This is a genomic window from Candidatus Nanosynbacter sp. HMT-352, from assembly GCF_022819365.1.
GTDB lineage: Bacteria > Patescibacteriota > Saccharimonadia > Saccharimonadales > Saccharimonadaceae > Nanosynbacter.
Window position 1 is genome coordinate 400,021 of sequence record NZ_CP089289.1, and the last position, 56,829, is coordinate 456,849.

Genomic DNA, 56,829 nt, shown 5'->3' on the forward strand with positions numbered 1-56,829 from the left:
CCAATTGTCACCGCGACCAAGACAGTCAAGGCCGACAACTCAACCTTCTTTGATTGGATAGAAGGAGAGACAAAGTTGTTCTCAATCTGCTGGTAAATCACGAAATAAATCGCGTAAATAACGCCAGCTGTCATGTTATTGAAGAATAGTAGTAGTGATATCAACGCACCAGCAATCGTTGCGCCAAACATCGGAATTAGCGTCAACACAAACGTCGCCATAACGGTGAGCATTGCCAAATTGGAATTTATGACAGGGAATGTCAAGCTCAGCACAAACACCACGAAACCTGATAATATCGCATCGATTCCAGAAACCGTCAATTGTCCAGAAACATAACCTGTGACTACGTTATACATTCGACCAACCAGCTTCTTATGACGCTCCATTTTTTCTTCGTCGTTGTACAATCCCCACAAACGCTTCACCCAAGTTGGACCCTCGAGGAGCATCAGGAATGACAGCACTAGCACCAAGAATAGCGAGCCCAAGAACGACGCCAAAGAGCCAACGCTGGACAATAGATTCGTGCCGACGCTCGTCGCCCAAGACGAAGATTGCTGCTTGATGTTTTCCATCATCGAATCGACCTGCGGGCGCAAATTGTTCTTATCAATAAAATCATTGACGCCACGCCACTGTGAGCTGGCTTGGTCAATTATACCCGGAATGCTCTCGACAAATTTGGCAGATTGTTGGACAATTGGCGGAATAACAAACCAGATCACACAACCCAAAAGCAGAACCAGCGTCGTGTACGCCAGCGCCGTGCCGCCTAATCGGCTTTTTCCAGGCAATTTTTTAGCAATTGCTGCAACTGGACGATTCAACGCCAACGCCAAAAACAGGGAAATTCCCAATAAAACCAGCGCATCCTTCGCGGAATAAATTGCCAGACCAGCCAGACCAAATCCCATAACGACCAGCCAAAACCGCACAAATGTTTTCGTGTCTATCTCTATACGTACTTTCATAATTAAACTTTACCAGCTTTTCGGCGTGTCCGCAACGCCGACAGAGATAATTTACTATCATAAGACATCGCGCCGTAACGGAAAACGCGCACTGATAGCCACATAACAAACACCGCTGTAGCGACCAAAATTGCCGTACCGAGCAAAGCTTCCCAAATTGGCAAATTGCCTATTGCGTTTCGTAATAACAATGGAATCGGCGCGGTGAATGGAAATAGTGACAAGAACTTAACGAAGAAATAATCAGGGAAGGAAACGAACGCCGTGATTCCGTAAAATGGACCGATAAATAGCATAATCACAATTCCGAACCACTGACTGGCTTCTTTGGCGGTCGGCATCATCGCGCCCAAAGTTACCAACATTCCCGTAAATAAAGTGAAGCTTGCAGAGAAAATTATGATTGCCAGACCAATTCTCACAGGATCAAATACGAGCGTGCTCAAGTCCAGATTAGGCAATTGCAACTTCGAGCCAAACGCCAAATAGCCCGCCAAAACTGGCAAAACAATCACCAAAATCTGAATCAAAGCCAACACCATCAAAGACAGAATTTTACCCGTAATCAAAGTGTCTGTTTTAACGGTCGTAAGCAACATTTCAACCGTGCGATTTTCTTTTTCCTCGGTGGTGCTAATGAGCATTTGATTGCCAAAAATACTGATGAGGATAAACAAAATAGCCAAAAACATTCCCGGCACAATCATCTCATTAATGCCGCCGTGCTCTTTTCCGTCCAGATATGTAGTTGATGACAATTGGACTTTACCGCGTAAAATTGCGACCTGAGCTGGGCTGACGTCGCTCGCCACTGATTGACTTAACAAATTCTGCGCCACCGCGCTGTATTTTCCGTTTTGAAATAACCCAACATCTTTACCGTAAACTTCAACCTTTTGCTTGCTCAAATCCTTTGGAAAATAAATATATGCGTCAATTTTATTATTTTTTACATTATCAATTCCAGATTCTTTCGATTTGGCGGTTTTAGCTTTAATTGCTACCAGTAATTCTGGCTTCACCAACTTCGAATCGTCCGTGACTTCCAGTGAAAATTCTTGCTTTTCCAGATTTTTTGACGCTTCAATAGTCGTGCTTTGCGACCAAAACATAATGCCATACAGCACGCCAATCAACAAAGGGAATCCCAAGGCCGTCAACCAAAACGTCGGTTTCTTCAGTGTTCTAAGAGTTTCAAATTTGAAAACCGTCCCCAAATTATGCATTTTACTCATCGCTCAACTCCTTCGCTTCGCCGCCGTAAACTTGGACAAAAATGTCGTCCATTGACGCTCCGCCAAATTGACTTTTTACTTCTTCCAATGTTCCATATGCTGCCGCTTGACCGTCCTTCAATAAAATCAAGCGGTCGCACAATCTTTCAACTTCCTCCATCTGGTGTGTAACGTAAATAATTGTCGCGCCAGCTTTTCGCTGCTCCTCAATTATATTCATCAACAAACGGCGATTCACCGGATCAAAACCTTTGGCTGGCTCGTCCATAATCAGCAGTTCTGGATTGCCCATAATTGTTACGCCAAGCTGAATCTTCTGCTGCTGTCCGCCAGATAGTTTATCAAGTTGCGTATTAGCCTTGTCGCTCAAATTGACGCGCTCCAAAAACTTCATAGAAAAATCCTTAGCTTCTTTGCGACTCAAACCTTTCAATTGACCAAAGTAAAGCATCACGTCTAAGACTTTTTCTTTTTTATACAAACCACGCTCCTCCGGAAGATATCCGAGGCGAATCTGGCTTCCCACCGAATATGGCTTGCCGTTCATCAATAAGTCGCCCGCGGTCGGCTGATATAGTCCAAGCAATGCGCGCAACGTCGTAGTTTTTCCCGAACCATTGCTTCCCAAAAAACCAAAAACTTCGCCGCGAAAAACATCAAAACTCAGATCTTTAATAACAGTTTTATCACCGAAACTCATCTTAAAATGACGAATCTCAACCATTTTTTTATTATCTGGCATACACCTCCTTTTCTTTAAATAAAATTATAGCACTTAGCGCAGGAAAAAAGATATAATATAAATATGCGACTGCTAGTCATTGAGGACGAACGAAAAATTGCGAGGGTCATAACCGAATCTTTGAAGCGCGAAAAATACGCGGTTGATACAGCGTATGACGGAGAAGAGGGCTTTAATTTGGCGGACAGTCAGCCGTATGATTTGTTGATTGTTGATCGAATGTTGCCGGGATTAGAGGGTACGGAGATTGTTAAAAAATTGCGTGAAAACGGTAAAAATATGCCAATTTTGTTTCTGACAGCACTGAGTACGACCGAAGATAAAACTCTCGGGCTGGACGTGGGTGCTGATGATTATTTGACTAAGCCTTTTGCAATTGATGAATTGTTGGCGCGCGTGCGAGCTTTGCTTCGTCGTCCACCAATTCAGCAACCAGACATCTTGAAAATTGACGATTTGAAAATTGACAAGCAGCAGCAAACCGTAACGCGAGCTGGAAAGAATATCGACCTCACGAACAAAGAATATGCGCTGCTGGAATATTTGATGCAGCATCCGAATCAGATTCTCAGTAAAGAAACGCTGATTGATCACGTTTGGGATTTTGACGCTGATATTTTGCCGAATAACGTCGAGGCGTACATAAAAAATCTGCGCCAAAAAATCGACAAACCGTTCAAAAAACAATTGATAAAAACCGTGCGCGGTTTCGGTTATAGGATTGAATCATGAAAATTTTTACTTCAGCAACAATTAAGTTGGCGGGCTGGTATTTGATGATTTTGATGATTGTCAGTCTACTGTTTAGTAGCATTATTTTTCAGGTGGCGCGCTCGGAAGTTGATGCGCAAATTCATAAAATTATCGTTCAAAGGAAGGGCGATTTTCCTGCAATCAATTTGTCGGAAAGAATAGATAATTCAACTCGAAATCTTTTGATTAGTCTGGGCTATATAAATCTTATCGTTCTGCTCGCTGGCGGTTGGTGTTCATATTTATTGGCAAAAATCACTTTGCGGCCGATAGAAACCGCCCACAAAGCTCAATCGCGATTTGTTGCCAATGCCAGCCATCAGCTCCGAACACCTTTGGCAATTATGAAAGCAGAAACTGAATTTGCGCTAAAAAATCGGAAGGCGAATAAAGCGGAACTTACAGAAACTCTGGAAAGCAATTTGGAGGAAATAAATAAATTGACCGAACTTACAGCAATGCTTCTGGAGTTATCACGGACGGAAAATAAGTTGGCGCTGGAAGATAAAAGTTTCAATTTGACGGAATTGATATCCGAACTCGTTCGCGAACGAAAAGCCGAAGCGCGAGTTAAAATGAATTGCCCAGAACACATAAATATTCCGCTTCATCACACTGCGACGCGAGAATTGTGCGCGATTTTGCTCGACAATTCATTGAAACATAGCCCGAAAAATTCTGTGGTAAAAATTCGCATTATCCCATCAAAACAAAACATCACCGTCAACTTCATCAACGACGGCACGATTTCACAACAAACTTTGCCACACGTTTTTGAGCGATTTTTCCGCGGCAGCCAAAGCACAAAAGGCTACGGATTAGGATTGCCGTTAGCGGAACAATTGACAAGAGCGCTAGGCGGACAAATCTCTGTTAACACCTCGAAAAACTCAACCATTTTCACAATTTCCTTGCCGATTCTGTAAATTTTCAGCTATTTTTCAGAATTAGATGTTGTAATAGGATTGTTGATTGGCAGAGTTGCCGATCCGAAAGGGGAAGTATGAGTACAACATTTTTAAGTAAAAAAGGATTTAAGGAACTGCAAAAGGAAATTTCCGGACTAGAGATTTCAGAGAAAGCGCTCACGTTGGAATTGAAGGAAATTGGGCGCGCCAAATCGCGTGATGACAAATTGCGCCGAAGCGACGTAATTACGCAATTGGAAAATATTCAATCAAAAATCTTTATGAAGAAGGACATTTTGCGTCACGCTAAGCCACTACCAAGGAAGCGCGATCGATTGAAAATTGCTATTGGCTCAGTCGTGGATTTGGTGGATCAGCAAGGAAAAATTTTCCGCTATACGCTGGTTCATAGCCTGGAAGCAAACCCTCTGGACGGGCGAATTTCCGTGGATAGTCCGCTGGGAAAAAGTCTGCTAAATCACAAAAAATCCGAAACTGTCTCTTGGAAAAATGGCGTGATGACCAGACAACTACAAGTCGTCAAAATTAGCTAATCTCAATTGTCCACCACGACAGTTTAGCTCTCACTGGCAAGTGGGAGCTTTTTTATATAAAGCAATAAGCCGATGCTGCGACATGCTATAATTACACTAAGAATATTCACAAATTTAGCGACAAAAAATAAACGGAGGATATTATGTCAAAGCTAAACGTAGACCAGAAAAGTATCTATGAGCTTTTATCGGATAGAAAAGCGGACTACATCATACCAGATTACCAGCGTCCATATGCATGGGATGAGGATAGCTGCCAAACTCTCTGGGATGATATATTTTCTTTCGCGATACCAGATAATGATGCTACAAAATTCGACACAAGCGATGAATATTTTCTTGGCTCAATTGTGACTTTTGAAAACGACAAGAAACAGCAAGAAGTAATTGATGGTCAACAACGTCTGACAACATTCATGCTTCTTCTCCGAGCTTTCTATGACCGCTTCACGAAAATGCAAGATCAAGATTCAAAAGACTTTTCCGAACGCATTGCCAGCTGTATATGGAAAACAAACGAAATGGGCAAGCCAGATAAGGAGCACCTAAAAATAGACTCTGTTGTCGCCACAGACAAAGATAAAGACGAATTCTTATCAATTCTAAAAACTGGCAATGTAAACAGCAGCCAGACTAGTCGTTACGCGAACAACTTCCGGTTCTTCCTTAAAAAAGTTGACGATTTCATCAATGATTTTCCGAAATTTGCCGAAAAACTTCCTGCTCGCATCTTAAACAACTGCATTCTTATGCCAATCGAAGCCGAGTCCCAAGATACCGCTCTTCGCATATTCTCAACATTAAACGATAGGGGTCTTCCGCTTTCGGACTCCGATATTTTTAAGGCTCAATTCTATCAATATTACAAACAGAAAAGTGAAGACGACAGGGATGAGTTTATTAAAGATTGGAAAAAACTCGAGGAGACATGTGAAAAAATCTTTCACCCAATCACCGGCACACCAATGGACGATTTGTTTACGAGATACATGTATTTCATTCGCGCCAAGCGAGACAATAACAAGTCTTCCACGACCGAGTCACTTAGAAGATTCTATGAGCGTGATAAATATTCCGTACTTAAACAAGATGACACTTTTGAAAATCTTAAAGATCTTGCTCAATTCTGGGAAGACATTACCGATCAAAATCGTGAACGTTTCAGTGAAGAGGTTTTAAAGAAATTATTCATATTAAACTATGCGCCAAATAGCATGTGGAATTATTTCATATCTGTTTACTATTTAGCAAATCGCACCGAAGACGGAAAATTGGATGATGAAGATTTTAAGATGTTTCTCGATCGTACAATTGCATTCATATGGGGATACGCAATAATGCATCCAGGCGTGAACGCATTAAGAACGCCTATTTTTGCCGAGATGCTAAATATAGTTAATCTAAATGAAGTTACATTCTCAGACTTCAAATTTGATAAGGAGCAAACACGCAGTGCAATCCTTATTTATGATTTCAAAAACGGCAGACCAATCACTAAATCCATGCTGGCGCTTCGTATGATGCTCAATAAAGAGCAATCATATCCAAAACTCTCTCAGCAGTTTGATATTGAACATATTTATCCCAGAAAGCGACAGGAAAATGAGAAAGGGTTATCTAACAATCGACAAATCGACCTTCTTGGCAATAAATCTCTTTTAGAAAAACGGATCAATATTCGCGCATCCGACTATAGATTTGAAGATAAAATTAAATATTACCAGGGTTTTGACAACAGTAGAGGACAGCGCATAGGCGGAACAGAAAATCTTGAGCTCAAGAATATAAGCAATGTTTATAAAAAATTCGGAGAAAAAGAAATTGTCGAGAGGACTGATTTGTTTATTGACGATTTTATGAATTTACTAGATAAAAATGGCTTGATTGCTTAAAAACAAAAAATCACCCAAAAGAGCGGAAGGTCGCTACTAAGATTTTAGTGATTTCCATTTAAATATTACACTTAATAAATAGCGTTGCCCTTATAGTAATACTTATATTATTGCAGTATAGTAAAACCATGAGCAAACTTCACCTACACATCGCTAACGCCAACCAAATTTTCACCGATGCCGAAATTGCCATATTCAAAAATACAGCGCAACAAGCCGAGACTTTTATTTCGAGCGAGTTCGCACAGTTTGATTACGAAGTTGATGTAATTATCACTACGCCTTCGTTTATGCTACCAACTATCGCCGAGGACGGAATCGCTGGCAAAACGCTTCATTCGCACTTGATTATGATTTCTGTTGATAAAAGCCAGCACGGGGTTAGCGAGGATTTTATTTTCGAAACGATTTGCCACGAAATGTCACATTCGCTGCGTTGGGAAAAACTGCCTGAATATGCCGAAACTATGTTTGATGGGATGATTTTGGAGGGCTTGGCGGTCGCGCTAGAAGAGGAAGCGATGATTAAACTCGGACGGCGAAATCAACAATTTTTCTTGAGAGAAATGCAGAAAACTTCTCAAGCTGAAATTGACAAGATAATTGCCGCATTACAAGGCAATTTTGAAGACAAGGTTTACGATTATACCAAAATATTTTTCACCGGCGATGATGTTTTACCGCGCTGGGCGGGGTATAAACTTGGGTATTACTTTGTGAAGCAACACCTACATCAAACTAGTCAGACTATTGCACAGGCGACTTTGGCAAGTTACAAGGATTTTATCCTATAAATTGAAGAGTCCCCGTCGCGATATGTGTAACAACGGGGAGGAGACGTAGTTTTAAACTACGATTTTTGTGATCGCTCATTAAATACGTCGAATATGACGATTCGGGCTCAGTCATTAAGAGAGGTATTCTTTTGAGGAGTATAAGGAGAAGCGCCGCCAAGAAATTAGAGAGTACAACATTGCGCGCGGCATTCCAGAAAATGAAGGAACAGCCTTTTAAGAATCAGAATATTCTAGCGTAACCCACAAAAAATCCTGCCCATTCAGCGCCTGCATATACGGCACGTCGTTGATATCATCCCGCATTAGCTCACCCAGATACAATGCGGCATCGTTGAGTAATGTATATTTTTCTCCCTGAGATGCAGCAGTAGGGCTATCAACACCACATATCTCAGCAACTTGTTTCATAATCGCTTCACGATACAGTGCAAACGAATTACAATCGAGTGCTGCCAGCATGTATGCCCAGGTAGACGGAGCAAAGCTTTTGTCTGACATAAACAATTGTGCAAGTCGACTAGCCGTCTGAATGCATTCCGCAGCCGTTTCAGGTTTTGCAATCCATAATTCACTCAGAACCGAATGCGCATTTCTTCGCGATAAGAGGTCCTTTAGGTCATCAATATCACGCCAGTTAGGAAAATTGCTAGTATTTGTATGGTGCGTTACAATATGCGCGATATCTGCAATCGAGTCGCCATTAACCGAGTCGTACGCCGCCAGTTCTTTATTAAGGCGCGGCAATATATCCCATTTGTATGATTCATCCCATAAGGCTTTGTCACCAGAAAATCGTCGCCGCAAGTACTCGTCTCTGTGTGATTCATAAAATGCCTGTAAAGCAAGTTTATTGATTCTCATCTTTTTCCTTTCTTTCGATAAATTCATCAAGCGCAGCAATTACCTTACAAGCCGTCCAACCATTCCGGACTGGACAATAATTCCTATTTAACCAAGCTTTACAACAGAGGTAGTTATTCATGGTAGCTAAAGGTCACGGAACCTTGTCACTCACTCTGTTATACAGCTTGGCTGGGACGGCAGGATTCGAACCTGCGAATGCTGGGACCAAAACCCAGTGCCTTACCACTTGGCGACGTCCCACTATTGCCAGGACAATGACGATTATAGCACGCCAGACAGAAAAAATCCACACATCCTGATATAATATAACCTAATGAGAAAACAAATTTTTGAGACTTTAAGATTGGAAAAAATCGTTGGCGGCGGACAAGCCATCGGGACGCTTGACGACGGCCGCAAAGCGTTCGTCTGGGGAGGACTGCCGAAAGAACTTGTAACGATTCGCGTGACAAAGAAAAAATCGCACTTCATCGAGGGAATAGTGACGGAAATTATCGAGAAAAGTCCAGAGCGAATTACGCCGAAGGATGAAAATATCTATTTAAGCACCAGCCCTTGGCAAATAATGCCGATGTCCAGCGAGCAATCGTACAAAGCGTCGCTAATCGAAGAAGCTTTTTTACTTCACAACATCACATTGCCTGAAAAAATCGAGGTATTTTCTGACGGCGTAGAATTTAATTATCGCAATAAAGTCGAGTTCAGTTGGTTCGGCGACAAAACGGACGACGACGAAAAAGAAACTTTAGACTTGGCATTCTTCAAACGCGGCGGCAAGGGGAAAGTCATCGTCAACGGAACCAGCTTGGCACACCCGAGCATAAATAAATTGGCAATTGAAATCCGCGACCTTTTACGAGAAAAGCCAATCGTCGCACGCCAATTAAAAACGCTCCTGATTCGCTCAGATCAACAAGGAAACGCCGTCTGGCAATTATACGTAAAAGATAAGATAGAAAACCTAATTTCCGACGATGAAGCCAAATTGCTATCAGCCAAAGGTGGCGAAATAATTTATTCCGACCCCAAAAGCCCAGCCAGCCGAATCACCGAACGCTTGAACAAATTCGGCGACACGACACTGAGCGACACGATTTTAGGCGTTGTCTTCAACTACGCCTGCGAAGGATTTTTCCAAGTCAACATTCCCGTTTACGAAAAAGCCTTAAGCGACATGAAAGCGTGGATTAATTGCAATGAAAAATTGCCAACGCTCGACCTTTATTCTGGCGTTGGGACAATCGGTTTGACAATTGGAGGTGATGACGTGACGCTCGTGGAAATTAACGAACATGCCGTCGCGGAAATGCAGAGGAATATTGCCAAGTTGAATCGACCGAATGCCAAGGCGATTTTGGCACCGAGCGAAAAATCCCTGGAATATATAACGGGCGAGCAAATTGTCATCGTTGATCCGCCGCGCGCTGGGCTTCACGCGGATGTTACTAATAGACTACTGGAAACAGCGCCACCTCGGATTATCTATCTGAGCTGCAATCCTGTCACGCAAGCGCGAGACGTCAGCCTGCTTCAGGAAAAATACAAAATCGTGCATCATCAAGGCTACAATTTCTTCCCGAGGACGCCGCATATTGAGCACCTTGTAGTTTTGGATAGAAATATATAAACATAGAGTCACGGAGGTTTTATGAAATTATTTAATAAAAAAGAAGCTCCTCTTATACAAAACGCTGGAGGTGCTATTATAACTAAGTCGATTTATGAAGGAAAATCTAAGCTGAAATGGCTTTTTAGAGAGGAAGGAGCCAATCCAGCCGATTGTGGATGGCGAGCAATAGGAGACACTGATACTCAAGAATATATAGATAACCCAAAGAATCTCGTCATTGTAGATTTCAATACCCTTGCAAATATTGAACCTGCGGTTTTAGCAGTATACGACATGCCCATAGGTACAGACCTAACGTTCCATTTTGATGAAAGCGGAAGGTATTTTACCGATTCAAATACTGGTAATCGAATAAAAATGTATTAGTAGAATCAATAGCATCTAGAAAATACCCAAATTAAAATATTCGCTATCTCCTCTACGGTACAGATAGGTGCACCCTCTAGTATTTACATTTATCGAACAATTCGCCGACCAGCCCAGCGAGCAATGAATAGTTGGACTAACATCGCTACGACAATTGCGCCAGTTGCTGGCCACATTATGAACAAGTTTGGCACGGTAAAGTCGAAGAAGTCGCGCAGGAACCCAAAGCTAAAGCTTCCGGCCGCCACAATAATCACCGACAGAAGATAAAGCAGACGAGCGCGCTTGGCAGATTTATCGATGGTTACGTCCAGCATAATTCCCACCAAGAACACCAAATATACGCCAAACAAAGTCGCGGTAAGTACGGTCATCGTTGCGACTTCTGCAGCATGACCAGGGAACATAACAGAGGTAATCCAATAGGTGAACGCGACAGCCACGCCAGTAATCAAGGCAATCGGCGTAACAGCCAGCAAAGTATCGTGCCAGAATCTCTTCGGATTTATTCGATGCTTCGGAACGGGCGGAAACAGCGTCCACATAAGAGTTGGCATCGTCACCAGAAAAATATTCATAAACGTAATGTGGCGCGGCGAATACGGATAATTCATATCGATAAGAATCGTCGCAAGAAGAAGTGTCACGCCGTAAATAATTTTATGAAAAAACAGGACAGCGATGACTTCGATTGCTTGCATTATTTGATTGCCCAATTTCATTCCCATCGGAAGGGAAGTGAACGAATTGTTGAGCAATATAATGTCAGAAACTCGACGAGAAGCCGGCGCACCAGCGTACATCGCCACACCGAGGTCTGCCTTTTTCAGAGCCAGAGCGTCATTCACACCATCACCAACCATGCCGGTGAACTTGCCCGATTGCTGGAATCTGTTTATTAAACGCTCTTTTTGGTCTGGCAAAACTCTGGCAAAAATTGTGTAAGTATCGGCAGCCTTATTAAATTCATCTTCGCTAAGCGCCGCCAAATCTTCGCCTAAAATCGCCTTTTCTGGATGTTTAATTCCAGCTTCTTTGGCGATATATTGAACTGTGCGCGGATTATCACCAGAGATTACGCGAATAGTTACGCCTTGGCTCTGCAAAAAATCCACCGTTTCAACAACGCCATGACGCAGGGAATTGCGCAGAACAACCGCGCCAATTGCCGTTCCAGAGCCGTTTTTCAAGTCTTTCAATTTGGTTTTATCGTCTGAAAATTCAGCCAACATCAGAACGCGCAAGCCATTGTCAGCCCAATCATTCAGCTTCTTCTGAGTCTCCTTATCTACTGGCGCCAACTTCGACACAAACTCTGGCGCGCCCATCATCAAAGTCCGAATTTCGCCGTCAATATTCGCCCTCACGCCAGCCATTTTACGCGCCGACGAAAACGCCATCACTTCCAAAACTTTCGTATTTTTTGGCGACGTAGCTTCCGCCAAAATTGCACGACCAGTGATATTTCCGCCGCTGGTTTCATGAGCAATTAACGCCGCAAAACTGGCAACGTCAGAGTCTGAATAGTCATTTTCATCACCGAAAGCCGCGACTTTTTCAAGCGTAACTTCATCGCTGGTCAAAGTGCCTGTTTTATCTACAGCCAGCAGATTCAAAAGCGCCATCGCTTCAATCGCTGACAATTTTTGCGGCAAGACTTTCGCCTGAGCTAATCGCAGTGAGCCGAACGCCAAAAGCAGCGAACTCGCCAACAATAAACCTTCCGGCACAACTGTAACCGCTGCCGAAGTGATGGTTTTTAAGATGACGACGACATTATCGCCAGAGAAATAATAGACAATAGCGATAAGTAGCGACAGGACAATTGCGCCATAAGTCAAGAAGTAAATTGCGCGCCAAATCGCCAATTGCAAAGGCGTGAGCTCTGGTTTGTAACGCTTCAGAACTTGGCTAATCGCGCCAGCTTTCGTGTCGTCGCCAATCGCAATTACTCGCGCCGCACCTTCACCAGCCAAAACCGTCGTCGCCGCCAACACGACATCGCCGTCCTTTTTCTCAATCGACGCAGACTCGCCGGTCAACATACTTTCGTTCAGCTCCAAGCCTTTTGACTCAATAACTTTCGCGTCCGCCGGTAGTTCATCGCCAGCCTGAATAATAATTTCATCGCCAATTTTAAGCTCATCATAACCGACCTCGACAACATTTCCATCTTTTAACAATCGAGCTTTCGGCGCGCTCATCAGCTCCAATTGCCGCAAAACTCGCTTAGCCCTTAGCTCCTGAATAATGCCAATCGTCGAGTTCACGACAATCACCACTGAGATGAACCACGCATCACGATATTCGCGAACATAAACCAGCGCGCCAGCCAGCAGAAAAATCACCACGACAATAGGTGAGAGCAGATTCCGCTTAATAATATCCAGGTAGTCGCGCATTAAATTGCCCGAATCCTTCTGTAACTGAACCTTGCGCCGACTCGCCAATTTCCGTACGCATCAGAATCGAATTGATATATCTCGCCATTTTTCACTTCAGAAATCAAAACCAAGGCAGGATTATACGGTGCCAAAGTTTTATAAAAATGCAAATCTTCATCCGTAACGTGCTTTCTTCCAGGAAAAACTTCGCGGAATTTGCGCTTGCCAATGTCTTCAAAATATCGCGGCTGACCTTTTGGCGGAAGAAATAATTCCGCACGCATACCCATTCGCGAAATTATCTTTTTAACGTCAGATAAAATCAACGGCGAAGTCGCCTCCAAATACATCATCAACTGCTTTTTATTCGTCAAAAACACCGACGCCTTAGCAGTGCGACTAACATCGGCGTGCCACAAAATTATCGATTGAACATCAATTGGAAAACCAAATTTTTCCTTAGCAATTCGCTCCAGCGCCAGCTCGTCGTACGTCGCCTTATTCATAGATAATATTTTACCATTTTTTTATGAGGTGCGCGAGATGGCAAAGATGTGAAATCTAATAGCCAGCCTGTATGGTCGATTTGACTGCTTGACGGGAAATATCCAAGTGGCTTTTACCCTTAAACGCGTCTTCTGGATGTTTTTCATTCCAAGCGTCGACATTTTCTTCAGTACAATCTTTAATGGCGTGATTAACACAAAACTCAAGTCGCTTAATACTTTGGGCGTTTTCAAGATAATCAATAGAGGACTGGACTGATATTCGATATTCTTTTTCATTCAGCCAGTAGACTTGATAACTCAGAAAGATCAACGCAATCGTCAGTACAAACATATATATATGACTAGATTTTATCTTCTTTAAGTTCTTCATTTAATCCTCCTTATGCTAAATTTACAGCCTTGGACGAATTTTGTAAATAGCAATTTTGATATTGCGTTCTGAAGACTGCCAACATGGTAAAATAAAACTATGGATTTCAATGCTCGTTACGCTAAATTAAACGATAATCAACGACAAGCAGTCGACTACATTCACGGATCACTTTTGGTAATTGCTGGGCCAGGAACGGGGAAAACCGAGCTTCTAAGTATGCGCACCGCCCAAATCCTGAAACAGACCGACACTTTACCGAACAGTATTTTGTGTCTAACGTTTACTGAAAGCGGCGCCACAAATATGCGCCAACGACTCCGCCAGATTATTGGTGAAGATGCGTATAAAATTGCGATTCATACATTCCACAGCTTCGGCACAGAAATCATCAATCAGCACCGCGAGTATTTTTTCCGTGGCGCCGACGCTCAGCCAGTTGACGAATTGACGCAATATCAAATTATCTCTGGAATACTTGAAGGACTTGATTGGCGAAATCCGTTAAGCGCGAAAAACAACGGGGAATTTGTTTATATTAAAGACCTCATCCGCATTATTTCCGAGTTCAAGCAAAGCGGCTTAACGCCGTCAGAATTACGGGCAATTATTGAGGACAATCAAAGCACAATCGCCGAAATCGCGCCAGATATTCAGCAAGTATTTTCCGCCAAAATATCGAAAAAGACAATCGAGTTGTTCGCGCCGATAGCTGAGAAAATTGCCAATTTAGCCGCCAAAAATCCTGACGAGAAAAACTCAAAATTGCCAGCCTCAATCACGCCATACGCCAACGTTTTAGCGCTGAGCATCGTGCACGCCACCCAGGAAGCAATTGACGAAAACTCAACCAAGCCACTGACTGCTTGGAAAAATAAATGGTGCGAAAAAAATGCCAATGGCGAATTTGTCCTGAAAGATTTTACCGCCGCAGAAAAATTATTCGCCGCAATTGACGTTTACGAAAAATACGTAAATATTTTATCCGAGCGCTCGTTATTTGATTATGACGATATGATTTTATCCGTTATTCAAGCCTGCGAATCCCATCCAGAACTGCGCGCAAATCTCCAAGAGCAATTCCAATTCATCATGGTCGACGAGTTCCAGGACACGAACTTGGCGCAATTACGATTATTGTTCAATTTGACCAGCGAGAACGACGACAATCCAAACATCATGGCGGTCGGCGATGACGACCAAGCAATCTTCAGCTTCCAGGGCGCAGACGTGGGCAACATCCAGCGTTTCCGCCAACATTATAACGATCCAAAAATCATCGTTTTGACCGACAATTATCGTTCCGCCGAAAACATTTTATCGTCAGCACGGAACGTCATCACTCAAGGCGCGGATCGATTGGAAAACACAATTGATGGGCTATCAAAACAATTGACCGCACATGCAAATAGCGAAGGCTCAAAAGTCGAAATCCAAGAATTCTCATCTGTTAGCGAAGAGCGAGCGGGAATTGCCAAACAAATTGCCGAGCTGATAAAAAACGGCGAGAAACCAGAAAACATCACGATTATTGCGCGCCACCATAAAGAACTCATTGAAATTCTTCCGCATCTTTATAAAGAAAATCTTTTTGTCAATTACGAGCGTCACGACGATATTTTGGAGCAAGATATAATTCAGATTCTGGACAAATTAGCGCGAACTGTCGTGGCGATTAGCCAGAATAATTTGGACGTCGCTAATAGTTTATTGCCGGAAATTACGGCTCATCCAGCATTTGGATTTTCTGCACTGGACATCTGGAAATTGAGCCTTCAAGCTTACAAAAATCGGCAATTGCGGCTGGAAAGTATGTTGGCGAATAGCGTATTTAAGGAATTTGCGGAGTGGCTTTTGGAACGCGCTAAAGACGTACCGAATCTGCCATTGGAAGAGCAATTGGACAATTTATTAGGCTTAACTAACGATGAAAGCGGCGATCTTCCGGTCAATTCTCTCGCCAATTTCTATTTCTCGCCAGAAAAGCTAGATAAAAACCCAGAAGCATATCTGACAATTCTGGAAAGTTTGCGCACTTTGCGCCAAAAACTTCGCGATCGAATCACCGATAAAAACCCAACTCTGGAAGATTTTTTGGAATTTATTGACCTACATATTTCAACAAAAACTCGCTTGACACAAATCCGTACACAAGCAAGCTCACTCAGCGGCGCCATAAATTTGATGACCGCTCATAAATCCAAAGGTTTGGAATTCCCGCACGTTTTCGTGATTGGGGCAATTGACAGCGCTTGGGGCGAAAAAGTTCGTTCACGTAGCCGAGCTATCCGATATCCCGCAAACCTCCAACTTCAGCCAGCGGGCGCCACTTACGACGAACGACTTCGGCTGTTTTTCGTAGCGATGACTCGCGCCAAAACCACATTGACCATGACTTATTCTCAAACCAACGATTCTGGCAGCGACACGATAATCGCCAGTTTCTTGACGAATTGCACGCCAACCACCATTCCGACCAGCGATAATCCAGCTGAACAAATTGAACTCGCTGAAACCGACTGGACGACGCGGCTAACTTCGCCGATTATTCCAGAATTAAAGGATTTATTGGCGCCAGCGCTCGAAACATACAAGCTTTCCGCAACGCATTTGAACAACTTCCTCGACGTTTCACGTGGCGGGCCGCAGAATTTCTTATTGAACAATTTGCTGCATTTTCCATCCGCCAAAAATTCCGCCGCAGCTTACGGAACCGCGATTCACAGCAGCCTTCAGCAAGCACATTGCTCATTCAGCGCCGATCATCAATTGCCAAGCACCGAACAAATCCTCCAATTCTTCCAAAAATCCCTCGAGAGTCAGCATTTGCCAGCGGACGATTTTCAATTGTACTTGGATAAAGGGAAGTCGGCTTTGACTGCGTTCTTAAACGCCAAATCTTCAGATTTTCACGACACGGACTTGGCGGAATTAGACTTTTCAAATCAAGGCGTAATTATAGATAGCGCCAGATTGACTGGTAAACTTGACGTCGTTGATATTGATAAACAGAATAAAACCATCTTCGTAACAGATTATAAAACTGGCAAGCCGTCGCATTCTTGGAAAGGTTCGGCCGATTACGAGAAAATCAAACTTCATAAATATCGTCAGCAATTGATGTTCTATCAGCTGCTGGTCGAGTATTCGCGCGATTATGGCAATTTCACGTTTACTGGCGGGCGATTACAATTTGTCGAACCAGACATGAAAACCGGCGATATTCTTAGCTTGGAAGACACGTTCTCCAGAGAAGAATTGTCCGAATTCGCGAAACTCGTAAACATCATTTGGCGAAAAATAACCACATTAGACCTGCCGTATATTTCTGACTATTCGGCGGATTATAAGGGAATGTTGCAATTCGAAAAAGACCTGCTGGCGGGCGAAATATAAAAATATTCTGGTATATTGTTGCATTTTTTTATAATTAGTGTTATTATAATAAACGCTTTATTGATAAAGCAGCTCTCGACTTGACACCATAAATAGTGTCAAGTCCTGACCATGCTTCGCACAAAAGCATGGTCTGAAAGATGGTTAGAGCACTTGCCTATAGCCGATACTTCGGCGGGGAGGGGGTGAAAACCCTTGGCTGGAAACCAAACTGACGCACGCCGCCGCGCGCAGCAGGACTACGAGTCCGCTGTCAGAAACGGCGCCGAAAAGTCCACTCTGGACCGTCTGTACGCGACGGTTCTGGACAAGCAGGCCGCGGAAAACGCAGCCACCGGTCAGAGCGACCGTCCCAGGAAGCTCCACTGGTAGTCTTTTTCTTTGGCAGTCGGGGCTTGTGCGACCCCGAAACCGCTGACTCCGCGTCAGCAGAGGGCGTCTGTCCGCCCTCGGCTTGATTCGCCGACCGGTAATCCGGAAAAGAATCAAAGGACATGATTCTGGAAAAATCCCGCCGCTTTGTTGTGAAAATGGAGTAGCGGTTGATAAGTGGGTTCGACTCCCTCCATGTCCGCCGGGAAGCAAGACAACGGTGTTTTGCTTCCCTCCCATTCTTGGGCTCGCGAGATTCGTTCGTCGCAGATTCTTCTCTCAAAGATGAGATTAGAAACTCCGAACAGAACCGCTTGAGCCCGCCCACACCCTATCTCGATGATGAGATAGGGTTTTCTCCTTTTTGTGATAAAATAACAGAAATGACATCGTTTTGGAATGATTTACCACAGCCATTTTTTATATTGGCACCAATGGAAGCCGTCACCGACGTCGTGTTTCGTCATGTCGTGAAACAGGCTGGCGCGCCAGATATATTTTTCACCGAGTTCGCAAATGCCACCGGCTGGGTTCACGCTGGCGACAAAGCTATAGCTGGGCGACTAATTAAAACCGACGATGAGCAGCCGCTTATTGCGCAAATCTGGGGTGGCGAGCCAGGGGATATGGAAGCTTTCGCTAAGCACTGCGCGGAACTTGGCTTTAACGGAATTGATATCAATATGGGATGTCCCGCCAAATCTGCCATTAAAAGCGGTGGCGCAGCTCTGATTCGTCGACCTGACATAGCGATAGCTGCAATTGAAGCCGCCAAAAAATCTGGATTGCCAGTTAGTGTAAAAACTCGGCTGGGCTATACTTATGTCGATGAATGGCGAGAGTGGCTGACGACAATTCTCAAACAAGACATCGTGAATTTGACGATTCATCTGCGCACCAAAAAAGAGATGAGTAAAGTTGCGGCGCATTACGAATTGATTGACGAGATTATTAAGCTGCGCGATGAAATTGCCCCACAAACGCTCCTGACTATCAACGGCGACATTCGCGACCGAGAGCATGGGCTGGAAATTGCCAGAAAACATCCCGGCGTGAATGGAATTATGATTGGGCGAGGCGTTTTCAGTGATCCGTTTTGCTTCCGCGAGTCGAAGGTCAACATAGATAATCATAAAGAAGAACTGTTGACACTTCTTAATTATCACTTGGATTTGTTTGATTCTTATCAGCCGATTTTAGGGCGACCTTTTGAAACCCTAAAACGTTTTTTCAAGATTTATATTCGCGATTTTGACGGCGCAAAGGAGCTTCGGGAGAAATTGATGCACACCACGACGACAGACGAAGTCCGCCTAGCTATTGCAAATATACATGATTTATGATATAAAATAGTTTATGCGTCAGCTCGAAAGATATTCATCTATAACACCAATCGCTATTGATGATACGAGCGATTTACGGGAACAAGTAGATCAACTGTTTCCAGGAGATATTGCATTATTTGGCACTGACCGGTTAGGCGTGCCGTTAGATTATCTTTATATAGGATTAAATCCTCGCGACGACTACTCAGAAGGTCGCCGCAATAGCATCAATGAAGTTGGGTTTTATGATGCGACATCGTACTGCTCGGGCATACCTCTCGCAACCCAACCTTGGGCAATCAAGCCATATCTTACACCGCGCGCAGCATTGAAAGATATTGATACTATGCGACACATCAATAGTCTAGAACATCCTCAAGCAATTCGTACCTTCGAACCGAAAGGCGTTATCCGCCTCGAGAATAGAGAAGTGGCAGTGATTACCGATTTTATACAAGGCGTGCGGAGCTGCGACAGCCTAGTCGACGAATACCGCGAAACTATGCTACCTGAAGAAAAAGCACGGCTTATCGCCCGTACTGCATTCGCTACTATGCACTATTTTCACAGCCTAGAAAAACCGTATACAATGAATGACGCGCAAATAAAAAACTTTGCATTTACCATCAACACTGAACCGTGGTGCATTGATACCGAAACATTTCAGCAGACCAACAAAGACTCGGCAAAAATCTCTAGGTTCGTGCGAGACGTTGGGAGTTGCGCCTATTCAATGAGCGGTCAATACAATTACGACGGTCAGCGGATGCTAGATCCAGAACTTATTATCAAGTACTTTATTAATCCATACGAAGAGAGTATCCCTGATCTATATTCTTATGGCACTGTCGATATCGTGCAAGCGTCAATCGAAGGCCTCAAGCAAGACATAGCACGAGGAGCCTAATAATCAGGCTCCTTCGTAGTATTGCCGATATATAATTAGCGTCGTCGCTTACGCCTATGAAGATCAGCAACCTTCAATCGCACCATATGACGGTCGATAAGCTGCTTGGCTTTCTCACGCTCAACTTGATCGCCAGCTTCATCACGCGCCTTAATAGCACGTTCCAGAGCCTTCTGAGTTTCCGCCTCGATGATGTCATCGCCGTGATCAGCTTCATCAACCAGAATCTGCACCGACGAATAGTCAATTTTTACCACGCCACCAGAGATTGCAAAATATTCCAACTGGTTATCGGAATCTTCTTTATGTCGACGCACGGTAATCACGCCGTCCCGTGCAATCGTCACTAGCGGCTCGTGGCTTGGGAAAACGGAAATTTCGCCGTCAGTAGTCGGAATTGACACCGAATAAACTTCTTCGTCAACCTTCGTACCGACAAGTGTGACTAATGACAATTTCATGACTATTTAGCTTTCTTTTCAGAATGTTTTTTAGCCTCGACAGATTCAGCCTCAGCGTCGCGAGCGACTTGATCAGCCAGCGTACCCTGAACCATATAGAACCAGTTTTCTGGCTTATCATCGTATTTACCAGCCAAAATGTCGGAAGCGTCGCGAATGGTGTCTTCCAATTTAACGTAAACACCTGGGTTTCCAGTAAACTTCTCAGCCACGTGGAACGGCTGTGCTAGGAATCGCTGAATACGACGAGCACGAGCAACAATCTGCTTCTGATCGTCTGACAATTCTTCCATGCCCAAAATAGCGATGATGTCCTGAAGCTCTTTGTATTGCTGCAAAATTCGCTGAACCTCACGCGCCACGCGATAATGCTCTTCGCCGACAATTTCCGGATCAAGCGAGTTTGAGCTCGAATCCAAAACGTCAACCGCTGGATAAATACCGATTTCCGTCAATGCACGGTTCATCACAATTGTAGCGTCAAGGTGAGCAAAGGTCGTCGCAGGAGCTGGGTCGGTTAAGTCGTCGGCTGGCACATAGACAGCCTGAACAGAGGTAATCGAACCCTTCTTCGTTGAAGTAATTCGCTCTTGTAAAGCGCCCATTTCTTGCTGAAGGTTTGGCTGATAACCAACCGCACTTGGCAGACGACCAAGCAATGCCGACACCTCAGCACCAGCCTGAGTATAACGATAAATATTGTCGATAAATAGCAAGACATCTTTACCTTCATCGCGGAAAGCTTCAGCCATCGCCAGACCCGACAATGCCACGCGCAAACGTGCTCCAGGCGGCTCGTTCATTTGCCCAAAGACTAGCGAAGTTTTATCCAAAACGCCAGCTTCTTCCATTTCGTAGTAAAGGTCGTTACCTTCACGCGTTCGCTCACCAACACCAGCGAAAACAGAGTTTCCAGAGTGGAACTTAGCGATATTATTGATCAACTCAGTGATAAGAACAGTCTTACCAACACCAGCACCAGCAAACAAGCCGGCCTTTCCGCCCTTAGCAAGCGGGGCAATCAAGTCGACGACCTTAATACCGGTTTCCAAGATTTCAGTCTTATTTGACTGCTCAGAAAGCGCTGGAGCAGGGCGGTGAATTGGTGCAGTTTTTCCCTTTGGTTGCGGCTTTTCGTCAATCGCTTCACCAACAACATTAAACATTCGTCCTTGAGTTTCCGCGCCGACTGGAACGGAAATTGGAGCACCAGTTGCAACAACTTCTGCACCACGACTCAAACCATCTGTCGAAGACAGGGCAATTGCTCGAACAGTGTGCTCGTCCAAGTGCTGAGCAACCTCCAGCACCAAATTCTCATTGCCGTTTTTAACGTGCAACGCGTCGTAAATCGCTGGAAGTTCAACGTCTCGCGGAAATTCCACGTCAACGACCACGCCAACAATCTGAATAATTTTACCTAAATCTTTTGCCATCTTTTTCTCCTTTATCATTGTTCCATCGCCTCCACGCCACCAGAAATTTCAGCAAGCTCCTGAGTAATCGCTCCTTGACGAGCCTTATTCATAGCTAGCGTCAAATCGTCAACCAAATCACTGGCATTGTCTGTAGCATTCTTCATCGCCATCATACGCATAGAATGCTCACTAGTGCGAGCGTCAAGTAACGCCTGCAACAGTCGCGCACCAACCAAACGATACGCCACCGCGTCCAAAACTTCTGGAATACTTGGTTCGTACTTGGCGTCAGAAATCGTATTAGAAACTTCACTCGGATCAACCAAGATTTTTGTTCCTGCCGGCAATAATCTGTCCAATTCTGCAGTCTGAACCATGCTATTGACAAAACGCGTATAAACAAGCGTAACTGCATCAACTTCGCCATTTTCAAACATATTTACTGCCGTATTCAAAATCGTATGGAACGTCAATCCAGACGGCTGATCTGGCAAATCTTCATACGTACCGATGATTTTCGTATCTTTAAGGCGCGTTGCGAATTGCGATGCTCGGCGACCGATAGTTAAGGTCAAGTTCTCAATTCCGCGCTCGTCATCACGCTTTAACAATTCCAAATACTTCTTCAAAACGTTGGTGTTATATGCGCCAGCCAGACCTTTGTCGCTGGCCACCACGATAATCAATCGCTTATTTATCTTTCGCCTAACGAACAGCGGGTGATTGTCGGTTGCGCCTTGGCTCGCTAAATAAGACAGTAGTTCTTCCGCCGCCATTGTGTACGGCGCAGAAGCTTTGTCCGCCTCTTGAGCGCGACGCATTTTACTAGCCGCCACCAATTGCATAGCCTTGGTGATCTGCTTAGTCGAGTCCACCGAACGAATGCGATTTTTCAGCGCGCGAGTGCTCGGCATGAATTACTCCTCAAATCCTTTCGCTATTTCTTTTGTAGCTTCGTCAATCAATTTCAATTGCTCATCCGAAGGCTTGTCGCCCTTGTTTAACTCACGCATAGCATCTTTAGAATTTTTCCAGAGATAAGTCAATAGGGCAGACTGCGCGTCTTTAATCTTAGAAACTGGAACATCGTCAAACATACCGCCAGTCACCGCGTGAATGCTGACAAATTGTTCCCAAACGCTCATTGGTTGATATTGTGGCTGCTTCAGAAGTTCAGTGAGTCGCTGACCGCGGTCAATTTGAGCCTTTGTCGCATCGTCAAGGTCTGAGCCGAATTGAGCGAATGATGCCAATTCGCGGAACTGAGAAAGACCAAGCTTTAAGTTTCCACCGACAGATTTAACGGCTTTCGTCTGAGCTGCGCCACCAACACGAGAAACTGATAGACCGGCTGAGATGGCTGGGCGAATGCCTTGATAGAACAAGTCGGTTTCCAGGAAAATCTGACCGTCGGTAATAGAGATCACGTTGGTCGGAATGTAAGCGGAAATGTCGCCAGCTTGCGTTTCAATGATTGGTAGAGCAGTCAAGCTTCCCGCGCCAAGTTTATCTGACAATTTAGCCGATCGCTCCAATAATCGTGAGTGCAAATAGAAGACGTCACCTGGGTAGGCTTCGCGTCCTGGTGGACGGCGCAACAATAGCGACATCTGTCGATAAGCCACCGCGTGCTTGGTCAAATCGTCATAAATCATCAATGCGTGACCGCCGTTGTCTCGGAAGTATTCTCCCATGGCTGTACCAGCGTAAGGTGCCAAATAAAGCAGGGAGGCCGCGTCGGACGGGCTGGTTGCGACGATAATCGTCTGGTCCATCACGCCTTCTTCTTTCAATCGGTCGACCAACCTGGCAATCTTCGACAATTTCTGACCAATAGCCACATAAACGTTCACCACGCCAGTTTTTTGACGAGCCTGGTTAATCATCGTATCGATAGCAATTGCCGTCTTACCAGTCTGGCGGTCACCAATGATAAGCTCACGCTGACCACGACCGATCGGGAACATCGCGTCAATCGACATAATACCAGTCATCAGAGGTTCGTGAACTGACTTACGACCCATCACGCCAATGGCAGGACGCTCAATTAAACCACGTTTCTTCGTTTTAATCGCTGGACCATCGTCAAGAGGTCGACCTAGCGGGTCAACCACTCGGCCCAATAGTTCTTCGCCAACAGGAACGTCTAGCACCGAACCTTTACGGCGAACGCTAGCACCGGCCTTAACCTTATCTTCGCCGCCAAGAATCACCGCACCAATTTCATCTTCCATCAAGTTCAAAGCAAATGCTTCAACCGTTCCGCCGTCAGTTTCAATTTCCAGCACTTCACTATAGCCAGCGCTACTTAAGCCGTGCACCCAAGCCACACCATCACCGACGCGAATAACCACGCCGGCATCTTCCAAACCTTCTGTCGCCTCCAGCTGCGCGATTTTTTCCCGCAGGCTTTTGGCTAATTCTGTCACATCAATCTTGCTCATTTTTCCTCCTAGATTTTCTTCGCCCGCAAGTCGTTTAACTTCTTCGAAACCGTTGCGTCCAGTGTTGCGGTCGGCGTTTGTAGCTTAAATCCGCCAATCAACGTCGGGTCAATTGATTCTCTTAGCGACACTTTTGGCTTGCTATTTTTATCGCTCGCCGCAGCCGCCAGAAATTGCTCTATTTTACGCCTTGTATTATCATCAAGCGCTCTCGCGCTCTCGACCGACGCCACAATCTCACCACGCTCAGCCAATTCAGCCTCAATATCTCGCACCAACAAATCAACTTCACGTTCGTGCTTTTCGTAAATCAAAAGACCAGCAATTTCTTCCAACACCGCGTCATTGCCAGCTAAAATTTGTTCAGCTGCGTATCTCGCCAACTTTCTCCTGGACACTAATCTCATCTATTCAGCCTCCTCAAGCGCTTCCGAAATCAGCTTTGTATCTTTCTTCGCATCAATTTTCTCGCCCAAAACCTTGCCAGTCGCTTCAGCCACCAACTCTAATGTCGAATTGTGCAGGTCTTTCTTAGCGTTTTCAATTTCTTGAGCAATCGTATTATGCGCTTCTTTAATCAAAGCTTCAGATTTGGCAGTCGCTTTTTTAGCCGCTTCTTCAACAACTTCGGTCGCTTCTTCTCGAGCAGACGCCACGATGTCGCTAGCTTGCGCTCGTGCTTTTCGCATCATTTCGGCGGTCATTTCTTCGGCTCGATCGGCATTTTCCTTGGCAGATTTTGCCGCCGCGTCAGCCGCCTTCAGGTCTTTTTCTCGCTTGACGAGCATTTCCATCATTGGCGGATAAACAAACTTGCGAAGAACAAATAGCAAGATTAAGAATGCTACCGTCTGAAACGCCAACAGCGCCCAATCAATACCTAGCGAATCAAACAAACCAGCTTTTTCCGATGCGCCAGAATTGGCAAATTGTGTTAATATTTTCTCCACAATTTACTCCCGAAAACTACATAACTTTGCCGACGATTGCTGCGACGAAACCGATAATAGCAATAGCGTCGATGAATGAAATACCCAAGATCATCATTGTGCGTAGGTCGTTGATTTTTTCTGGGTTACGACCAGCTGCGTTCATAGCTGCTGCACCAACGATTGCGGCACCAATTGCTGCAAATGCTGCTGGGATTGCGTAGGTAAGTGTGAATGCTAATGCTTCCATGGTTAATATTCTCCTTTTAATTAATTATTACCTAATTTAATCACTCTCTGATATTGCTAATTTATTAGTTTCAACAGAGGAGTGAACTTCATCAATTGGCTCATGCGAATCATGGTGAGCCAGCCCCAGGGAAATAAACACAGTTGATAGCATAAAGAAAATATACGCCTGAATACCGCCAATAAACAGCTCAAAGAAATAGAATGGCTGCAGAGCCACAGGTGACAAAAACTTCGTCATGTAAGCGATAATTGCCAAGAGAATTTCGCCAGCCAAAACGTTACCAAACAGACGGAAACTCAGCCCCAGCATTCGCGAAAACTCAGCCACCAATTCCAGAATGCCAACAAATGACATAATTGGATCACGTAGCGGGTTAACGAAATATCGCCCCAAATTGCCCTTAAAGCCCAAATACTTAAACGCGTAAATCTGAGCCGCAACAATCGTTACAATTGCCAAACCGAATGTCATATTAAGATCCGCCACACCACCACGGAATAGAGGAGTGTGATGCTCGCCAATTGTAATTGGACCAACGATCGGCAAAAGCCCCAGCCAGTACTGCGCAACGATAAAGAAAAACAACGTAATACAAAGCGGAGCAACTTTACGCGCCCATTTTTGATCTGGAATAACTTGGCAAACTGTATTATAAAGTCCGTCGAACGTCCACTGAATTAGTCTTGTGATAAAATTATGTTTCTTTTTACCTAAAACCGCCGCACGAGTACGGAACATTGCCCACACCAATACGATCAATCCCAAGAATCCCATCAGGTGCGAATTCGTAATAGATACGCCAGCAATATTGAGAACTTCGTCAACCTTTACTGAAATATGCGGACCAGCGCTTGCCATATAATCAATCATTTCTTCAACTCCTGCTGTTTAATTTTAGCAATTTGCAAAGCCACGAGAATCACTGAGATAATCGCGCCAGAAATAATTCCAGCAAGTAACCATCTCATCTTCATTCCGCTGACATTATCCAGCCACAATCCCAACAAGGTCAAACCAATTGTTGGCAAAAACATTCGCCACATTGTACCAATCATCGTCCTTGCTAAAATCATCATCGCACCAGAATCGCCTGTATCATTAGCCGAAATGTCAGTTTCTTTTACCATTACTTTCCACTATATCAATCTGTTATACTATTTTGCAAGATGCCGCGGCGAAATTATTCAAAAAATAGTCAAAAAACCCAAAAAACATCATTGATGTCAATTTCAGGGTTGGCTAATTGCCAGAAAAAACGTCGCTTCTCAACAGAGATAAAAGCCCGCCAAGCAGCAGAAATCCAAGAATTAGCAAACCCGAATTTGTCGATTGATATATATCACTGCGAATGGTGCAAAAATTGGCATTTGACGTCGAAGAATTCTAAATATACGTAACCGTTATGCTATAATTGGAAGTGTTATTAAATAGGGGAATATATGAGCGAAGACACAACGAACAACCATCAAGACACAAAAGTTGTCGTGTACAACACTAGCTGGTGTGCGTTTTGCCACACGGAAATGGAATGGCTGAAGAAGCTGGGAATTGATTTTGTTTCCAAAGATATCGAGGCCGATCCTGGCGCAAAAGAGGAATTGCTAAATAAAAATGGCGGCAATTTCCAAGGCGTGCCCGTAACGGATATTAACGGAGAATTAGTGCTTGGTTTTGATCGACCGAAACTACAAGATTTGCTACGAAAAAACGGCTTACTAGCCGACTAATTTTCTTAAAAACAATTCAAGATTTTCCGTCAAATTCTGGCGGAAAATTTTTATTCTGCGCCAATTTGCACAACTTTTCCGCCAAGTTTTTCGCGGAAATAATTATCGTGGCTGACGTAAAGAATCGCGCCGGAATATTTGGCCAACGCCGTTTCCAGCTCTTCGATACTTGGCAAATCCAAGTGATTCGTCGGCTCGTCTAGAATCAGCAGTTGCGGGTCGTTCGCCAGCATAGCAATAATCTGAAAACGCGCCTTTTGACCGCCAGATAAGCGAGCCAGCGGCGTCATCCGATCAGCGTCAGTGAACAAATAGTCAGCCAAAAGTTGCCGAATTTTCGTATCAGAAATCGACAAATCGCGACTCATATACAATTTTTCAATCGCTTTTTCTAGCGGATCAGCCAGATACTTTTCGTCAATTTCTTGCTCGTAAACGCCAATTCGAACCTGCGGATCAAGGAAAATATCGCCAGAATAAAGAATAGGACCATTGTCAAAACTCTTGCCCGACGCCAGAATCATCCGAATCAATGTAGTTTTACCAGCGCCATTGCGACCCCTAATTTCAATCGCTTCACCTTCGCGCAAATCAATATTCACGTCCTCAAACAATATCCGCTCACCAATCCCAACCGCCACATTTTCCGCACGAACCAACACGTGCTGACTGCGACTGGAAGCATCTTTCATACTCAAGCGAATATTACGCGACTTGAATTTTCCGTAACGCTCGGCGGATTTATAATCCAATTGACTAGCAGATTCTTTGTCAATCCAAAACGTCGGCTTTTCCATCTCCGACAATTCCTCCAGCTCCGCTCGCGCCTCATTCTCCAAGCGCTTAAATTTCTGAATCGTGCCGGGATTTCGCGACTTTTCCTTAAGCCTTTGATAGTCCAAAACTTTTTGCTTCAGGTTAACAATTCGCTTCTCAATCTGCTCAAAATTATTCATTCCAGCCGTCGTCGCTTGCGCATTCTGCTTCAAATACGCGTCATAATTTCCGCGGTAGCTCACGGCCTGTCCGTCCTTAATCTCAACTATTCGATCAACTTGCCCAAGTACATCACGATCATGCGTAATGATTAGCATCGCTTGATGTGGCTGCGAATTCATCCAGTCAATAAACTGCTGTTTCGCAACGTAATCCATGTGGTTTGTTGGCTCGTCAATTAGCGCCAGATGCGCCTCCGAGTGCATAATTTTAACAATTTCCACCAGCCTTTTTTGGCCGCCAGACAGGGAAGAAATCTTCCGATCACCAAAACCGTCTAATTGAAAATTGCTCAGCTCTCGTTCAATTTTTTCTTCAACTTGATAAAATCCTTTTTGGTCAAATCGTTCCAAAGCCTGCGTATATTCCTCAATTTTTCGCATATTGTCGCCCATAGTCAGCGGATATTCATCGATGATTTTCTTTAACTTGGAATATTCTGGAAGCCCGCCAAGAATATACGACATGACCGTTTGATCACCCAAACCGTGATGCTCCTGAGCGGTCGTCGCAACCGTAATGCCGCGCCGAAAAATAACCTCGCCAGTATAATCAGTATCTTTTCCGCTCAATATTCCAAACAGCGTCGACTTGCCAACACCGTTACGACCAACCACGCCGACTTTCTCGCCGTCGTCCACACTGAACTTGACGTCTTTCATCAACGTCTTATCGCCAAAACTTTTTTCAGTAATGTGAATGTCGGCTATCATGCTTGAGATATTGTAACATAAGTCATATTTCAGCCGCACCAAACTAGTCTAAATATACTGTCGCGTTAAGTTTTGCTATAATATAATCCATGTCAAAGCCAAAAGCTAAAAAACCAGCCACACAGAATATCATCAATCGTCGCGCACGGTTTGATTATGAACTTGGTGAAGAAATTGTAGCTGGCTTGGTTTTAACTGGGATGGAAGTACGAGCCGCCAGAGAAGGACACGTCCAGCTTAAAGGCTCATTTGTTAGCTTAAGAAATGGCGAATTGTGGCTAAATAACGCCAGCTTTTCACTGCGATTAAACGTTCGCGGAGAAGCAAATAGCCGCTCAGTCGACACTTCGGCGCGGAAATTATTGGTAAGTAAAAGGCAATTGTCCAATTTTACAGAAGCAAAAAAACAGGGAATGACAATTGTCCCGACCAAATTGTTGACCAACGGAAAATTCATTAAAGTTGTAATTGCGCTCGGAAAAGGTAAGAAAAATTACGACAAAAGACAAACCATCAAACGCCGCGACCAAGACCGAGAAACCAGGCGACTTATCTCTAATAGATAGCCGCACCGATTACAAACTCAGCCTGAGATTTATTGATTTTCGCGCGCGTCAATTAGCTTTTGATAGAGCTTTTCAAGTTTCTTCACTTGACTGCGCTCCGTGAATTTATTAGCCAGTTTCTTACTTTCAGCGCTAAATTCTGCTTGTTTCTTCGGGCTTTTTAGAATTGCAATTACTTTTTCCGCGACACTTTCTGGATTGTTCTCCGCAAAATAGCCATTAACTCCGTCCTTCACAACCTCTGAAACTTCCTTGTCAATAATAACAATCGGCTTTCCAGCGTGAGCGGCTTCATGAAGAACCCAGCCCTGCGTATCTTTAAGCGAAGGAAAAGTAAACACGTTCATCACTTTATACGCCACACCCAAATCTTCTCGCGGCATGGCGCCAGTAAAGATAATCCTATCCGCGAAATCCGTCTCAGCCGCCATTTTCTCCAAAGTCTTTCGATACTCAAAATCGCCAACAAACAACAGCTTCGATTTCGGACGAACTTCAGCAATAAACTCACTAAACGCCTGAATCAAAATTGGCAAATTCTTTTCCTCGCCCAAACGCCCCACGAATCCAAACACTTCATCTTTTTCATCAAGACCCCATTGCTCGCGAAATTCCGCAACTCGCTTCACGCTCGCCCGCGGAAGAGAATTCACTCCGTTTGGCATTAAAGTAACATCGTACGTGTAATCTTCAGTCTGCCAAGATTCCAATTGATCACGGCTTTTACGCGACAGGGCAATCACCGCATCCGCCTTGCTGTATAAAATAGTAATAACCCGCTCAATAATATCTTTATTCCATTTCGTTACGCCATTACGCGGACGATATAATTTGGCAACCTCCAACAAATCCTGTCCATTCAATTTTACCGACAATGGAAAAACCACTCCCGCCAACGCCAAAACTCCCGGCAAAACCGCAGGATAATGATCGACGAATTCATATAGATCCGTACAATGCTGGATAATCAAAGGAATATTATTTTTCTTCGCCGCCTTCACACCCAATAGCCCAATTTGCGACGGCGTAAAAATATGCACCACATCCAAATTCATATTGGCAATTTGACGCTGCACCACAGGAGGGAAGAATACCGACGTGTCGTAATCGTCAAAGAACGCGCCCGTAATTGAGCGGAAACGAATTATTCGACTATTTTCATCTTCATGAAGAAGTTCGGCCTGCTTGGACGGACTAATAGACTTTGCCGGGCAAAAAACATAAACCTCATGCCCCAAAGCTTCCAACTCGCGCTTTAATGATTCAACAACGTAAACGATACCGTTAATGGACGGTCTATAGCTGTCCGTAAAAAGTCCTATCCTCATAATAGCCCCATTATACCATTTATATCAGCGATCGATAAAATTCGACCAATCGCTCGGCGCCGGCACTACTATCAAAACGCTCAGCAATTTTCTCAGCACCAAGTTGCGCTTTCTTATAAGCTTTCTTATCTTTGCGCAATTTACTGATCAACTCCAAGAACTCATCGTCCGTTTTCGCCATAACAGCGTCGCCCTTAAATGTGTCATTGTACTGCGGAATGTCGCGTAGAATGATCGGCAAGCCAGCGCCAGCCGCCTCCAAGACGCACATAGGATGATTTTCCTGCATAGCCGGCAAAACAAAAACGTCGGCAGCGACATAATAGTCACGAACATTCTCCAGAGGTATCACACCAGTTACAGTGAGATTGTCCGGCGCATTTTTTATCATATTTTGCATGGCGTTATAATCCGCGCCCAAATTCTTAAACGGAATTCCTCCCACCCAGAAAAACTTTACATCTGGCATTTCTTTGGCAGCTTTTATTAAAATATCCAAACGTTTTCGCGGCTGGACTTGACCATTTCCCATAACCACAAAATCATCGTCCTTCAAGCCAAGCTTTTTCCGAGCCAACTTTTTCTCCGCAGCAGAATGCTTATATCTCGACATATTTATCGTATTGTAAAGAACTTTCGTCTTTGGCACGTGCATGTCATTTATCAATTCATCAGCAACCATGCCAGAGCAAGCTAAAACCAAATCAGCCTTTTTGTAAAAGAATTTCAGCCACGCTCGACCTAAAGGCTTCCAATATTTCGCACCTTTAATCGAACCGATAAAGCTATCCGGTACAATGTGAGCAGAAACAACTTTTTTGCCACCTTTTTTCATCAAATGCCGAAACGAATATAAACCCATAGTCTGAATATGGATAATGTCAGCAGGACGATCAGAATTCACTTCAATATCAATATCTTTTCTTTTACGCAGCGCGTCCGTAATCTCCTTATAAGCCGTATGCACACCGTGACCCTGAACGGTGAATTCGCTCTCAGAAATCATATTAACAATTAGTTTTTTATCGTCTTTCTTACTCATACCTACAGTATAGCAAATAATTATTCCGCCAATATCAATTCGGCAACCAGTTCTGGGCTATCTAACACCGACAAATGTCCTGTATCAATCTCCACAAATTTATCAATTTTTATACCATCGGCGGCGTTCACGGGAAGCGAAATCTTGTCCCGTCGCCCAACTATCAATCCCGTAAATTCGCGCTCAGAAATAATAATTTTTTCACCCCGAGAAATGTCCCGCGCAATTTTCGATTGCTCCAAATATTGCCACCGCGTTACTCGCGTATTTTTCGTCAGCCATCGTATCAAATCCACGACATTTTTCCGTCTATTATTCACCAAGCACAGCCCACGAAACACCGAAAAATAATAGTTTAAATAAATATATTGATTCGCCCGACGAGTGCGATAAAAGAACGACGAGGAAATTCTCGACATAGCCGAAGTTTTAATCGGAGGGCTGATGTACCAAATTTTTTGGCATTGCATTTTATTTGCCGCCAAACATCCAAGCGAATGGGCGACAACCTCGTCAATTGACACACCTTTACCGTCAAAAGCCGACATCAAATTCATCGCCCAATTTTCAACGTCGCTCATTTTCATATCTTTTATCAATTGACTTCTACCGTGAGAAGGCAAGTCAACAAACACCAAATTCGCGTCATTTTTCAGTCGGTAAGCTAGCGGAATCATCCCGTGAAAATCGCCACCAATGCCGTGAATTAGCAAAATAGTTTTATTTGAGCCGCCTTGATAAAAATAATAAGCAGTTTTCACGCCTCCGACGTCCATGAAATCGCTTGATATTTTGCCCAAAAACTTATCATACATTGGTAGCATATTCATTAAATTATATCATCACGGTATAATAAAATTATGAAGCTTTTCTCTTGGAACGTAAACGGCATTCGTGCAGTTATAAATAAAGGTGAATTCGCGAAGTTTATTAACACGTACAATCCAGATATTTTATGTCTACAGGAAACTAAGGCCGCCAGAGATCAGGTTGAAATTGACCTGCCAAATTATCACGAGCATTTCTATTCCGCCGCCAAAAAAGGCTATTCTGGCACGGCGATTTTCTCAAAAATCTCGCCCTTGAGCTGGCGCGACAGTTTTCCGCCGAACATCATTGAAAGGTTTGATTTGACGGGCGATGAATACGGCAATCCAGCCGACGAAGGACGAATTATTACCGCCGAGTTTGACGATTTTTGGGTTGTCAATTGCTACACTCCGAACTCAAAAGGGGATTTGAGTCGATTGGATTTGCGATATAAAAAATGGGACAAGGCAGTATTGGCTTATCTGGAAGAATTGGAATTGTCAAAGCCAGTCCTTTACTGCGGCGATATGAACGTGGCACATCAAGAAATTGACTTGGCAAATCCGAAACCCAACGTCGGCAAGCACGGCTTCACCGACGAAGAGCGGGAGGGTTTTCAGAACTATTTGGACGCTGGTTTTACAGACACTTTTCGGGCGGCTTTCCCCGAAAAAACTGGTGCGTATACTTGGTGGACGCATTGGGCGAATGCCAGGGCGCGAAATGTTGGTTGGCGAATTGACTATTGGCTAGCGTCGCGTGAAATTGCAAATCGCGTTACTAATCCGCAAATTCATCCAGAGCAAATGGGCAGCGATCATTGCCCGGTGAGTATTGAGGTAAATTTGTAATGGATATGAAATTTTGGCAAAAACAAGAACCAGGGAAGCCACTTTTTCCAGATGTCGAATGGAACAAGCCAGAACGACGCGACCAAGCGGGAAAATTGGGAATCATCGGCGGTAACAAATTAGGCTTTTTGGCGGTGGCAGAAAGCTATCAAGAGGCGCTCAAGGCTGGCGTGGGCGAGGCTCGCGTTTTACTCCCTGATGCCTTGAAAAAAAATGTTCCCGCGAATATGACCGACGTTTTATTCGCACCAACAAACCAATCAGGCAGTCTGGCCAACGAAGCACTTGACGAGGCGTTGGCGCTGGAAAGGTGGGCGGATGTATTGCTATTATGCGGCGACGCTGGGCGAAATAGCCAAACGGCAATTGTCTACGAAGAATTGATCAAAAAGTCAGAAGTTCCCGTCGTGCTGACGCGAGATGCGATTGACCTCGTGCAAAATAGTTTTCAGGAAATTTTGGACAATCCGCACGTGGTTTTCGTGGCAAGTCTGGCGCAAGTTCAGAAAATATTCCGCGCAATTTTTTATCCAAAAATGATTACGTTCAGCATTCAATTGTCGCAACTCGTCGAGGCGCTCCACAAATTCACCATCACGTACCCCGTAACAATTTGCGTTTTTCATGCCGACAATTTAATAATCGCCCACAGCGGAGAAGTCGTCACCCAAAAATGGGACGCACCAATGGCAATCTGGCGGGGAACCGTCGGAGCCCGCGCCGCAAGCTACTTGATTTGGTCGCCGAAAGCGCCGCTAGCAGCAATCAGTACCGCTATTTGCAAAATGTAGCTTCTTATAAATATCTGCTTGACATTACGTATAATTAGTTGTATTATACTACCAAGCTTTCGCTCGGATTCATCAAAGGGCGAAAGTAGCCCTTGGTCGTGAGTGAAGAGCATCTCTTTTAGGGAGTGATTTTATCATGCGAAGAATCGGAATCGCATTAATCATGGTTGTGTTCTTAGCGACGGTCGTCGCCGCTTCCGCTGCAATCGGAGCAGCGGCTGGGATGCTGATCGCATGTCTGCTTGCCGCAGACATGTCCTCCGCGGCGCCCATTGGAGCATTTGCCGGAGGCTTCGCTAGCCTCATGTTCCTAATAAACGCAAAAACTAACGGAGGGAAAGGGCTAGGGATGTAAAGCCCGCAGAGAAGACAGCTCGCCTGGAAGGCTATAAAGCCTCGGTAGCGCCTTTCTGCGGGCTGTTTTCTTTGCATAAAAAAATCGCCCAAAGTGGACGATTATCACCTGAAGCTGCCTCTGGTACCGCGGGCCGGACTTGAACCGGCACGAGCTATTGCTCACCAGATTTTGAGTCTAGCGCGTCTACCAATTCCGCCACCGCGGCACAAGAGAACGCTCCAAGCTACCGTACGATTGTAGCACAACTAGCAATTTCTCACAAGCACGACTTTTATTTGATGTCGATTTGACGTATAATGAAAGAAGTTATGTATCCGACGGATGATCAATCAAACGGTCGAGTGGGCATGCCGGTATCAGATCAGCGCCGATCTCTCACGCCGCCAACTCGCGACTCGGTAGCCTCACGAAATGCCGCTGCTGATGTTATTCGTGGGCAACTTGACGCTATTTATTCCAAAACAGAAGAGCAGAATTCTGCGCCAGAAAAACCTCAGCCACAACCATTTTCCGCTCAATTGCAATCAAAACCCGAAGCCCGATCAGAACAGCCCAAGGCACAAATATCCAAACCTCAGCAAGCTTCAACAGCACCGCATCCAGAGCTAAAAAAAGACTCTGCTAATCACGCTATGCGGACGGCGCCAATTACCCAAACCCAGGTTCAGCCAAAGCCGCAAATTAGCAATTCCGTTCCCGCAAACCAAACCACTCAAACTCAAAATTCAGCCGTCCACACTCAAGTTTCAGCCGACCAATGGAAGCAATACCACAGCGCTTGGCAGAAATATTATCAGATGTATTACGAGCGTTACTACGCGGGCGACATCGCGGCAAAAAACCGTGAGATTTCTCGATTGACGAAGGAAAATCAGAATATCACGCCAGTAATCAGCGCAGACGAGCCTCTGGATCCACAAAAAGCGGCCATAAAAGAACTCCGCAGTCAAATTCAGCAAAAGGTTCGCGACTCCGCAAATAAAGTGAAAAAATCCCGACATTTTGTTCCGGCGATTGCTGGATTATCAGTGCTATTAGTCTTCATGTTTTTGCAATATAACCGCGTTATTTTCGGCGCGGTCGCAGCTTACACAACACCTGGCGCGATTAACCCACAAAACATCATCGTTGACGCCTCCACCGACGTAACTGTCGGACCCGAGCCTAGGATTATTATTCCAAAGATTAACGTTGACGCGCCAGTTATTTACGGTGCCGCCAGCGACACGAAATCGCAATCAAAAGCTATGGAGAAGGGGGTGGCTCACTTTTCAATTCCTGGTGCCAGCGCCGTGCCAGGCGAAGTCGGAAATGCCGTATTTGCCGCACACTCCAGTAACGACGCTTTTGCTGGTGGCGATTATAAATTCGTCTTTGCTCAGAATGAAAAGCTGGTCAAGGGTGACATTATTTACATGAACTATAATGGAAAGCGTTACACTTACAAGGTAACATCGACAGAAGTTGTTATGCCGACCGAAGTTTCAAAAGTTCAGATTAATACAGATAAGCCAATGCTGACGCTTGTGAGTTGCGTGCCTTTAGGAACCGCAGAAAAACGACTTCTTATCTTTGCGGAACAAATCAACCCAGACCCAAGTAAAGCCACTGCGGCATCAGAATCCAGCTCAAATCAACAACAAGGAAATAAATCAAATATTCCAGGAAAGCCCGAGCCGACTTTGCTTGAGAAGTTATTCGGCGGTCGATAAACTAGCTATTTAATTAAATAACCCAGTCGATCCATTGTCCATATTCATTTTACTCAGGACAATTTTTCCAGAAGCGTTGGTTGTCAATCCGTAAACGTATCGCTGGTTCGAGGACAAAACAGAATCCAAACCAGGCTTAACGTCTATCAACGTATGAGCGTTCGTGCCGTCAAACTCGCGAATCTCCATTTTTCCTGACGCAGAAACACTACGGATATAGAAATTGTCAAGCCACTTCACTTCCTGTGCCACGCCGATATTAAACGCGCTCGACAATTCTTTACGCTCCAAATCGTAAGTCTGCAGCACTGCGCCGCTTTGCGCCACGATAAATCGCCCAGCATTGTCCATCGTCACGCTCGTAATCGCATTATCAGTCTTAATAATCTTTGCTGTTTTTAAGAACTCTTTTTGGCGATCCTTAGAATCTGAAATCTCACCTCTATAAATTGTCATATTTTTACCATCGGTCAAAACCACCGTGTCTTTATTGAAATAGCGAGAAATTCGAATTACTGGGGTAGAATCAGTAGCAAAAGTGCCAATCACAAACGGCTCTTTCCAATCTCGTTTCCAAATTCCTGCCACTTTTTTACCGTCAACAACAGCCACGTAGGACAAACGGTCGTCGCCGTAAAGCTTGAAAGATTCGACGCCAGTCAAGATTGGGCTAGAAATTGTCGAGCTATCAAGATCAACTCGCCTCAATTCGCCAGTTTCCTGCAAAGCGTAAACCGTGTGCGCGCCAGTCCCCGCAAAGCCGATTTGCTTAATTCCAAAACCAGTCATCGCTGTTACGTCGGTAATTTTCTCTGGATTTTCTCTATCAAAAACCAGCCACTGCACGCCCGTAGCGTTATTTTCCGTTGGATACGAATGCTTCACTAGCGCATAACGAGAATCGCGGTCCCACTCCGACAGGGTAAACGTATGATTGCCAGAAGACAGGGAATAGCCAGCCAAAACACTCGTGCTTAACGCATGCTCCGTGAACTTTTCCTTATCTTTGTTCGTGTCGCGAATATCACCAATTGTCAGAATCGGAGTTTTATCCTTAACGCCAAACCCCATCAAGAAATTACCAGCTGGCGACAGAGAAACGGATTGTAATGAATCGAACGTTTTCACCTCGGTAGTTTCGCGTTTTGTCGGAATCAGTCTGGCGTAATTCAAATTTGTCACTGTATCAGATTTGATATTTAGCGTTTTTTGCCACGGTTCGTATTTATCCAATTTCATCGAAAAAGTGTGCTTGCCAGGAAGAACGGTGCTTTTCGTCGGAGTGCGGCGCAGTTCCATATCGTCAACATAAACCAGCGCCCCGCCAGGATGTGATTCATATTGGACAAGTCCAGTCTGTTGCAATTCTTTCGTATTTGGATCAAACGTATAGCCAAGCATTCTAAACGTCAAAAACGTAAGAAGAATTATAAGTGATAATGTCATCAGCGTGTACACAAAGGTCCGCCGTGCGAGCTCTTTAGTGCGATTCTTTTTCTGGTACATAATTACGGAAATTATAACATATTTTTACACTTGAAAAAACCTTAGGCGATTTGTACTATAATATATAGGAATAAACATTAGGGGGATTAATGGCAAGTAAAAACTACGTGGTTATCAATGGACGAGCTTACAATACTATTACCGGAATGGTGATGGATGATATTAAGATTGAAAAATCTGAAATAGAAAAAGAACAATCAATCAGTAAGCGTGGTACATCTGTATCAAATATTCACGCCGCACACGTTCAAAAATCCAGCACATTGAATCGCCGGCACGTTAAAATGCCGCAGCGTACGCCATTAGCCGCCAAACCCCAGAAGGCTCGCGTCGACGTGAAACAACATGTCGCCGTGAAGAAGTTTTCTACGCCAATTGTTAGCAAGCCAGCTCCTCAGAAAATTGCTATTAACCGCCCAGCCGAAACTCACCCTGTTACTCGTCGCGCCCAACAAAGACCTCTTAGCGTTAACACTAAATTGCGAAAAGAACGCCAGCCTCTGGCTATGAATAGCAATCCGCTTGTCGCCGTCGCTCCGCAAAAAATAGAAAAACCAGTCGCAAAAACCGCTCATCAATTGAAAAATGAAGCGATTGAGAAAGCTTTGTCGAATGAGATTATCAGCAATAAAAAAGCACGTCGACGTCAGAAAAAGGGCGGCGCCTTGCGTTGGTTGAATACGTTTTCTGTGGGATTTGCGGTGATGCTACTCGGTGGCTATTTAACATACCTGAGTATGCCAAATATTTCCATAAAAATGGCAGCCGTTCAATCAGGAATTGACGCCAAATATCCAGGCTACAAGCCAGACGGCTACGCGCTGAACGGACCCATCAAATTCAAATCGGGCGAGGTCTCTATGAAATACGCCTACGCCGACGGAAGCTCAGGATATACCATAACCCAGCAAAAAAGCGGTTGGAATTCGTCAGCAGTGAAAGAATTCTTCTCTGAAAAGCACAAGAATCCAAACACCACGATGATCGACGGATTGACAATTTACAGCGGCGGAAAAGAAGCGGCTTGGGTGAACGGCGGGATTTTATATCAAATCAGTGGCGACGCAAACCTCTCAAGCAGCCAAATTGAAAAAATCGCCACTAGTCTGTAACTCATCAGATAACGTGTTATAATTTAATCATGACTATTAGAACTCGTTTTGCGCCAAGTCCGACTGGCTATATTCACTTAGGCAACGTTCGCACCGCGCTATACACATACCTTGTCGCCAGAGCGCATCAGGGAGATTTCATCTTACGCATTGAAGACACGGACCAAGCTCGATTCGTTGAAGGCGCGGAAGAAATGATTTTGGAAACTCTAAATTGGCTAGGGCTAAATTGGGATGAAGGACCAACTCTTAATAATCCAAAAGAAGAGTCTGGCAATTTTGGCCCATATCACCAGACGGATCGCCGTGATATTTACATAAAATGGGCGAAGAAAATGATTAGCGAAGGGCTAGCTTACGCCGATCCGTACACGCCCGAAGAAGTGCAAGTTTTCCGCGACAAAGCCAAGGCTGAAAAACGAGCATTTTTATATCGCGATCATCGTCCAGAAAATCCGCCAGAGTGGCAACTTGGAATGCCGCTGCGCTTCAAAGTTCCGGAAATTAAGCGATATTCTTGGAAGGACGCCGTTATGGGCGAGTTGTCGGCTGGTCCAGAAGCTTTGGACGATTTCATTCTGATCAAAGCGGACGGTCTACCAACCTACAATTTTGCGCACATCATTGACGATTTCGAAATGCAAGTCACACACGTGATTCGCGGCTCGGAATATATTGCCAGTACACCTAAATATCTGTCGCTTTACGAAGCTCTTGAAATTACACCACCAATTCTGGCACACGTGCCACACATTATGGCGCCATCGGGAAATAAAAAACTTGGCAAGCGTGACGGCGCTAAAAGCGTAACTGAGTATCGATCAGAGGGAATTTTACCAGAAGCGATGCTTAATTTCTTAGCGCAACTTGGCTGGAATGACGGCACGGAGCAGGAAATTTTCAGTAAAGCCGAACTGATTGAAAAGTTCTCACTTGACCGCGTTCAAAAATCTGGCGCACGCTTTGATGAACAGCGACTCATTTGGCTTAACGGTCAATGGATTCGCTCGCTTAGTTTGGACGATCTTTATTATCGCTGTCAATCATTCTGGGGTGAAGAAGCCAAAAACGCCGACGAATCTTATAAGAAACGCGTTCTGGAATTGGCACAAGATCGCTTGAAGACATTGCAAGATTTGCCAAAATTAACGAGCTATTTCTTCGTCGAGCCTGAAATTGACACGGAATTAATTGACGGAAACAAGCAACTTCGCAAATTGACCGACGACGAGCGACGAGATTTACTGACAATTGCTCGCCAAGAATTCGAGAAAATTACAGATTGGACGCCAGAAACAATTCAGAATTGCCTTAATGAATTACTAGAAACAACAGGGCAGAAGCCGGGGATTTTGTTTAGTCTGGTGAGAATTGTGACGACGTGGGCGCCGTTTAGTCCGCAACTTAACGACACGCTGGCGCTAATTGGCAAGGAAAAAACTCTGCAAAGAATCGATAATTATCTACAAAAATAGTTTATTCGTGCGCCGAAAATGCTATACTAAGCATAGGCATGAATGTTGAAAAAATAGATAAATCAGGACAAAAAAAGAACGCTCGCTGGAAGTCGTTCAAAGAATGGGTAAAAAAGCACATTCTGGCAATTGTGCTCGTGGTGAGCGCGATGGTTATTGCTGGAGTTTTCATAATTGCAATTCACTCCATAAAATACGAGCAGACCGCTAGCGTGGATCTGAAATTGCCAGCCAAAAAACCCGCGCCGAAGAAGTTTTATTCGCCGCTAACTGGCGTGGAAATCGCGAACGAAGCCGCTGCGAAGTTGCCTGTAACTGGCGTGATGATTGAGAATAGTCCAGCCGCCAGACCGCAGTCAGGACTGAAGAAAGCTGGCGTGGTTTATGAAGCCGTAGCGGAAGGCGGAATTACTAGGTTTTTGGCTCTATACCAGGGAGAAAAGCCTGCGCTAATTGGTCCAGTGCGAAGCTTAAGATTGTACTATTTGAGCTGGGCGGCGCCATATCAAGCATCAATCGCGCACGTTGGCGGAAGTCCCAACGCTTTATCTCAAGTCAGAAACGGCAATTATCGCGACATCGACCAGTTCTTTAACGACGGATCATATTGGCGATCTCGCGACCGCTACGCGCCACACAACGTCTACACTTCAGGAGAAAAGCTTGACCAATTGAACAGCGCAAAAGGCTATAACAATTCCGAATTCACCAGCTTCGCGCGAGCAGACGGCAAGCCCGTCGAATCACCAAACGTTACATCTGTAAGCATAAACCTCAGCGGCTCACTCTACAACACCTCATACGCTTACGACAAGACATCAAATTCTTACTTCAGGAGCATGGCTGGCGCGCCACATACCGATAGAGAGGACGGACAAATCGCTCCAAACACTGTCGTAGCTATGGAAGTTGGCGTTGAAGCTCGGGCTCAAAATTACGATGGCTATGAAGACGTCAAAACGACAGGATCCGGCAAAGCTTACATTTTCCAAAACGGCACAGTCGCCACCGCCACTTGGTCAAAAGCAGACATAAATTCGCCACTTAAATTGACAGACGAATCTGGAAAAGACATCGCCTTAAATCGCGGACAAACATGGATTGCAGCCTTCACGCCAGGAAGGGGAAGTGTTTCATGGCAATAGATCCGGCATCTAAAACCCTGCGCGAGTACAAACAATATTATTACCGAAAAGTCATATTAGTCTTACTGTCAGCGAGCGCCTGCATCATACTAGGACTAGGAATCGCGCTCCACTTCACGGCATTTTCCATATCCCAGCTAAATTTCTGGATTATCATTTTAATTACCGCTATTTTGCAAATCCTATTTTCAATTTCTATCGTTAAAATCATCGCTGCGCCGCTTAATAAAATTCTGGCAGCGCTTTCTCATAAAATTGGAGAACTAACCACTGACACTCCGCCGAACCCCAACGACAAACGCTACGAAAAAACTGGATTTAAGACGGCGCTTCAGGCAATTTATGGCGATTATCAGCCAGAGCAAAAACCAGCTAGCGACAACGACAAGCCAAAAATCCCGCTCACTCAAGCCCTAAATCAAGCCAGCACTGGCGTCGTGATTCTTAATTCCAATCAGAAAATTATCTTCGCCAATTCCGCCGCCCCGATTTCCAGGAACGCAAAAGGTGAGGATTTTCTGGCGCTTGATTTTCTAAACGAACCAAGCATTTCCGATTGGCTTCACGAAATCGCCAATGAGAAAATTAAAGCCGAACGCCGTTGGCAACGCATTAGCACCAACCCCGACATCATCCAAAAAACGCGGATTTTTGATATCGTGGCTTCATTTGAGAAAGGCGCCGCCGCCGAAACCGTCATTTTTCTCATCGACAAGTCTAAAGGATATTTGCCAGAAGAAGAGGACCTCAATTTTATCTCATTTGCCGCCCACGAACTCCGCGGACCGATTACAGTTATTCGTGGCTATCTGGACATCATCAACGAAGAGTTTGCTGGACGCTTACAGGGCGACGAAAGGCAACTTCTTGACAGGTTGGTGGTTTCGTCCAATCGCTTGTCTAGCTACATTGACAATATTCTTAACGTTGCTAGATATGATAGGCATCACTTGAAGGTTTATCTACTGGAAGACACTGTCGCCAATATTTACGCCTCGATTGCTGATGACATGCAACTTCGCGCATCGACTCAACACAGAATGCTCAGCGTCAATATTCCAGATAATCTGCCGACAGTAGCCGCCGATCACGGAAGTATCGGGGAAGTAATTGGTAATCTAATTGACAACGCCATTAAATACAGTTTTGAGGGCGGATCCGTAACCGTTTCCGCGGAGAAAAAAGGCGACTTCGTGGAAGTGTCCGTCGCCGATAACGGAATTGGTATGCCGGCGAATGTCGTGGACAATTTGTTTCACAAGTTCTATCGATCGCACAGATCACGCGAGGCCGTGGCTGGAACGGGAATTGGGCTTTACATCTGCAAAGCTTTTGTCGAATCTCACGGCGGCTCGATAATCGCTCGATCCCGCGAAAACGAAGGCTCGGTCTTCTCGTTCACTTTGCCAATTTATGCTACAGTTAAAGACAAATTGCTAGAAGACGGGCAGTTGAATAATCAATTGATACGAAAGGGCGGCGGCTGGATAAAAAATCACGCTATGTATAAGGGCTAGGAGGAATTATGATAAAGACAATTTTATGCGTGGAAGATGACCGATTTATTGGCGAAATGTACGTCAGAAGTTTACAAAAAGCGGGATATGACGTGACGTGGGTGGTCGACGGAAATGACGGGCTAGTAGCGGCGCGCAACCAGAACTTTGACTTGATAATCTTAGATTTGATGTTACCAGAGCAACGTGGCGACCAGATTTTAGACGCGCTGAGAAACAACAATGTCGATTTGGTTCCGAATAGTAAGATTTTGATTATGACCAATTTTGAGCAGGACGAGGCTTCACGCAAATCCGTCATGAGTCGCGTCGACGGATATCTGATTAAAGCCGACATTACGCCGCGGAATTTGATAGATGTCGTTAAGCAGATGAGTAGCGATAACTAGATATTTTGACGCAATGAAAAATGAGGTTTAGGATATTCACACAGAATGTCTAAATTGTAAATGATTCAAGACAATAAAAAAGAGCCTCTTACGGACTCTAAAATAACATTCTTGGTGACCCCACCGGGAATCGAACCCGGGTTGCCAGGATGAGAACCTGGTGTCCTAACCGCTAGACGATAGGGCCGTAACTCCATGGATTATACCATGAAAAGGGAAGACTTGTCTACTTTTTCTCTATGTTAGACGTCGACTTTTTATGATAAGACAGTACAGCCCAAGAACAGTAAATTACAGACACAACAATAAGTAAAGGGATAAACACAACAAACGAAACCATCACAGCGCCACCAAGTGCAAGTATAGTATATTGTATATTGTAGATAAAGTAAATCAATGCGAACATCAGAGCAATCCCTATACATGTCAACGGAATAATTGTCATCCCTCCCATAACTCTATCTGTTACCCAATATTGCCTAAATATACACATTTTAATCATAACAATCGACAACACTAAGCTATAGACTATAAAAGCAATACGTATAAACTCAGGCAAGATATAATAGATAACATTAAGTATAACATCCCTAGAATTAGGGTCATCTTCTATCATTACACTTACTAATGCAATACAAAACGTCACGAAAGCAATTGTAATTCCGATGGTCCTTTCTTTATCTGCTTTCACAGTAGGCAAGGGCTCTGCAATAGCTGGAGCTTCCGTAAAAGTTAATTGCTTCTTCATATCTTCAGCTCCAGGTGAAGTGATTGGCGCGTTATCCGTAGGGTTGTTTTGATTATTATATTGATCATTATTCATAAATTATTCTCCTGACTATTATATTTTCAAATTATTATCCTATCGCAATTAATATTTGCCAAATTATCTTTCTGCTCAGTATTATTAAAGTTCATTATTTTTTTATTTATGCCTATTATATCCATATAATATAACATCAATTATCGTCAATGAATAGATAGTCACTAACATAACAGGGAAGATGATTACAGGAAAAAGTATTAGGATATCTATCGACACAAGTTTACCATATACCCAAAGCGCCGCAAAAATTATTGCCGACAGTACAGAAGAGTGGATTGCCGCTTTTGGACTATCATTTACCATCTTGTTAATATTCTGATAATAACCCCTCTTGTACCACCTAATCATAAAACTAATTAGCAACAGGGAGAGCATCATCGATGCATTTGAAATGGCTGATATCAAAAAAGAAACGTGTATGTTATACGGTCCTGTCGATCCTCGCATTGAAACGTAATTTCCTACTAGTGTAATAATGGTAAACATTAAAGAAAAGAGCATAACACGCTTAAAGACTCTCTTTTTCTCTGTGCTGTCATAGACTGGCGCATTGCTTACGTCGGGATTGTTACTTTGGTCATTATGCTGATCATTATTCATGCAATTAGTATACCACCTAACTCTTGAGATTTTTCTGAAAATTCGCCATAATAAAACTATGAAAAAGGGCGGGATTTACTTTAAGCCTCACGCAATTTCCAGATTTTGGCTAAGGAGATTGTGTGAAGTGGCATTACTGAGCTGTTTCACAATCATTCTTTTATACGCATGGGCGCGATTTATACCGACCGGTTATCAATTGCCAATCGGATTATCTGTCTCAGATTTGGCGGCTGGCGTGGCAGGAATCGGCAGCTTAATTGTGCTGATTTTATGTTTTTGGCTTCCCAGAAAACACGAAACTGAAATCGGAATTTTCGTATATTTGTTAACTGTCGCCGTCGCCGCAACCACCATAATTACCAGCGGCGGAGTTGTTTCACCATTCCTAGTTATGTGGATTATCGTGGCAATTTTCGCAGGATTTTTCGGCGCAATAATCTCAGGAATAATGGGGCTTTTGGTTATTCTGCAAATTATAGCCACCAGCGTTCAACAGGGAATAAACATACAATTCATAATCGGCTATCTATTCTTCGGATTTTTGCCTTTGATTTTTAGCCTTGTTCTATGGATTCGCCGCCAAAAAACTGACGACAACACATCCAGCTTGGAGAATAAACTTTCCGCGGTTGAGAGCAAATCTGACGTAGTGATCAATGCCATCGACGACGGCGTTTTGGCTATTTCCAAAGACGGCAACATCGAACTGATAAATCCATCCGCCCAGCAAATCATCGGTTGGGACCAAGGCGACGCGCTCGGACTTAATTGGAAAAGCGTCTTAAAACTCGTCACCTCAGACGGAAAAGATGTAGAAGACCTCGAGAATCCAATAGCCCAATCTTTATCAAAAAACCAGCCAACGCACAACGATAAATTATTCCTATTGACCAGCTCTGAAAAGCGAATTTTAGTGTCAATCGTCAGCTCTCCAGTCGGCACAGATGGCGAAGGAATCATCGTAGTTTTCCGCGACATCACCAAAGAAAAAGCCGAGGAGCGCGAGCAAGCCGAGTTTATTTCCACCGCCAGCCACGAGATGCGCACGCCAGTTGCATCAATTGAGGGCTATTTGGGTCTGGCGTTAAATCCAGCTACCGCTCACATCGATGAGAAAGCCCGCGACTTCATTACCAAAGCCCACGAATCGGCGCAACATCTGGGACGATTATTCCAAGATCTCCTCGATATCAGCAAAGTTGAAGACGGGCGAATGAAAAATAACCCGAAGATCATCAACGTAAACGAATTTTTGAAGGATATTTTTGATGGTTTGGCGACAAAAGCTAGCGAAAAGCAGCTCAATTACATCTTTATGCCAGACATAATTGATGAAGGTAAGGAGAAGTCATTGCAGCCGATTTTTTATGCCAATATTGACCCTGACCATTTTAGGGAAGTTGTTAGCAATCTGATTGAAAATGCCATTAAATACACGCCGTCGGGCGAAGTTGTCGTCAATATTACCGGCGACGATAAGCAGATTTCCGTAAGCGTAAAAGACAGCGGCATTGGCATTCCCGCCGAAGATATTCCGCATTTATTCCAGAAATTTTATCGGGTGGACAATTCTGACACGCGAGAAATTGGCGGAACTGGCTTGGGGCTATATTTGAGCCGCCGCTTGGCCGAGGCGATGTCTGGAAACTTGCGAGTTGAAAGCAAATATAAAGAGGGAAGTACGTTCTATTTGGAAATTCCTCGCATGAATAGTTCGGACGCCAAGCAGCGATTAGAATCTGCGGAAGCTGAAAGGCCTGAAGATAATCTGGATTCGGAAAAAATTGAAATTGCCACAGAAGAGAAGACGGAGGATGTCGCAATTGAAAATAATAGCGAAATTGTCGATTCAAATCCAGCCGCAATCGCAACTCCAGAGAACCCAGCTCCAGCCGTGCCTACAGTCCCGACGACCCAGCCAGAAATTCCACAACCAGCCAAAAATTCTTCCGAGCCAACGCTGGCTGAAATTGAGGAAGAATTGCGACGAAAACGACAGCAATTGTCCATACCTGGCCGCGAATAATAACCATAAGGGCTATGGATTTTTTGTCAAAACTTCAGTATAGTATAAATATATGACAAAAATTTTATTGGTTGAGGACGACAAAAGTTTACGCGAAATTTATGGTGTACGACTTTTGGCGGAGGGCTACGATATCGTTTCGGCGGGCGACGGCGAAGAAGCTCTGGCCATGGCAATTAAAGAACGTCCGCGATTAATTTTAAGCGACGTGATGATGCCGAAAATCTCTGGCTTTGATATGCTGGACATTTTACGCTCAACGACAGAAACAAAAGACGTTAAAGTTATTATTATGACCGCGCTGTCCTCAGAGGACCAGAGAAAGCGCGGCGAGCAGCTTGGTGCTGATAAATACTTGGTGAAGTCTCAGGTGGGAATAGAGGATGTTGTGAGGGCAGTTCACGAAACCTTGGGAGATCTTCCAGGAGTCGGCACAAATCCAGTGCCAGTTTCACAACCAGCTCATACATATGAGCCAGTCGCTCCAACACCTCAGCCAGCTCCAGCAGCGCCGCAGCCAGTTGCTAGGCCTGACGTCTCTTCATTGTCGCCACAACCAGCTGCCCCCACTGCAACGCCAACAGCTTCTGTAGTAAATCCGCTTATGCAACAACATCCACAACAGGCTTTCGCTCCGGCGCCACAGCCACTACCTCAACCAGCGCAGACTCCAACGCCTCAGCCAGCAACACTGCCACAACCCATGGCGCCATTTTCATCACCTGCGCCGCGACCCTCAGGGCTTGGTGACCGCATTATTCAACCTTTACCAGCTGACGATTCTCAGAATTCGGTAGACATCTCTAAACTTATGGCAGAAGAATTAGACAATACACAGAGAATTTCTCAACCAATTCCAGAGCCTCAACCAGTACAGACTCCAGCACCGCAACCAATTCCGACGTCTCAGTCAGCGCCAAATCCTATTGAGCAAGCTAGCGCAATGCCTTTCGCCCAAACACAAACTCAAGAGCAAATCATTCCACATCAACCATCAGAGACCCCTCAGCCGACACAATTTCCACCGATAAATCCGCAACAATGATAAACCCAGACACAAAGCAAGAATCTTGGCGCCTCAACAAATTCGTGGCGCTTTGCTTGGGTGTTTCCAGACGGAAGGCTGATGAATTGATAGAAAAAGGGAAGATTACTATTGACGGTCAGCCCGCCAGATTAGGTCAACAAATTTCTGACGCAAATAAAATTTCCTATAACGGCAAATTGCTAGAATTGCAATCCAAACAGCTCATCATCCTACATAAGCCAACTGGATATCTTTGTTCACGCGCTTCTCAGGGCGGCGTTCCGACAATCTACAAATTGCTACCGAAGAATCTTCACCATTTAAAACCCGTTGGTCGCCTGGATAAAGACAGTTCTGGGCTGATTCTCATGACGAACGACGGCGATTTTGCTCACAGCATGACACATCCGTCGTTTTACAAGATTAAGCGATATCTCGTTACAATCGACCAGCCATTGCAACCTCTACATCGCCAAATGATCAATGATTTTGGCGTACAGCTTCCTGACGGACGCAGTCAATTGACGCTAGAAAGACAGCACGAAGGTGATGATTGTCGCTGGATAGTGGGAATGAGCGAGGGAAGGAATCGTCAAATTCGGCGAACTTTCGATGCGTTAGGCTACACTGTTAAAAAACTCCACAGAACAAACTTCGGCAATTATTCGCTCGGCGATCTCAAGAGAGGCGAATGGCGAGAAGAGAAATTCACGAATTCATAATTTACTCCGCGGCTCTTTACATTTTACGGTAAATATTGTAATATAGCCTTTGTGCTAAATTTGATAGAAAGTGTAATTGTAAAATGGAAACGCTAGGGCGCGAATCTGAGCCTTTACCCTCAGAAAAACTAAGAGCAGTCATACATAACCTTGAGGAGGAAAGAAAGAATACTATAGAAAAAATGTTCTGTGAGAATGATAAGCCCAATATTTTACCAGAACTCCTAGAAAACCAAATCTACGCTTACATCGAACTTATTAAAGAGGTTGAGAAACATACTAAGGAATTTAAATATCCTATATCCGTAGCGTTCGAAGATGACGATAATAACGTTTACTACTGCATAAATAACCCTAAAGAAAATTACTACATAACACTTTACCCCAATCCAATTAACGAAGAATCTCCAAAGGCCTACATCCACAAATATAATAGCGATAACGAGGGATATAGGCGAGTCGTAGAGACCGAGAAATTCATAGCAAAAATCGGCCTGAGATGTTTTGAGGATTTCCTGAAAATAATTCGTCCGTGCGAGGCTTACATAAACAGTGTGCTCGCCAAAATGTCTTAAAACTGCTATAATATATAATCATGTCTAAATTACCAACAGTCGCCATCATCGGGCAAGCCAACGTCGGCAAAAGCTCATTATTCAATCGCTTGACGCGCTCTCGCACAGCCATAGTCGCCAGAGAAGCCGGCACGACACGCGACAATGTCGTTGGTAAAGTCTCATATAAACGACGCAACGTAGATTCTGCGCCGTCAGATGACTATTCGCAATTTTGGCTCATCGACACGGCTGGACTTAAGACTGCCGAGGACGAGTTTGAGGCGACCATTCAGGACCAAATCGCTGACGCGTCTGCCGCCGCTGACGTAATCCTCGTAACCGTCGACTCCACTGCATATCCTTCCGACGCCGATCGACAATTGACCAAAAAAGCCCTAAAAAGCGGCAAGCCAGTCATTTTAATCGCCAATAAAGCAGACTTAAAAGGCTCTCTTTCTATCGACGAGTTCAAACGACTCGGCATTAAAAACATCATAAAAACTTCCGCCGAGCATAGCATTGGCATTTCGGAGCTTCTTGATAGCATTGCCGAACTTATTCCGCCAGCCACCGAAACTACACCTGATGATATTATTCGCGTCGCGCTAATTGGTCGACCAAACGTCGGCAAAAGTAATCTGTTCAATACTTTGGCGGGCAAGCAGCAAGCTATCGTCGCCAACGTTGCAGGTACGACTCGCGACGTAAACCGCGTTCAAGTTCGTTATCACGGTCAGACGATTGAGCTGCTCGACACTGCTGGAGTTCGCCGCCAAGGAAAGCAAGAAACGGGAATTGAGAAGTTCTCAGTTCTTCGCACTATGCAAGCCATCAACGAAGCCGACGTCTGTCTGCTTCTTATGGATGTCAATGAGCTTAATGTCCAATTGGATCAGCGCCTAGCTGGAATTATTGACGAGGCGGGCAAGGGGCTTGTTCTGGTCGTCAGCAAATGGGACTCCGTCGAAGGTAAAGACGCTTACACACACGATGAAATTGCGCCACAAATCAGCTATAATTTCAAATTCACGCCGTACGCGCCGTTAATATTCACCTCTTCCGTTACTGGGCAGAATGTCGCTAAGTTATTCGACCTAGCGCTTGATATCTATAAACGCCGACGCCAAGAATGTAAAACTCGTGCCTTAAACGACATCCTACAGAAAGCCATCGCCGCACATCCGCCAGCTGGTCTGAAAAACTCGCACCCGAAGCTGCGCTACATTGTCCAGACTGACGTTGCTCCGCCGTGGTTTGTTATTTACGGTAGCAATCTGAAATTCGTCCACTGGAGCTATAAACGCTATTTGGAGCGAACTTTACGCGAAGCTTTCAATTTTGCAGGAACGCCAATTAAAATGTCTTTCCGTGACGAAAAGCAGTTAAAGGCTAATCGTGAACGCGTTGCACGCGGTCTGGCGCCAGTCACGAAAGCCTACAAGCAGGCCAAAAACGCTGAAAAAGGCATATAACACCACATTTTTGACAAAATCTATTGACATTTTATCCTATTAGTGATATAAATGAATACAGCTTTTGTTGACAAGTTGAGATTTGCTCCTTGCCCGAAAGCGCACTTTGACAAGTGGAAGAATATACTTTAGATACGAGGTGAGCTTTCGTAGCACTCAAGAAAGCACTACGACATCTCATCTTGTATCAACCGGATACGAGAGAGATTGGTCAGAAAGGCAGACTTGAAATGGAAACGACAAACACAAAATTCGCCGTCAATTTCGATGCGCTCCCCGATTTCGAGGTAGCACCCAACGTTCCTGCAACGAAGTGGCAGGAACAAATGGAACACGAGAGTGAAAGCTCTCTCCTCGGGGAGGTGATCAGGTTCGCCGTTAGGGTGGCGCGACTCACGCAAGCCGCCACGGAAGTGGATAAGAAGCCCGTCAAGGAAATCATCCCTTGGGCTGTCTCGATCGCAGACAGCGGTGGAATTTCCGGACATGGGTTTTACTGCGCGTCGCGCTGGTTAGCCTACTTTTGGGCACATCAATGCGAGTTTGCCGAATGGTACAACAATGGACAGCCTAAGTCGGGATTCGTCCCAAGCCAGGATCTGATCCGTACCCTAGCTAAGGGCGAGTAGCGCTCCATTGAACTGACAAGTTAGAATAATTTACTTGGCAGTTCATAATCTCCCGCCAACAATTCTTCTGCTTGTCAGTTCGCTCCATAGATGCGTGTCTATGCTGATGAGTCGGAAACGACGAAAGCGAACTTTTATTCAAACATCATCAATTGTGCCGACAAAACTTCACGCGTAATTTCATCCGCACGTTCACCAATTAGCACAATTTTTGCCGGTTCTTCAGCCACAGAATTAGCTATTTGAATCTGATTTTCCGTTGCCTCCAAATGATGCCGCACGCCATTATCATCAATAAAACAACCCTTCATTCGCCTAAGTTTATAAGCATCAAAAAGTTCTGGCCAAATTTTTTCCAGAGTCGCCGCAGCAATTTTCATACCAGAAACATCCAGCACAGCATACGTCGGATTATCCGGCACGACTAGCTCACCATCGTACGTATCAAAAAACGTTAGTAGCCCCGACGGCGTCGTCATTTTATTGATATCAAATTTACCTCGTGGCGCGCTCAATATTTTTCCGTAAGGCAGAGAACCTAGCTTGGACTCATATTGCAGTCGCTCGTCGTCACTTAGCAAATCTTCTTTGGTCACTAAAATCATATCAGCCGCTTGCAACTCAATTTCATGCGCCGGCTCAATTCCGCGCAAAATCTCATGTGCGTCAATAACATAAAAACTCTGCGCCAACTCGTACTTATTGAATATTTGTGCATTAATCAACTTCTCGACCAAATTCATCGTTCGCGCCACACCAGTCGCCTCGATAAACACCGGAGTAGGGGAATTGCGACAAAAGTCAAGTAACATTCGCGTCAACGCATGCTTCGATGAACAGCAAACACAATCACCAGCCAAAGTCGTCACAATATCCGCCAGCTTTTCCAATCGATAACCGTCAACGTTTTCATTAGCGTATTCATTCTCAATCACCCGAGAACCCTTATAGTCACTTTGTTGCAATAAGAATTCAAGAACACTAGTTTTCCCAGCGCCCAACGAGCCGTTCACCAAATATAACGGAACTTTATCGACAATCGCTCGCCCATCATCAAACGGCGCATTAATGCTAAATTCCAAATCGTCATCGCGTTTTGTCATATGCTTATTATACGTCATTTTCACAAGGTGATATACTAAGTCTATGAAAGTCATCTTAGCATTGGGAAATCCAGGCGAAAAATACACAAACACGAGGCATAATGCTGGGTTTTTGGCTATTGATAAATTTGCGTCAGAGAATAATGCAGTTTTTTGCAACAAGCCGAAGTTTTCCGCGGATATCGCCGAACTCAATATTTCTGGAGAAAAAATCCTGCTGGTTAAGCCAACTACTTTTTACAACGAGGTTGGAATTTCCGCCCGAGCAATCTTAGATTTTTACAAATTGACATTGGACGATTTACTAATTATTCACGACGACACAGCGCTGGATTTTGGTAAAATTCGAACCCGCAAAGGCGGACGAGACGCAGGCAGCAACGGATTAAAATCCCTTCACACCCACGTCGGACCAGATTTTTGGCACATTCGTATTGGCACAGATAATTTGCTCAGACGCCAAGTTGGTGACGTAGATTTTGTCCTAGGCAAGTTCAACTCAGATGAGCAAAAAATCCTCCAGAACTGGATATTGCCCGAATCAATTAACTTGGTCGAGAAATTCATCAACGGAACTATCGAGCCGTTCAGTATAAAATATTAACCAGATTCTAGCGTCGTTTTCGCGGCACAATTTTTGAAGCGCTGTTCTTCAATTGCTCTTCGGCTTGATGTAATTTTGTAGCCGCAGCTTCTTGTAGATTGATAGATCTGGCTTCCAACATACTACTACCAACCGCCAAACTCACGAACAATAAGCCCAAGCCACCCGTCGCCCATTCCGGCAATTCCAAGTGGAATAATTTGGCAATCATCATCACGCCGAGCGCCATAATTGCCCAGTGAGCGCCATTTTCCAGATATTTATATTTGCTAAGCGCGCCTGTTCGCAACAAATATACGGTTAATGATCGGACCCAAATCGCTCCAGCGCCCAGCCCAGCCACAATTAGTAGCACGCTGTTGGTAATGGCGAACGCACCAATCACACCGTCAAAACTAAAGCTGGCGTCCAAAATTTCCAAATATAACAAGCTAGCGAACGCCGCCCAGCCAGTTTTAATCTTAACGGATTTCGCGTCATCTTCATGGAAAAATGACCCAAATAGTTCCAGTCCAATATGTAGCACAATTCCAAGAACCGCTGAAATCAACACCAAAGATTTATGCGGCGCCTCGACCGTAAAATACAAAACAGCCGCCACGCTAAGCATTATGCACACCTTAAAATTCTCAAATCGCCCAGCCTTCGCCAAGATCGGCTCAACATGTCGCATCCAGTGAACACGCTTGTTGTAATCGATGAAATAGCTAAGTCCAATCATAATCAAAAACGCACCACCAAACGCGTCAATCATCGGCGACGCTTCGTGCAGGATTTTACCGTACTCGACAGGTTTATGAAGCGCCAGATTGACAACATCCATAAATCCATGACCGCTCGCAATCATCACAATAGCAATTGGCAATATAAATCGAACGACAAACACCGCCACAAATATGCCAGCCGTTAAGAAGACTTTTTGCCAAACTTGGCTCATTCCCGCCAAAACTTTGCTATTTATCACCGCGTTGTCGAAGCTAAACGTAACTTCCAAAACCACCAAAATAGTAAATAGCCAAAGACCACTAACGCCCATATGACTAAAAATCAAACTGCCCAGACCTAAGGTCAATAGGACTGAAAACCAGAAAATCCGAAACGGATGATGTGAACGTAAAAGATGCTTCATATTGATTTAGTATAGCATAAGCATGGAGTATAATTTTATATATGGCACAAAAATCGCCAGATGGTCGCATAAAAAAGTTTTTATCAGCCAACAGAGAATTGATCGGTTGGGTGGTTTTTGGCGTCCTTATAATTTCTATTTATCAATTCAGCTCACGATTCGGCGTTATGTTATTAAACGGAGAATTTGCAGAATGGTGCAATAAATTACTTCCGTCATTACAAGATTTCATCACACTGACGTTAAGCGTAATTGTCGAGGCGGTCCCATTCTTAATTTTAGGAATTATCATATCCGCGCTTATCAGATACTTTTTATCATCAAAAGACGTTTTTAAAATATTGCCAAAAAACACCTTTCTTCGACGAGTTACACTCTCTATGATCGGGCTAATTTTACCCGTGTGCGAATGTGGCAACGTACCAATTGCACGCAGCTTAATAGCAAATGGACTGAAACCTGCCGACGTTATTAGCTTTCTTTTCGCCGCGCCAATCATAAACCCGATAACCATAATTTCAACCATGACCGCCTTCAGTTTTGACACCCGAATGGTTTGGTGGCGAATTATTTTTGCGCTAATTATCGTACAAATAACCGCTTTTATCGTCAGCTTTTTAAAGGAAGATTCCGTTATTAATCCAGAGTTCGAGAAACTTTGCGACTCTCATAATCATGATTCAAAATTATCAAACATATTCAGCTCATCACGTAATGAATTCTGGCAATTATTTACTATGTTGGTCTTAGGCGCTAGCATCGCAGCCGCCACACAAATATTCGTTCCGCGGTTCATCATAAACGCTGTCGGTGGCGACATTTTCCTGTCAGTCATATCCATGATCACGCTAAGTTTCATCATTTCGATATGCTCCAGCATCGACGCGTTCTTCGCATTGGCTTACGTGCGAAATTTCACAACAGGCTCAATTTTATCTTTTTTGTTATTCGGACCGATGATAGACATTAAAATGATTACGCTATTAAAAACAACTTTTCGCTGGAAATTTATTGCAACAATTACCTTGACCGTATTCGCCTTATCGCTAATTGTCGGACTGGGAGTCAATTTATATGTACGCTAACCTTGCAAAATCAATTGGCGGAATTGTCGTTTGTGCATATATTTTGCTATTAGCTTGGCGCGACCAACTCGGCTTTTACGTTCATCCACGCTATCACACATTCGCGGTCGTAATTAGCGTAATCGGCGTTATACTTTTGCTTATTGATATAATGTTGCAATTAAAAAATAAACCCGCAAAAGACAAATCTATAATTGGCTTGAAAAAAATTGCCCCGATATCTTATTTTGCGATAATTATATTATCAGTCGGATATATATTACCGCCAAAACCGCTATCTCCAAGTAGCCTTGCACAAAAAGAAAGCCCTGCGATTATTGAGCCCGAAAGTCGTTGCGAAACACCTCAACCAAAAGAAGGCTCTTCTACAATCTCAATAAATCGCTGGAAAACCTCTATAAATTCTTGCAAAGAAGCCGCTTATTTTAACGGCAAAGATATCACCATTACTGGCTTCGTTTCAAATGATCTGTTAAAAAACTACGGCTATAATTACTTCAATATTGCCAGATACGTTATAAGTTGCTGCACTGTTGACAGCGTGCCTATGAAAATCCTGGTCGAGAAAAACTTTTCAACAGACTACCCAGATGGAACATGGTTAATCGTCAAGGGTAAATTGTCGCAAAAAATCGTTAATAGTCAAGCCGAATACGTCATAACCGACGCACACATCACAAAAATCAACCAACCCAAATATCCTTATGAATTGCTCGGAATATAAGTCTATTGCACACTTGTTGCAATAAGTTATAAACTATTGGTAGTACTATGCTAAATGAAATATTTGAACGCCACAATCTTCGCCTGACAAAACCACGCCAGCAAGTATTTGATATCCTGCAAAATTCAGACGTACCTCTTACAGTCGGCGATATTGCGAAAAACTGCAAAAACATTAACCGTGCCAGCATTTACCGCACACTGCTAATGTTCGATAATCTGAACATTATAAACACCATAACTATTGGCTGGAAGAATTATTACGAGTTAGCGGAACCTTTTATACCACATCATCACCACCTCTACTGTATAAATTGCCAAAATGCCGAACCTATACAATCGCAAGAACTCGAAAAACTCATAGATCTCATTGGTAAAAAACATAATTTCATAGTCACAAAACACCACTTTGAGCTGGAAGGTATTTGCGAAAAGTGCCGACATATTATAGAAAATAAATAATTTTCCCCAACAAAAAAGCGCCAGGTAAGGGTGGGCATCACCTGACGCTTTTTTACCCTTCAACCCACCCGAGCTACCGTATCAGCGAAGCGTCGCGACTAAAACTCCAAAAGTCCGCGCCTGACTATTATCAACACCAATTAGTGCTCGCCTCAACAGAGGTCGCCTTTGAAAAAGGGCAGTTAAAGGGGTTAGTATGCGCGTAACGTTGAACCGCAAAAAGTGGAGGGTAAGAATACTTAATGCCATTGCGCGCAACCTAACATATAGTTAGAATAGGGGGTATAAGGTGCGTTTGGTTAATGATTACTTAACCAATCGTCCTTGATTATAGCAAACA

Annotated in this window: 57 protein-coding genes and 3 tRNA genes (1 of these 60 only partly in view); 31 read left to right on the forward strand and 29 right to left on the reverse strand. The window is 44.2% G+C overall.

Annotated features, from left to right (window positions below):
* The 3 genes in view from LRM49_RS02185 to LRM49_RS02195 are tightly spaced (at most 2 nt apart) and all read right to left on the reverse strand, a layout consistent with a single transcriptional unit that may run on beyond the window.
* Positions 1-974, reverse strand: the 5' portion of a protein-coding gene (locus LRM49_RS02185; RefSeq protein WP_243777603.1) for an AI-2E family transporter. Its footprint begins 160 nt before the window's first position; the window shows 974 of its 1,134 coding nt (coding positions 1-974); its start codon is at positions 972-974; its stop codon lies off the left edge, out of view.
* Between the two features lie 2 nt (positions 975-976).
* Positions 977-2,209, reverse strand: coding sequence for an ABC transporter permease (locus LRM49_RS02190; protein WP_243777604.1), 1,233 nt, complete (start codon positions 2,207-2,209; stop codon positions 977-979).
* Positions 2,202-2,951 carry an ABC transporter ATP-binding protein gene (locus LRM49_RS02195; RefSeq protein ID WP_243777605.1) on the reverse strand — a complete coding sequence of 250 codons (750 nt, stop codon included), beginning with the start codon at positions 2,949-2,951 and terminating at the stop codon, positions 2,202-2,204. Before LRM49_RS02195 ends, LRM49_RS02190 begins: the two co-directional genes overlap by 8 nt.
* 63 nt (positions 2,952-3,014) lie before the next feature.
* On the opposite strand from LRM49_RS02195, the gene LRM49_RS02200 reads away from it, so the two are divergent.
* From LRM49_RS02200 to LRM49_RS02220, 5 genes are all read left to right on the forward strand, one after another.
* Positions 3,015-3,683: a response regulator transcription factor gene (locus LRM49_RS02200; RefSeq protein ID WP_243777606.1), complete on the forward strand. Its 669-nt coding sequence runs from the start codon at positions 3,015-3,017 to the stop codon at positions 3,681-3,683.
* Positions 3,680-4,630, forward strand: a complete 951-nt coding sequence (locus LRM49_RS02205) for a sensor histidine kinase (protein WP_243777607.1) — start codon at positions 3,680-3,682, stop codon at positions 4,628-4,630. The genes LRM49_RS02200 and LRM49_RS02205 overlap by 4 nt, the downstream gene beginning before the upstream one ends.
* 77 nt (positions 4,631-4,707) lie before the next feature.
* Positions 4,708-5,166 carry a GreA/GreB family elongation factor gene (locus LRM49_RS02210; RefSeq protein ID WP_243777608.1) on the forward strand — a complete coding sequence of 153 codons (459 nt, stop codon included), beginning with the start codon at positions 4,708-4,710 and terminating at the stop codon, positions 5,164-5,166.
* 143 nt (positions 5,167-5,309) lie between these two features.
* The gene (locus tag LRM49_RS02215; protein ID WP_243777609.1) at positions 5,310-7,058 is read left to right on the forward strand and encodes a DUF262 domain-containing protein; all 1,749 of its coding nucleotides are present in this window, start codon (positions 5,310-5,312) and stop codon (positions 7,056-7,058) included.
* A gap of 128 nt (positions 7,059-7,186) precedes the next feature.
* Positions 7,187-7,852, forward strand: coding sequence for a DUF2268 domain-containing putative Zn-dependent protease (locus LRM49_RS02220; protein ID WP_243777610.1), 666 nt, complete (start codon positions 7,187-7,189; stop codon positions 7,850-7,852).
* A 216-nt stretch (positions 7,853-8,068) separates the two neighbouring features.
* On the opposite strand, the gene LRM49_RS02225 is transcribed toward LRM49_RS02220, so the two are convergent.
* Both LRM49_RS02225 and LRM49_RS02230 read right to left on the reverse strand, forming a co-directional pair.
* Complete coding sequence (locus LRM49_RS02225) at positions 8,069-8,716, reverse strand: hypothetical protein (RefSeq protein WP_243777611.1); 648 nt, start codon at positions 8,714-8,716, stop codon at positions 8,069-8,071.
* Positions 8,717-8,884: 168 nt separating this feature from the next.
* Positions 8,885-8,959, reverse strand: a tRNA-Gln gene (locus LRM49_RS02230).
* A gap of 73 nt (positions 8,960-9,032) precedes the next feature.
* On the opposite strand from LRM49_RS02230, the gene LRM49_RS02235 reads away from it, so the two are divergent.
* Together LRM49_RS02235 and LRM49_RS02240 are read left to right on the forward strand one after the other, a co-directional pair.
* Positions 9,033-10,346, forward strand: a complete 1,314-nt coding sequence (locus LRM49_RS02235; RefSeq protein ID WP_243777612.1) for a class I SAM-dependent RNA methyltransferase — start codon at positions 9,033-9,035, stop codon at positions 10,344-10,346.
* A gap of 21 nt (positions 10,347-10,367) precedes the next feature.
* Complete coding sequence (locus tag LRM49_RS02240) at positions 10,368-10,715, forward strand: immunity protein Imm33 domain-containing protein (RefSeq protein ID WP_243777613.1); 348 nt, start codon at positions 10,368-10,370, stop codon at positions 10,713-10,715.
* Positions 10,716-10,804: 89 nt separating this feature from the next.
* Here the strand turns inward: LRM49_RS02240 and LRM49_RS02245 are convergent, their stop codons facing one another.
* Genes LRM49_RS02245 through LRM49_RS02255 form a run of 3 tightly spaced genes read right to left on the reverse strand, consistent with a single transcriptional unit; the run spans position 10,805 to position 13,978 of the window.
* Complete coding sequence (locus LRM49_RS02245; protein ID WP_243777614.1) at positions 10,805-13,117, reverse strand: HAD-IC family P-type ATPase; 2,313 nt, start codon at positions 13,115-13,117, stop codon at positions 10,805-10,807.
* Positions 13,117-13,605, reverse strand: a complete 489-nt coding sequence (locus tag LRM49_RS02250) for a hypothetical protein (protein WP_129635180.1) — start codon at positions 13,603-13,605, stop codon at positions 13,117-13,119. The genes LRM49_RS02245 and LRM49_RS02250 overlap by 1 nt, the downstream gene beginning before the upstream one ends.
* A gap of 55 nt (positions 13,606-13,660) precedes the next feature.
* Positions 13,661-13,978, reverse strand: coding sequence for a hypothetical protein (locus LRM49_RS02255; protein ID WP_243777615.1), 318 nt, complete (start codon positions 13,976-13,978; stop codon positions 13,661-13,663).
* Positions 13,979-14,077: 99 nt separating this feature from the next.
* On the opposite strand from LRM49_RS02255, the gene LRM49_RS02260 reads away from it, so the two are divergent.
* The gene (locus LRM49_RS02260) at positions 14,078-17,374 is read left to right on the forward strand and encodes an ATP-dependent helicase (protein ID WP_243777616.1); all 3,297 of its coding nucleotides are present in this window, start codon (positions 14,078-14,080) and stop codon (positions 17,372-17,374) included.
* Between the two features lie 253 nt (positions 17,375-17,627).
* Here the strand turns inward: LRM49_RS02260 and LRM49_RS02265 are convergent, their stop codons facing one another.
* Positions 17,628-17,870: a hypothetical protein gene (locus LRM49_RS02265; RefSeq protein ID WP_243777617.1), complete on the reverse strand. Its 243-nt coding sequence runs from the start codon at positions 17,868-17,870 to the stop codon at positions 17,628-17,630.
* Between the two features lie 259 nt (positions 17,871-18,129).
* Here LRM49_RS02265 and LRM49_RS02270 point away from each other — a divergent pair, with 259 nt between their 5' ends.
* On the forward strand, positions 18,130-19,089 hold the full coding sequence (locus tag LRM49_RS02270) for a tRNA dihydrouridine synthase (RefSeq protein WP_243777618.1): 960 nt from the start codon (positions 18,130-18,132) through the stop codon (positions 19,087-19,089).
* Between the two features lie 13 nt (positions 19,090-19,102).
* Positions 19,103-19,978: a protein kinase family protein gene (locus LRM49_RS02275; RefSeq protein WP_243777619.1), complete on the forward strand. Its 876-nt coding sequence runs from the start codon at positions 19,103-19,105 to the stop codon at positions 19,976-19,978.
* Positions 19,979-20,013: 35 nt separating this feature from the next.
* Here the strand turns inward: LRM49_RS02275 and atpC are convergent, their stop codons facing one another.
* The 9 genes from atpC to LRM49_RS02320 are packed head-to-tail and all read right to left on the reverse strand — an operon-like array spanning position 20,014 to position 26,610.
* The gene (gene atpC / locus LRM49_RS02280; RefSeq protein WP_129632721.1) at positions 20,014-20,439 is read right to left on the reverse strand and encodes an ATP synthase F1 subunit epsilon; all 426 of its coding nucleotides are present in this window, start codon (positions 20,437-20,439) and stop codon (positions 20,014-20,016) included.
* A 2-nt stretch (positions 20,440-20,441) separates the two neighbouring features.
* Positions 20,442-21,875 carry a F0F1 ATP synthase subunit beta gene (gene atpD / locus LRM49_RS02285; protein ID WP_243777620.1) on the reverse strand — a complete coding sequence of 478 codons (1,434 nt, stop codon included), beginning with the start codon at positions 21,873-21,875 and terminating at the stop codon, positions 20,442-20,444.
* 14 nt (positions 21,876-21,889) lie between these two features.
* Entirely contained in the window at positions 21,890-22,771 is an 882-nt protein-coding gene (gene atpG / locus LRM49_RS02290) for an ATP synthase F1 subunit gamma (protein ID WP_243777621.1), read from the reverse strand.
* Between the two features lie 3 nt (positions 22,772-22,774).
* Entirely contained in the window at positions 22,775-24,301 is a 1,527-nt protein-coding gene (atpA, locus tag LRM49_RS02295; RefSeq protein WP_129744594.1) for a F0F1 ATP synthase subunit alpha, read from the reverse strand.
* Positions 24,302-24,309: 8 nt separating this feature from the next.
* Positions 24,310-24,708, reverse strand: coding sequence for a F0F1 ATP synthase subunit delta (locus LRM49_RS02300; RefSeq protein ID WP_243777622.1), 399 nt, complete (start codon positions 24,706-24,708; stop codon positions 24,310-24,312).
* On the reverse strand, positions 24,709-25,251 hold the full coding sequence (gene atpF / locus LRM49_RS02305; RefSeq protein ID WP_165000031.1) for a F0F1 ATP synthase subunit B: 543 nt from the start codon (positions 25,249-25,251) through the stop codon (positions 24,709-24,711).
* Between the two features lie 16 nt (positions 25,252-25,267).
* Entirely contained in the window at positions 25,268-25,480 is a 213-nt protein-coding gene (locus LRM49_RS02310; RefSeq protein WP_129637300.1) for a H(+)-transporting ATPase, read from the reverse strand.
* A gap of 36 nt (positions 25,481-25,516) precedes the next feature.
* Positions 25,517-26,353 carry a F0F1 ATP synthase subunit A gene (atpB, locus tag LRM49_RS02315; protein WP_243777623.1) on the reverse strand — a complete coding sequence of 279 codons (837 nt, stop codon included), beginning with the start codon at positions 26,351-26,353 and terminating at the stop codon, positions 25,517-25,519.
* The gene (locus LRM49_RS02320; RefSeq protein WP_129743885.1) at positions 26,350-26,610 is read right to left on the reverse strand and encodes a hypothetical protein; all 261 of its coding nucleotides are present in this window, start codon (positions 26,608-26,610) and stop codon (positions 26,350-26,352) included. The genes atpB and LRM49_RS02320 overlap by 4 nt, the downstream gene beginning before the upstream one ends.
* A 39-nt stretch (positions 26,611-26,649) precedes the next feature.
* Between LRM49_RS02320 and LRM49_RS02325 the strand changes: the two genes are divergently transcribed.
* On the forward strand, positions 26,650-26,880 hold the full coding sequence (locus LRM49_RS02325; protein WP_243777624.1) for a hypothetical protein: 231 nt from the start codon (positions 26,650-26,652) through the stop codon (positions 26,878-26,880).
* A 42-nt stretch (positions 26,881-26,922) separates the two neighbouring features.
* Entirely contained in the window at positions 26,923-27,210 is a 288-nt protein-coding gene (locus tag LRM49_RS02330; protein ID WP_129634903.1) for a glutaredoxin family protein, read from the forward strand.
* A gap of 50 nt (positions 27,211-27,260) precedes the next feature.
* On the opposite strand, the gene LRM49_RS02335 is transcribed toward LRM49_RS02330, so the two are convergent.
* A complete protein-coding gene (locus LRM49_RS02335; protein ID WP_243777625.1) occupies positions 27,261-28,919 on the reverse strand; it encodes an ABC-F family ATP-binding cassette domain-containing protein in 1,659 nt (552 codons plus the stop codon).
* A gap of 89 nt (positions 28,920-29,008) precedes the next feature.
* Here LRM49_RS02335 and smpB point away from each other — a divergent pair, with 89 nt between their 5' ends.
* Positions 29,009-29,485 (forward strand): SsrA-binding protein SmpB, encoded by a 477-nt coding sequence (smpB, locus tag LRM49_RS02340; RefSeq protein ID WP_243777626.1) that lies wholly within the window; start codon positions 29,009-29,011, stop codon positions 29,483-29,485.
* A 29-nt stretch (positions 29,486-29,514) separates the two neighbouring features.
* On the opposite strand, the gene LRM49_RS02345 is transcribed toward smpB, so the two are convergent.
* The 3 genes from LRM49_RS02345 to LRM49_RS02355 are packed head-to-tail and all read right to left on the reverse strand — an operon-like array spanning position 29,515 to position 32,685.
* Positions 29,515-30,813 (reverse strand): glycosyltransferase, encoded by a 1,299-nt coding sequence (locus LRM49_RS02345; RefSeq protein ID WP_243777627.1) that lies wholly within the window; start codon positions 30,811-30,813, stop codon positions 29,515-29,517.
* A gap of 19 nt (positions 30,814-30,832) precedes the next feature.
* Positions 30,833-31,855 carry a glycosyltransferase family 4 protein gene (locus LRM49_RS02350; protein ID WP_243777628.1) on the reverse strand — a complete coding sequence of 341 codons (1,023 nt, stop codon included), beginning with the start codon at positions 31,853-31,855 and terminating at the stop codon, positions 30,833-30,835.
* A gap of 20 nt (positions 31,856-31,875) precedes the next feature.
* Positions 31,876-32,685: an alpha/beta fold hydrolase gene (locus tag LRM49_RS02355; RefSeq protein WP_243777629.1), complete on the reverse strand. Its 810-nt coding sequence runs from the start codon at positions 32,683-32,685 to the stop codon at positions 31,876-31,878.
* Positions 32,686-32,715: 30 nt separating this feature from the next.
* Between LRM49_RS02355 and LRM49_RS02360 the strand changes: the two genes are divergently transcribed.
* Positions 32,716-33,516: an exodeoxyribonuclease III gene (locus LRM49_RS02360; RefSeq protein ID WP_243777630.1), complete on the forward strand. Its 801-nt coding sequence runs from the start codon at positions 32,716-32,718 to the stop codon at positions 33,514-33,516.
* Positions 33,517-33,521: 5 nt separating this feature from the next.
* Complete coding sequence (locus LRM49_RS02365; RefSeq protein ID WP_243777631.1) at positions 33,522-34,307, forward strand: carbohydrate kinase family protein; 786 nt, start codon at positions 33,522-33,524, stop codon at positions 34,305-34,307.
* Positions 34,308-34,783: 476 nt separating this feature from the next.
* Here the strand turns inward: LRM49_RS02365 and LRM49_RS02370 are convergent.
* Positions 34,784-34,870, reverse strand: a tRNA-Leu gene (locus LRM49_RS02370).
* A gap of 91 nt (positions 34,871-34,961) precedes the next feature.
* Between LRM49_RS02370 and LRM49_RS02375 the strand changes: the two genes are divergently transcribed.
* On the forward strand, positions 34,962-36,377 hold the full coding sequence (locus tag LRM49_RS02375; RefSeq protein WP_243777632.1) for a sortase: 1,416 nt from the start codon (positions 34,962-34,964) through the stop codon (positions 36,375-36,377).
* A 9-nt stretch (positions 36,378-36,386) separates the two neighbouring features.
* Here the strand turns inward: LRM49_RS02375 and LRM49_RS02380 are convergent, their stop codons facing one another.
* Entirely contained in the window at positions 36,387-37,883 is a 1,497-nt protein-coding gene (locus LRM49_RS02380; RefSeq protein WP_243777633.1) for a PEGA domain-containing protein, read from the reverse strand.
* A gap of 89 nt (positions 37,884-37,972) precedes the next feature.
* On the opposite strand from LRM49_RS02380, the gene LRM49_RS02385 reads away from it, so the two are divergent.
* Genes LRM49_RS02385 through LRM49_RS02405 form a run of 5 tightly spaced genes read left to right on the forward strand, consistent with a single transcriptional unit; the run spans position 37,973 to position 43,521 of the window.
* Positions 37,973-38,995, forward strand: coding sequence for a DUF4367 domain-containing protein (locus LRM49_RS02385; RefSeq protein ID WP_243777634.1), 1,023 nt, complete (start codon positions 37,973-37,975; stop codon positions 38,993-38,995).
* A gap of 29 nt (positions 38,996-39,024) precedes the next feature.
* Positions 39,025-40,470 carry a glutamate--tRNA ligase gene (gene gltX, locus LRM49_RS02390; RefSeq protein ID WP_243777635.1) on the forward strand — a complete coding sequence of 482 codons (1,446 nt, stop codon included), beginning with the start codon at positions 39,025-39,027 and terminating at the stop codon, positions 40,468-40,470.
* A gap of 38 nt (positions 40,471-40,508) precedes the next feature.
* Positions 40,509-41,615, forward strand: a complete 1,107-nt coding sequence (locus LRM49_RS02395) for a DUF3048 domain-containing protein (RefSeq protein WP_243777636.1) — start codon at positions 40,509-40,511, stop codon at positions 41,613-41,615.
* The gene (locus tag LRM49_RS02400) at positions 41,606-43,132 is read left to right on the forward strand and encodes a sensor histidine kinase (protein ID WP_243777637.1); all 1,527 of its coding nucleotides are present in this window, start codon (positions 41,606-41,608) and stop codon (positions 43,130-43,132) included. Before LRM49_RS02395 ends, LRM49_RS02400 begins: the two co-directional genes overlap by 10 nt.
* 8 nt (positions 43,133-43,140) lie before the next feature.
* Complete coding sequence (locus LRM49_RS02405; protein ID WP_243777638.1) at positions 43,141-43,521, forward strand: response regulator transcription factor; 381 nt, start codon at positions 43,141-43,143, stop codon at positions 43,519-43,521.
* 112 nt (positions 43,522-43,633) lie between these two features.
* Here LRM49_RS02405 and LRM49_RS02410 read toward each other — a convergent pair.
* The 3 genes from LRM49_RS02410 to LRM49_RS02420 form a co-directional block, all read right to left on the reverse strand.
* A tRNA-Glu gene (locus tag LRM49_RS02410) sits at positions 43,634-43,708 on the reverse strand.
* A gap of 39 nt (positions 43,709-43,747) precedes the next feature.
* Entirely contained in the window at positions 43,748-44,344 is a 597-nt protein-coding gene (locus tag LRM49_RS02415) for a hypothetical protein (RefSeq protein ID WP_243777639.1), read from the reverse strand.
* 102 nt (positions 44,345-44,446) lie between these two features.
* A complete protein-coding gene (locus LRM49_RS02420; RefSeq protein ID WP_243777640.1) occupies positions 44,447-44,947 on the reverse strand; it encodes a hypothetical protein in 501 nt (166 codons plus the stop codon).
* A 58-nt stretch (positions 44,948-45,005) separates the two neighbouring features.
* Here LRM49_RS02420 and LRM49_RS02425 point away from each other — a divergent pair, with 58 nt between their 5' ends.
* The 6 genes from LRM49_RS02425 to LRM49_RS02450 all read left to right on the forward strand — a co-directional run bounded on the left by LRM49_RS02425 (position 45,006) and on the right by LRM49_RS02450 (position 51,383).
* Positions 45,006-46,976, forward strand: coding sequence for an ATP-binding protein (locus LRM49_RS02425; RefSeq protein WP_243777641.1), 1,971 nt, complete (start codon positions 45,006-45,008; stop codon positions 46,974-46,976).
* Between the two features lie 52 nt (positions 46,977-47,028).
* Positions 47,029-48,021, forward strand: coding sequence for a response regulator transcription factor (locus LRM49_RS02430; RefSeq protein WP_243777642.1), 993 nt, complete (start codon positions 47,029-47,031; stop codon positions 48,019-48,021).
* A complete protein-coding gene (locus LRM49_RS02435) occupies positions 48,018-48,725 on the forward strand; it encodes a pseudouridine synthase (RefSeq protein WP_243777643.1) in 708 nt (235 codons plus the stop codon). The genes LRM49_RS02430 and LRM49_RS02435 overlap by 4 nt, the downstream gene beginning before the upstream one ends.
* Before the next feature lie 83 nt (positions 48,726-48,808).
* Positions 48,809-49,300: a hypothetical protein gene (locus tag LRM49_RS02440; protein ID WP_243777644.1), complete on the forward strand. Its 492-nt coding sequence runs from the start codon at positions 48,809-48,811 to the stop codon at positions 49,298-49,300.
* Positions 49,301-49,320: 20 nt separating this feature from the next.
* Complete coding sequence (der, locus tag LRM49_RS02445) at positions 49,321-50,754, forward strand: ribosome biogenesis GTPase Der (protein WP_243777645.1); 1,434 nt, start codon at positions 49,321-49,323, stop codon at positions 50,752-50,754.
* Between the two features lie 383 nt (positions 50,755-51,137).
* Entirely contained in the window at positions 51,138-51,383 is a 246-nt protein-coding gene (locus LRM49_RS02450) for a hypothetical protein (protein WP_243777646.1), read from the forward strand.
* A 134-nt stretch (positions 51,384-51,517) separates the two neighbouring features.
* On the opposite strand, the gene LRM49_RS02455 is transcribed toward LRM49_RS02450, so the two are convergent.
* The gene (locus LRM49_RS02455; RefSeq protein ID WP_243777647.1) at positions 51,518-52,486 is read right to left on the reverse strand and encodes a GTP-binding protein; all 969 of its coding nucleotides are present in this window, start codon (positions 52,484-52,486) and stop codon (positions 51,518-51,520) included.
* A 43-nt stretch (positions 52,487-52,529) separates the two neighbouring features.
* Between LRM49_RS02455 and pth the strand changes: the two genes are divergently transcribed.
* Positions 52,530-53,090 carry an aminoacyl-tRNA hydrolase gene (gene pth / locus LRM49_RS02460; RefSeq protein ID WP_243777648.1) on the forward strand — a complete coding sequence of 187 codons (561 nt, stop codon included), beginning with the start codon at positions 52,530-52,532 and terminating at the stop codon, positions 53,088-53,090.
* Positions 53,091-53,097: 7 nt separating this feature from the next.
* Here pth and LRM49_RS02465 read toward each other — a convergent pair whose 3' ends face one another.
* The gene (locus LRM49_RS02465) at positions 53,098-54,219 is read right to left on the reverse strand and encodes a DUF475 domain-containing protein (protein WP_243777649.1); all 1,122 of its coding nucleotides are present in this window, start codon (positions 54,217-54,219) and stop codon (positions 53,098-53,100) included.
* Between the two features lie 41 nt (positions 54,220-54,260).
* Between LRM49_RS02465 and LRM49_RS02470 the strand changes: the two genes are divergently transcribed.
* The 3 genes from LRM49_RS02470 to LRM49_RS02480 are packed head-to-tail and all read left to right on the forward strand — an operon-like array spanning position 54,261 to position 56,489.
* Entirely contained in the window at positions 54,261-55,304 is a 1,044-nt protein-coding gene (locus LRM49_RS02470; RefSeq protein WP_243777650.1) for a permease, read from the forward strand.
* A complete protein-coding gene (locus tag LRM49_RS02475) occupies positions 55,294-56,028 on the forward strand; it encodes a TIGR03943 family putative permease subunit (RefSeq protein ID WP_243777651.1) in 735 nt (244 codons plus the stop codon). Before LRM49_RS02470 ends, LRM49_RS02475 begins: the two co-directional genes overlap by 11 nt.
* A gap of 47 nt (positions 56,029-56,075) precedes the next feature.
* A complete protein-coding gene (locus tag LRM49_RS02480) occupies positions 56,076-56,489 on the forward strand; it encodes a Fur family transcriptional regulator (RefSeq protein ID WP_243777652.1) in 414 nt (137 codons plus the stop codon).
* Positions 56,490-56,829 lie beyond the last annotated feature (340 nt).

What these genes read in the sequence shown, in the direction of transcription:
- LRM49_RS02190 (WP_243777604.1), bottom strand. Translation starts at nt 2,209, where the DNA reads ATGAGTAAAATGCATAATTTGGGGACGGTTTTCAAATTTGAAACTCTT.
- LRM49_RS02195 (WP_243777605.1), bottom strand. Translation starts at nt 2,951, where the DNA reads ATGCCAGATAATAAAAAAATGGTTGAGATTCGTCATTTTAAGATGAGT.
- LRM49_RS02200 (WP_243777606.1), top strand. Translation starts at nt 3,015, where the DNA reads ATGCGACTGCTAGTCATTGAGGACGAACGAAAAATTGCGAGGGTCATA.
- LRM49_RS02205 (WP_243777607.1), top strand. Translation starts at nt 3,680, where the DNA reads ATGAAAATTTTTACTTCAGCAACAATTAAGTTGGCGGGCTGGTATTTG.
- LRM49_RS02210 (WP_243777608.1), top strand. Translation starts at nt 4,708, where the DNA reads ATGAGTACAACATTTTTAAGTAAAAAAGGATTTAAGGAACTGCAAAAG.
- LRM49_RS02215 (WP_243777609.1), top strand. Translation starts at nt 5,310, where the DNA reads ATGTCAAAGCTAAACGTAGACCAGAAAAGTATCTATGAGCTTTTATCG.
- LRM49_RS02220 (WP_243777610.1), top strand. Translation starts at nt 7,187, where the DNA reads ATGAGCAAACTTCACCTACACATCGCTAACGCCAACCAAATTTTCACC.
- LRM49_RS02225 (WP_243777611.1), bottom strand. Translation starts at nt 8,716, where the DNA reads ATGAGAATCAATAAACTTGCTTTACAGGCATTTTATGAATCACACAGA.
- LRM49_RS02235 (WP_243777612.1), top strand. Translation starts at nt 9,033, where the DNA reads ATGAGAAAACAAATTTTTGAGACTTTAAGATTGGAAAAAATCGTTGGC.
- LRM49_RS02240 (WP_243777613.1), top strand. Translation starts at nt 10,368, where the DNA reads ATGAAATTATTTAATAAAAAAGAAGCTCCTCTTATACAAAACGCTGGA.
- LRM49_RS02245 (WP_243777614.1), bottom strand. Translation starts at nt 13,117, where the DNA reads ATGCGCGACTACCTGGATATTATTAAGCGGAATCTGCTCTCACCTATT.
- LRM49_RS02250 (WP_129635180.1), bottom strand. Translation starts at nt 13,605, where the DNA reads ATGAATAAGGCGACGTACGACGAGCTGGCGCTGGAGCGAATTGCTAAG.
- LRM49_RS02255 (WP_243777615.1), bottom strand. Translation starts at nt 13,978, where the DNA reads ATGAAGAACTTAAAGAAGATAAAATCTAGTCATATATATATGTTTGTA.
- LRM49_RS02260 (WP_243777616.1), top strand. Translation starts at nt 14,078, where the DNA reads ATGGATTTCAATGCTCGTTACGCTAAATTAAACGATAATCAACGACAA.
- LRM49_RS02265 (WP_243777617.1), bottom strand. Translation starts at nt 17,870, where the DNA reads ATGTCCTTTGATTCTTTTCCGGATTACCGGTCGGCGAATCAAGCCGAG.
- LRM49_RS02270 (WP_243777618.1), top strand. Translation starts at nt 18,130, where the DNA reads ATGACATCGTTTTGGAATGATTTACCACAGCCATTTTTTATATTGGCA.
- LRM49_RS02275 (WP_243777619.1), top strand. Translation starts at nt 19,103, where the DNA reads ATGCGTCAGCTCGAAAGATATTCATCTATAACACCAATCGCTATTGAT.
- atpC (WP_129632721.1), bottom strand. Translation starts at nt 20,439, where the DNA reads ATGAAATTGTCATTAGTCACACTTGTCGGTACGAAGGTTGACGAAGAA.
- atpD (WP_243777620.1), bottom strand. Translation starts at nt 21,875, where the DNA reads ATGGCAAAAGATTTAGGTAAAATTATTCAGATTGTTGGCGTGGTCGTT.
- atpG (WP_243777621.1), bottom strand. Translation starts at nt 22,771, where the DNA reads ATGCCGAGCACTCGCGCGCTGAAAAATCGCATTCGTTCGGTGGACTCG.
- atpA (WP_129744594.1), bottom strand. Translation starts at nt 24,301, where the DNA reads ATGAGCAAGATTGATGTGACAGAATTAGCCAAAAGCCTGCGGGAAAAA.
- LRM49_RS02300 (WP_243777622.1), bottom strand. Translation starts at nt 24,708, where the DNA reads ATGAGATTAGTGTCCAGGAGAAAGTTGGCGAGATACGCAGCTGAACAA.
- LRM49_RS02310 (WP_129637300.1), bottom strand. Translation starts at nt 25,480, where the DNA reads ATGGAAGCATTAGCATTCACACTTACCTACGCAATCCCAGCAGCATTT.
- atpB (WP_243777623.1), bottom strand. Translation starts at nt 26,353, where the DNA reads ATGATTGATTATATGGCAAGCGCTGGTCCGCATATTTCAGTAAAGGTT.
- LRM49_RS02320 (WP_129743885.1), bottom strand. Translation starts at nt 26,610, where the DNA reads ATGGTAAAAGAAACTGACATTTCGGCTAATGATACAGGCGATTCTGGT.
- LRM49_RS02325 (WP_243777624.1), top strand. Translation starts at nt 26,650, where the DNA reads ATGCCGCGGCGAAATTATTCAAAAAATAGTCAAAAAACCCAAAAAACA.
- LRM49_RS02330 (WP_129634903.1), top strand. Translation starts at nt 26,923, where the DNA reads ATGAGCGAAGACACAACGAACAACCATCAAGACACAAAAGTTGTCGTG.
- LRM49_RS02335 (WP_243777625.1), bottom strand. Translation starts at nt 28,919, where the DNA reads ATGATAGCCGACATTCACATTACTGAAAAAAGTTTTGGCGATAAGACG.
- smpB (WP_243777626.1), top strand. Translation starts at nt 29,009, where the DNA reads ATGTCAAAGCCAAAAGCTAAAAAACCAGCCACACAGAATATCATCAAT.
- LRM49_RS02345 (WP_243777627.1), bottom strand. Translation starts at nt 30,813, where the DNA reads ATGAGGATAGGACTTTTTACGGACAGCTATAGACCGTCCATTAACGGT.
- LRM49_RS02350 (WP_243777628.1), bottom strand. Translation starts at nt 31,855, where the DNA reads ATGAGTAAGAAAGACGATAAAAAACTAATTGTTAATATGATTTCTGAG.
- LRM49_RS02355 (WP_243777629.1), bottom strand. Translation starts at nt 32,685, where the DNA reads ATGAATATGCTACCAATGTATGATAAGTTTTTGGGCAAAATATCAAGC.
- LRM49_RS02360 (WP_243777630.1), top strand. Translation starts at nt 32,716, where the DNA reads ATGAAGCTTTTCTCTTGGAACGTAAACGGCATTCGTGCAGTTATAAAT.
- LRM49_RS02365 (WP_243777631.1), top strand. Translation starts at nt 33,522, where the DNA reads ATGAAATTTTGGCAAAAACAAGAACCAGGGAAGCCACTTTTTCCAGAT.
- LRM49_RS02375 (WP_243777632.1), top strand. Translation starts at nt 34,962, where the DNA reads ATGAAAGAAGTTATGTATCCGACGGATGATCAATCAAACGGTCGAGTG.
- LRM49_RS02380 (WP_243777633.1), bottom strand. Translation starts at nt 37,883, where the DNA reads ATGTACCAGAAAAAGAATCGCACTAAAGAGCTCGCACGGCGGACCTTT.
- LRM49_RS02385 (WP_243777634.1), top strand. Translation starts at nt 37,973, where the DNA reads ATGGCAAGTAAAAACTACGTGGTTATCAATGGACGAGCTTACAATACT.
- gltX (WP_243777635.1), top strand. Translation starts at nt 39,025, where the DNA reads ATGACTATTAGAACTCGTTTTGCGCCAAGTCCGACTGGCTATATTCAC.
- LRM49_RS02395 (WP_243777636.1), top strand. Translation starts at nt 40,509, where the DNA reads ATGAATGTTGAAAAAATAGATAAATCAGGACAAAAAAAGAACGCTCGC.
- LRM49_RS02400 (WP_243777637.1), top strand. Translation starts at nt 41,606, where the DNA reads ATGGCAATAGATCCGGCATCTAAAACCCTGCGCGAGTACAAACAATAT.
- LRM49_RS02405 (WP_243777638.1), top strand. Translation starts at nt 43,141, where the DNA reads ATGATAAAGACAATTTTATGCGTGGAAGATGACCGATTTATTGGCGAA.
- LRM49_RS02415 (WP_243777639.1), bottom strand. Translation starts at nt 44,344, where the DNA reads ATGAATAATGATCAATATAATAATCAAAACAACCCTACGGATAACGCG.
- LRM49_RS02420 (WP_243777640.1), bottom strand. Translation starts at nt 44,947, where the DNA reads ATGAATAATGATCAGCATAATGACCAAAGTAACAATCCCGACGTAAGC.
- LRM49_RS02425 (WP_243777641.1), top strand. Translation starts at nt 45,006, where the DNA reads ATGAAAAAGGGCGGGATTTACTTTAAGCCTCACGCAATTTCCAGATTT.
- LRM49_RS02430 (WP_243777642.1), top strand. Translation starts at nt 47,029, where the DNA reads ATGACAAAAATTTTATTGGTTGAGGACGACAAAAGTTTACGCGAAATT.
- LRM49_RS02435 (WP_243777643.1), top strand. Translation starts at nt 48,018, where the DNA reads ATGATAAACCCAGACACAAAGCAAGAATCTTGGCGCCTCAACAAATTC.
- LRM49_RS02440 (WP_243777644.1), top strand. Translation starts at nt 48,809, where the DNA reads ATGGAAACGCTAGGGCGCGAATCTGAGCCTTTACCCTCAGAAAAACTA.
- der (WP_243777645.1), top strand. Translation starts at nt 49,321, where the DNA reads ATGTCTAAATTACCAACAGTCGCCATCATCGGGCAAGCCAACGTCGGC.
- LRM49_RS02455 (WP_243777647.1), bottom strand. Translation starts at nt 52,486, where the DNA reads ATGACAAAACGCGATGACGATTTGGAATTTAGCATTAATGCGCCGTTT.
- pth (WP_243777648.1), top strand. Translation starts at nt 52,530, where the DNA reads ATGAAAGTCATCTTAGCATTGGGAAATCCAGGCGAAAAATACACAAAC.
- LRM49_RS02465 (WP_243777649.1), bottom strand. Translation starts at nt 54,219, where the DNA reads ATGAAGCATCTTTTACGTTCACATCATCCGTTTCGGATTTTCTGGTTT.
- LRM49_RS02470 (WP_243777650.1), top strand. Translation starts at nt 54,261, where the DNA reads ATGGCACAAAAATCGCCAGATGGTCGCATAAAAAAGTTTTTATCAGCC.
- LRM49_RS02475 (WP_243777651.1), top strand. Translation starts at nt 55,294, where the DNA reads ATGTACGCTAACCTTGCAAAATCAATTGGCGGAATTGTCGTTTGTGCA.
- LRM49_RS02480 (WP_243777652.1), top strand. Translation starts at nt 56,076, where the DNA reads ATGCTAAATGAAATATTTGAACGCCACAATCTTCGCCTGACAAAACCA.